We start from the raw sequence: 54,012 nt of genomic DNA, 5'->3' as shown, positions 1-54,012 counted from the left end.
CGTCAGGATGCCGCTGCTCGACGGGATCGAGGCGACCCGCGCGGTCCTGCGGACGGTGGACTCCCCGCCGAAGATCCTCGTGGTGACCACCTTCGAGAACGACGAGTACGTCTACCAGGCGCTGCGGGCCGGGGCGGACGGGTTCCTCCTGAAGCGCGCCCGGCCTTCGGAGATCGTGCACGCGGTACGGCTGGTGGCAGAGGGCGAGACGCTGCTCTTCCCGGCGGCCGTACGGGCTCTGGCCGCGGAGTACGGGAACCGGCAGGCGCGGGCGGCGCTGGAACGGGCCGCGCTGACCGAGCGGGAGGAGGCGGTCCTGCGGCTCATGGCGCGCGGCTTCACCAACGTGGAGATCGCGGCGGAACTGATCATCGGCACGGAGACGGTCAAGTCCCATGTCAGCGCGATCCTGGCGAAGTTGGGTGCGCGGGACCGTACCCAGGCGGTGATCACGGCGTACGAGTCGGGGTTCGTCTCCCCGGCCTGAAGGGAGGGCTGTTCCGGCCGATGGGGGGCCGCTTCTCGCCGCCGCACCGGGCGGGCAGTACGATCCGGCTGACAAGCTCGCTAGCTGGGAGGACACACGTTGGGGCAGCTGACCGGCGGGGACCCCTCTCTGCTCCGGCGGATCAATTCCGCCGTGGTGCTTCGGGCACTGCGCACGGCCGGATCGGCGACCCTCACCGACCTCACACGGCTGACCGGACTCTCCCGGCCGACCGTCGAAGGTGTGGTGGAGGGGCTGATCGCGACCGGGCTCGTCGTCGAGGCCGATGCGGAGGAAGGCGCGCGACGGCAGGGGCGACCGGCCAGGCGGTTCCGTTTCCGGGTCGAAGCGGGTCACCTGCTCGGCATCGAGATCGGCTCGCACCGGATCGCGGTGCTGCTGTCCGGACTGGACGGCCGCATCATCGGCGCCGGCACCAAGGAGGTCGCGGAGACGGCGTCCGCCGACGAACGGCTGGAGCGGGTGAGAGCGGCCGTCGCCGATCTGCTGCGCCGCGCCGGGGTGCCGCGAGACTCCTTGCGGGCGGTCGGGGTCGCCAGCCCCGGGATCGTGGAGGCGGACGGCACGGTCCGCCTCGGCACCGCGCTGCCCGGCTGGACCGGGCTGCCGCTCGGGGAGCGGCTGCGGCGCTCGTTCCGCTGCCCGGTGCAGGTGGAGAACGACGCCAACGCGGCAGCGCTCGCCGAGCACTGGAAGGGGGCGGCCCGGGACACCGGCGACATGGTGTTCGTGATGGCGGGGCTCAGTCCCGGCGCGGGCTCGCTGATCGGCGGCCGGCTGCACCGGGGCTTCGGCGGGGCGGCCGGCGAGATCGGCGCCCTGCACCTGCTGGGCCGCGAGGTCACGCCCGAGCGGCTGCTGTCGACCACCGGTGAGCCACTGCATCCACTGGACGAGCCGGCCGTCGCCGAGGTCTTCGCGATGGCCAAGCGGGGCGACGAGCGCGCGGTGGCCGCCGTGGAGCGGTTCCTGCAGCGACTGGTGCACGACGTGGCGGCGCTGGTCCTGGCCATGGATCCGGAGCTCGTGGTCGTCGGCGGCTGGGCGGCCGGCCTGGACGGGGTCCTGGAACCCCTCCGCCAGGAACTGGAACGCTACTGCCTGCGCCCGCCGAAGGTGGCCCTGTCCCTGCTCGGCGAGGCCGCCGTGGCGACCGGCGCCCTCCGCCTCGCGCTGGACCACGTCGAGGAGGAACTCTTCGCGGTGGAGAAGACGGTCACGGCCCGCCACCGCTGACCCCGCCCCCGCGCGGCCGGGAACGCGGTACGGCCCGGCCCGGCGACAGCTGGACCGGGCCGTACCCGCACGCTCATGCTCGTGCTCACGCTGCCGCCGTGGTGCCCGCCTCGGGCACCGGGGGGCGCGCCGAGATGCCGGGCGCGCCCTGGCGTCAGGAAGCGACGCGGGGCTCGTGCGTGATCTCGACGTTGCCCGAATCGCCGAACGTGAGGCGGCAGGTGTCGGCGCGGTAGGTGGCCACCGAGACCGCGGCCGTGCCCGCGGTGGTGAAGTAGCGCGTGGTGACCAGGAGCACGGGGGCGCCGGGCAGCCGGTCCAGCTCCTTGGCGTCGTCGGCGCGGGCGGAGCCGAGCTCCACCGAGCGGTCCTGGCCGTCGAGGACCAGCCGCTGGAGCTCACGCAGGACGGCGCGGGCGCGGGCGGGTCCGGACGGGGCCTCGATGGCGGGCACTCCGGGCACCGAGACGACCGGGACGTAGAGCAGTTCGGCGGCGACGACCTGCCCGTGGGAGGTCCGGATCCGGCGCACCGTGTGGACCGGCTGGTCGGCGGCGAAAGCCCCACCGGCACCGAGGAGTTTCAGCACCGCGGCCGACGGCAGGGTCTCGGACGCGTCCAGCGGCTCCCAGCCGTCGACGCTCTCGCCCGGCCAGCTGTGCTGCGCACTGCCGACGGGGACGCCGACGCGCGGCGGGGCGACGGTCGTGCCGACACCGCGGCGACGCTGCAGCCGCCCTTCGAGCTCCAGCTGCTCCAGCGCCTGACGCAGGGTCGCACGGGCGACTCCGAAACGGGCCGCGAGCTCACGCTCGTTGGGCAGGACCTCGCCGACGGCGAAGTCCTGGTCGAGCGCCTCGCTGAGGACGGTCTTGAGGTGCCAGTACTTCGGCTCCGGCACCGTTTCGAGCTGCGTGGTCCCCACCCTGACTCCTCCTGCCATCGCTGCACTCGCCGTGTGTTCCAGCGGCAGTTCTGCGCCCTTGTTTATTAAAGGTTCCTGCACTATCCCTGCGACGATAGGACCGGGCATCCCCTTGGTCAAGACCAATGCTCATGCCTTTGCCGGGCAGATCGGGCATACGTATCAAGCCGTTCACGGGATGTTCTCGTGGGTCCCGAAGGCTTGTAGTCAAGGGCTACCGGACGGTAATCATGGCAGCAGGCATTACTGACAGCCTGTCTCACACGCGTCCAACCGACGAGGAGCAGCATGACCGCCACGGTCTCCTTCACGATCAGTTCGCCGCTCGGCCCCCGCACCGCCACCGTCGCCTACGAGCGCAAGGGCGCCGGCGAACCGCTTCTCCTGCTGCACGGCATCGGTCATCACCTCCAGGCCTGGCACCCGGTCATGGACATCCTGGCCGCCGAGCACGAGGTGATCGCCGTCGACCTGCCCGGCTTCGGCGCCTCGGAGCCACTGCCCCAGGGGGTTCCGTACTCCCTCGGGAGCGTGGCCCCGGCTCTCGGGGCGCTCTGCACGGCCCTCGGCGTCGAGCGCCCGCACGTCGCGGGCAACTCACTCGGCGGGCTGCTCGCCCTCGAAATGGGCCGGAGCGATCTCGTCCGCTCGGTCACCGCCCTCTCCCCCGCCGGGTTCTGGACGGAGGGCGAGCGCCGCTACGCCTTCGCCGCCCTCCTCGCGATGCGCGCCGGCGCCAGGGCGCTGCCCGTCCCCGCCGTGGAGCGGCTCTCGCGCAACGCCGCCGGCCGCGCCGCGCTCACCGGGACCATCTACGCCCGCCCGTCCCGCCGTTCGCCCGAGGCCGTGGTCGCCGAGACCCTCGCCCTGCGCGATGCCACCGGTTTCGAGGAGACCCTGGCCGCGGGCGGTTCCGTACGGTTCACCGACGACGTGCCCGGTCTGCCGGTCACCATCGCCTGGGGAACCCGCGACCGGCTGCTGCTGCGCCGCCAGGGCGTACGCGCCAAGCAGACCGTCCCCGGCGCCCGGCTGGTCCGGCTCCCGGGCTGCGGCCACGTCCCGATGAGCGACGATCCCGCGCTCGTCTCCCGGGTGGTGCTGGACACGGCCCGCAGCGCGAGCCGTACGGCCGCCTGAGGGATACCCCCGGGAACGGCTGAACCGCCCCACAGGCGCCCGGCCGCACAGCTGGGCGCCCGGCCGCACAGCTGGGCGTCCGAGCGCCTGAGCGGCCGATGAGGGGCTAGGCGCCTGAGCGTCCGAACGGATGAGCGGCTGACGGCTGTTCATCCGTGGTTCGCGTGGGCGACGCGGCCGGGCCGGTGTGCAGGGGCACGCTGGTCCGACCCGTTCTCGCCGGCCCCTGGAGACGCACCGATGGCATCGATGCCGCACACCCGACGGTCCCTCATCGGCGGTTCCCTCGCCCTGTCCTCCGCGCTGCTCGCCGCTCCGGCGCTCGCCGCCCCCGCGTTCGCCCGCTCCGGCCGGCCGAACGCGCTCTGGGGCGTCCAGTCCGGCGAGATCACCGCCCACTCGGCCACCGTCTGGACCCGTTCCGACCGCCTCGCGCGGATGTACGTCGAGACCTCCCCGAGCGAGGCGTTCCGTTACGCCGTACGCCGCCACCGCGGCCCGCTGCTCGGCCCGTCCAGCGACTTCACCGGAACCACCGTCCTGCGCGACCTTCCACCCGGGCAGCAGATCCACTACCGGGTCGTCCTGGCCGACCCCGACGAGCCCCGCCGCACCGCCCAGCCGGTCCACGGCACCTTCCGCACCACCCCCGTCTCCCGCCGCCACGACGTGCGCTTCCTGTGGTCCGGCGACCTGGCAGGCCAGGGCTGGGGCATCAACCCGGACCTCGGCGGCTACCGCGTCTTCGAGGAGATGCGCCTGCGCAACCCCGATTTCTTCCTCTTCAGCGGGGACACGATCTACGCCGACGGGCCGATCAAGCCCTCTGTCCCCCTGCGCGACGGCACCCTCTGGCGCAACGTCACCACCGAGGAGAAGGCGAAGGTCGCCGAGACGCTCGCCGAGTTCCGCGGGAACTTCCGCTACAACCTGCTCGATCACAACCTGCTCGGCTTCAACGCCCAGGTCCCGGTCCTCGCCCAGTGGGACGACCACGAGGTGCGCAACAACTGGTACCCGGGCCAGCTGATCGACGACCCCCGCTACACCGTCAAGGCGGCCGACACGCTCGCCGCCCGTGCCCGGCAGGCCTTCGGCGAGTACTTCCCCGTCACCGACCTGCGCGGCGGCCGCGCCGAGGGACGGATGTACCGCGTGATGCGCTACGGCCCGCTGCTCGACGTCTTCGTGCTCGACATGCGCACCTACCGCGGGGTCAACTCCCCCGGCACCCAGACCGAGGACCCCATCGGCATCCTCGGGCCCGAGCAGCTGGGCTGGCTCAAGCGCGAGCTCTCCCGCTCCCGCGCCACCTGGAAGGTCATCGCCGCGGACATGCCGCTGGGCATCGTCGTCCCGGACGGGGCCGCGAACTTCGAGGCCGTCGCCCAGGGCGATCCCGGCGCCCCGCTGGGGCGCGAACTCCAGATCGCCGAACTCCTGCGGCATATCAAGCACCAGCGCATCACCGGCACCCTCTGGCTCACCGCCGACGTGCACTACACCGCAGCGAACCACTACGCGCCCGAGCGGGCCGCCTTCACCGACTTCGCACCCTTCTGGGAGTTCGTGTCCGGCCCGATCGGGGCCGGCGGTTTCCCGGCCGGGCGGCTCGATGCCACCTTCGGCCCCCGCACGGCGTACGTCCAGTCGGCTCCCTTCGCCAACATGGCCCCCTCGGAGCACCCTCCGTACTACGGCGAGGTCGAGATCGACGGCGGCAGCGGAGAACTCACCGTCCGGTTGCGGCGCCAGGGTGGCGGCGTACTGTACGCCACGACGCTCCAGCCCGGGCGCGTGGGCCAGTAGGGCTCCCCCGGCCCCCGCTCTCCCGCTCCCTCGCCCCGCCCGCCCCGCGCCCGCCCCGCGCCCGCCCCGCCCCGCCCCCGGACCGGGATTCCGGAAATGGCCAGGAAAACGGGGTGAAATCGGCCAGATGGACACTTAACCAGTCGGTCACAGACCGTTCGTGATCACGCAACACCCCTACGCCACAGTGGTGTGCATGACTGACCGTAACCCCGCCTCCGCCCACCGTTCCCACCATCACCACTGGCGCCGCGACCTCGTCGAACTCGCCGCACTGTTCTGCGCCGTCGCGGTCGCCGACGCCATCGCCAATCTCGTCGTGCACGGTCCGAGGGGCCCGGTCCTGCTGGTCGCCTCGGCCGTCGCACTCCTGGTGACCGCTGCCTTCCACACCTGGTGGGCACGGCGCCATAGCCATGCGCCGCCGCCGCACAGCACAGCGCCCACCGATCCGACGCCGCTCCCGGCACCGGCCCAAGGCCCCGGCGCGGCCGCCCACACCACCACCCTGTGGCGGATGCGCACGACCGTACGGGACGAGCCCGGCTCCCTGGCCGCCCTCTGCACCGCCCTCGCCCGGAGCGGCGTCGACATCCTGACCCTCCAGACCCATCCGCTCCCCGAGGGCGGCACGGTCGACGAGTTCCTGCTGCGCGCCCCGCAGCAGCTGCCCTCCGCCGACCTCACCCGCGCCATCGCCGGGGCCGGCGGACACAGCACCTGGATCGAGCGCGCCGACGCCCACGACCTGGTCGACACCCCGACCCGGGTCCTCGGCCTGGCCACGCGCACCGCCCTGGACGCCGCCGAGCTGCCCCTCGCACTGCGCCAGTTGCTCGGCCGCTGCACGATCCACTCCATCCCCGCGACCACCCTCTCCGGCCGGCCCAACGTCGGCGCCGACGCCCCGGTCGAAGGTGTCCTGGAGGCCACGGTCATGCGGCTGCGCGACCCCTCGGGCGGTGCGATCACCGTCGAGCGGCCCTACCTGCCCTTCACCCCGACCGAGTTCGCCCGGGCCCGCGCCCTGGTCGAGCTCGACGCCCGGCTCGGCCCCCGCGTCCCGCGCAGCCAGGACGTGCTGACCCTGCCCGAGGGCAACGAGATCACCGTGCGCCGCGCCGACGGCTCCGACCAGGCGGCGGCCCGCGCGATGCACGACCGCTGCTCCGAGCGCACCCTCTCCCTGCGCTACCACGGTCCCGTCGCCGACGCCGACCGCTACCTCGGCCACCTGCTGAGCCCGCGCTTCGGCCGTACCCTCGCCGCCACGACCGCGTCCGGGAAGCTCGTCGCCCTCGGCCACCTGCTGTGGGACGGCGACGAGACCGAGGTCGCCCTGCTCATCGAGGACGACTGGCAGCGCCGCGGCATCGGCTCCGAACTGCTCCGCAGGCTCATCGCGATGGCCGTCGAGGCCGGTTGCGACAGCGTGTACGCCGTCACCCGGGCCTCCAACACCGGCATGGTCGCCGCCATGCGCGGCCTCGGCCTCCCCCTCGACTACCAGATCGAGGAGGGCACCCTGGTGATCACGGCCCGGCTGGACGCGACCCCGGTCAGCTCGCGACCGGCCCACGAGCTCCCGTACGAGCTTCCGTACGGGCTCCCGTACGAGCTTCCCCGCGCCCTGCCCCGCGCGCTCCCGCACGAACACCAGGCTCCGCGCCACCGGCACTAAGCGCACGGTCCGGTCCGGCCCGGCCCCGCGGACCGCCCGCGAGCCGCCGGGCCGGTCCGCCGGACACCACGCCGCCACGAAGCCCCGACGCACAAGCGCAGTCGGTGCTCCCCGACGGGGACGGCAGGACCGGCTCCGGCTCCGGCTCCGGCTCCGGCTCCGGCTCCGGCTCCGGCTGCGGCTCACGTCAGCAGGCTGACAGCGAACGGTGATGACGGGAGCCCGTCTCACATACGAAGATGGCCGTATGTCAGAGATCCTCCACGGCAGCGCACCCCTGCTGCCCCGCCAGGTGGCCGACGCGTACGTCGACGACCTCATCGCCCTCGACCCGATCACGGGCACCTACCTCGGTGTCGCCGAGAGTTCCGGCAAGCTTCCGGACTTCTCCCCGGCGGGGCGCGCGGCCGTCGCCGAGCTCTCCCGTGTCACCCTCGCCCGCCTCGACGCCGCCGAGTCGCTGCCCGGCGCCGACAGCGACGCCGAGCGCCGCTGCGCCCGTCTGCTGCGCGAGCGCCTCACCGCCGAGCTCGCGGTCCACGAGGCCGACGAGGAGCTGTGCACGGTCAGCAACCTCCACAGCCCCGCGCACTCCGTCCGCGAGGTCTTCAACCTGACCCCCGCCGACACCGACGAGGACTGGGCGGCGATCGTCGAACGGCTGCGCGCCGTGCCGGCCGCCTTCGAGAGCTACCGCGAGAGCCTGCGACTCGGCCTGGAACGCGGTCTGTACGGCGGCCCGCGCGCCACCGTCACCATGGTCGGGCAGCTCACCACCTGGGCCGGCCAGGACGGCGCCGACGCCCCCTTCTTCGAGGACTTCGCCTCCCGCGGCCCGCAGTCCCTGCGCGCCGAGCTGGACGCGGCTGCCGCCGGCGCGACCGCCGCCGTGGTCGAACTGCGCGACTGGATGAGCACGGTGTACGCCCCGGCCGTCGAGGGCAGGCCGGACACCGTGGGCCGCGAGCGGTACGCCCGCTGGGCCCGGTACTTCAACGGCACGGACCTGGACCTGGACGAGGCGTACGCCTACGGCTGGTCCGAGTACCACCGGCTGCTCGCCGAGATGAAGACCGAGGCGGGCAGGATCCTCCCGGGCGCCGGTCCCTGGGAGGCGCTGAAGCACCTGGACGAGCACGGCACCCACATCGAGGGGGTGGACGAGGTCCAGGCCTGGCTGCAGGGCCTGATGGACGAGGCCATCGAGAACCTCGACGGCACCCACTTCGAACTCGCCGAACGCGTCCGCCGAGTGGAGTCCCGCATCGCCGCTCCGGGCGGGGCCGCGGCCCCGTACTACACCTCTCCCTCGGAGGACTTCTCCCGCCCGGGCCGCACCTGGCTGCCCACCATGGGCCTGACCCGCTTCCCCGTCTACGACCTGGTGTCGACCTGGTACCACGAGGGCGTCCCGGGCCACCACCTGCAGCTCGCACAGTGGACCCACGTGGCGGACTCCCTCTCCCGCTACCAAGCCACCGTCGGCACGGTCAGCGCCAACTGCGAGGGCTGGGCGCTGTACGCGGAACGGCTGATGGACGAGCTGGGCTACCTCAAGGACGCCGAGCAGCGCCTGGGTTACCTGGACTGCCAGATGATGCGCGCGGTGCGGGTCATCCTGGACATCGGCATGCACCTGGGCCTGGAGATCCCGGCGGACTCCCCGTTCCACCCGGGCGAGACCTGGACGGTGGACCTGGCGCAGGAGTTCTTCGGCCTGCACAGCGGCCGGCCGGCGGAGTACGTCGAGAGCGAGCTGATCCGCTACCTGTCGATGCCGGGGCAGGCGATCGGCTACAAGCTGGGCGAGCGCGCCTGGCTGCTCGGCCGGGAGAACGCGCGGGCCGCGCACGGCGATTCCTTCGACCTGAAGGCCTGGCACATGGCGGCGCTGTCGCAGGGTTCGCTGGGGCTGGACGACCTGGTGGACGAGCTGTCGAAGCTCTGACACGACGGACGGGCCGCTCCTTCCCCCAAGGGGTGAGCGGCCCGTCCGCGTGGACCTCGTACGCCGCGTGGACCTCGTACGGCGTGAGGATCTCGTACGCCGCGCAGCCCTCGTAAGGCGCACACGTCAGCAGCCGCAGTCGTCCGAGTCGGTCGGCGCGGTCAGCGGGTCGGCCTCGGCGCGCTGCTGGCTGCCCTGCCAGGTCTCGACCTCGAAGCCCTCGCGGATCCAGTACTCGATACCGCCGAGCATCTCCTTGACCTGGAAGCCGAGTTCGGCGAGGGCGAGGGCGGAGCGGGTGCCGCCGTTGCAGCCGGGGCCCCAGCAGTACGTCACCACGGGGACGTTCTTGTCGAGGAGCCGCTCGGCCTGCTCGGGGATGAGGGCGGTGGGCAGGTGGATGGCGCCCGGCACGTGGGCCTGGTCCCAGGACGGGGTGGAGCGGGAGTCGATGAGCTGGAAGCCGAGCTCGGCGCCCTGCTCGCGGTGCGCCTTGAAGGCGGAGGCGACGTCCGACACGTCCGCGTGGAAGGCGAGGCTCGCGGCGAAGTACGCGGCGGCCGCGGCCGGGGAGGCCGGAGGCACCCGGAGCACGGGGTTGGCGGTAGCGGTGGCGGGGGCGGAGGAGGCGTTCTGCGTCGTCGTCATGGCAAGAAATCTACGATCTGTTGATCATCACCGGAAGTGGTTTTCCCCGGCCTTTTCCTTGTCCATCCGGGGATTTCCCTGCTAGACCTGCACCATGACCGAGTATTCCCCTGACGCCACTGACTGGCGGATCCTCGAAGCCCTCCAGCGGGACGGGCGCGCCAGTTTCACCGAGCTCGCCCGCTCCGTGTCCATGTCCGCGAGCGCGGTGACCGAGCGGGTCCGCCGGCTGGAGGAGATCGGCATCATCACCGGCTACACGGCGTTGGTGGACCCGGAGAAGCTGGGCAAGTCGATCCTCGCCCTGGTGCGGCTGCGTTATCCGCACGGCAACTACAAGCCGTTCCACGACTTCCTGGACGCCACCTCCGAGATCCTGGAGGCCCATCACGTGACCGGCGACGACTGTTTCGTGCTCAAGGTCGCGGCCCGTTCGATGGCCCACCTGGAGGAGGTCACGGGCCGGATCGCCGGCCTCGGCCCGGTGACGACGAGCATCGTGTACTCCTCGCCGCTGCCCCGCAGGCCACTCAGTCCCTGAAGCCTCGGTCCCTGAAGCCGCGGTCCCAGAAGCCTCGGTCCCTGAAGCCTCGGTCCGCACAGCCCGGTCGCCACAGCCCGGTCCCCGAAGCCTCAGTCCGTCAGCGCCGCTGTCCGGTGGCGCACCACGGAGCCGCCGCGCTGCTTGACGATCTCCAGCTGGGCCTGGACCCGGGTCCGCAGGTCCGCGACGTGACTGACGATGCCGACGCTGCGGTCCCGCTCGCGCAAGGAGTCCAGTACGTCGAGCACCTCGTCCAGCGCCTGGTCGTCGAGGCTGCCGAAGCCCTCGTCGATGAAGAGGGTGTCGAGACGCATGCCGCCCGCCTCGTCGGTGACCACGTCGGCGAGGCCCAGCGCGAGGGCGAGCGAGGCGAAGAAGGTCTCGCCGCCCGAGAGCGTGGCGGTGTCCCGCTCGCTGCCGGTCCAGGCGTCGACCACGTGCAGCCCGAGGCCTGAGCGCCCTCGTCCGCTCGCGCGCGCGTCGGAGTGGACCAGGGTGTAGCGGCCGCCGGACATGCGCAGCAGCCGTACCGTCGCGGCGGCGGCCACCTGCTCCAGGCGGGCGGCCAGTACGTAGGCCTCCAGGCGCATCTTGCGCTCGTTGTCGGCGGAGGTGCCCGCGGTGAGTCCGGCCAGCCGGGCCACCCGCTCGTAGTCCTCCCGCAGCGGGCCGAGTGCGCGCAGTTCCTGCTCCGCCTGGCGGGAGAGGCGGTCCAGCTCCGTGCAGCGCACCCGGGCCGCGTCGGCGGCCGACCCTGCCGTACGAAGCTTCGCCGCGGCCTCGGTCGCGTACGCCTCGGCCGCGTCCGGTGCGGCCGGAGGCAGGGCTGCCGCTTCGGCGGTGCCGGTCTCGCGGCGGCGGTCCGCCAGCGTGGCCTCCTCCGCCTGCCAGGCGTCCAGCTGGTGTTGGAGCGCGGTGCGCTGGTACTCGGGGAGCACCGCTTCCGCGGCGGCCTCGACGGTGTCGAAGCCGGCCTTGAAGGCGGCGTCGGCGAGCTGGTCGTCGGCCTCCTTCAGCCGGGCGGCGGTGGTCTCGGCCCGGCGCACCGAGGCGGCGGCCCCGGAGACCATCCGGACCCGGTCCTCCAGGGTCCGGGCGCGGGCCGCGACGGTGGGCGCGTCGCCCCGTACGAGGGTGAGCTCTGCCTCCAGCGAGGCCTGTTCGCGGTCCAGGGCCTCGCGGCGGGAGGCCCGGGCGGCGGCCAGCGTCTCGGCGTCCAGCCGGGCGGCGCTGCGCGCGGCGTGCTCCCGCTCGGCCCGGGCCAGCCGCTCCCGGGCGGCGTGCAGTCCGGCGGCCGCGGCGTGGGCGGCGGCATGACGGGCGCTCAGGTCCGAGGTCAGGGCGAGGAGTTCCTCGGTGGTGGCGTCCCCGGCGTCCCCCGCGGCGGCAGCGGCCTCGGCGCGGGCCTCCCGGGCGGCGGCGAGCCGGCGTTCGACGACGGCCCGGGCCTGATCGGCCTGCTCGAAGAGGGCGTGCGCGGCGTCCTCGGCCGCGCGGTCGACATGGCCGGGGGCCGGGCGGGCCGGAGCGGGGTGCTCCGCGGATCCGCACACGCTGCACGCCTCCCCCGCCACCAGGGCTTCGGCGAGCTCGGCGGCGATCCCGCGCAGCCGGGCCTCCTTGAGCTCCAGCCAGCGCTCCCGGGCGGCGGTCGACTCCTCGCGCAGGGTCAGCAGTTCGCCTGCGGCGCGCTCGGCGTCGGCGGCGAACTCGTCCCGTCGGCGGGCGGCGTTCAGGTGCATCCGGGCCGGTTCCAGCCGACCCGCGAGCTGCTCGGCCAGGGTCGCGGCCTGCTGGGCGGCGTCCACGCGCTCCTGCAGGGCGGCCCGGGTCGCCTCCCAGCGCTCCAGCCACTCGGCGGACTCCTGGTGCTGCTCCTCGGCGGCCCGGGACTCGCGTTCCAGATCGGCCCGCTCGCGGCCGATCTCGGCACTGCGCTGCTCGGCCCGGTGGGCGGCGCTCAGCGCGCCCAGGTCCTCGCGCAGCCGCTGCTCGACGGCGGCCAGCTGCTCGGCGCCCGCCTCCTTGAGCGGGGGCGGGAGTTCGGCCCGGGCGGCCGCCTCGGCGTGCGCGGCGGCGAGGTGCGCGGCGCAGGCCGCTCCGCGCAGCTCCAGGGCGGGGGCCACCAGGGCGCCCCGCCGGGCCCGGTCCAGCAGGCCGCTGACCCGCTCGCGCTCGGGCGCCGCCCCGGCGAGCAGGGCGGCCCGGCGGGCGGTCTCCGCGTGCCGGCGCTGGAGCCGGTCCAGTTCCCGCGCGTCCTCGGCGGCCCGCCGGGCGGCGGCGTACCGGCCCTCGACCGCGGCCAGCGCGTACTCTGCGACCTCCAGCCGCTCCCGGGCCGCGCACCGGGCGACGGCCGCCCAGGCCCGGACCGCCTCGGCGAGCCCCGGGTCTCCCGGCTGGCGCGCGGGCAGCGGCCAGTCACGCAGGTCGGCGCTGTCCCCGGCGGCCTGGGCGAGGCGCTGCGCGGTGTGGAGCACCTTCTCGTCGCCGGCCCGGACCTTCGCCTCGGCGGCCCGGCGGCGTTCCCCGAGCAGGGCCTCGACGGCGGCGAAGCGGCGGGTGTCGAAGAGCCGGCCGAGCAGCCGGCCGCGCGCCGCCTCGTCGGCGCGCAGGAACCGCGCGAACTCTCCCTGCGGCAGGAGCACCACCTGGCAGAACTGCTCCCGGCTCATGCCGAGGAGCTGCTCGACCTCCTCGCCGATCTCCTGATGGGAACGGCTGAGGGCGAGCCACCGTTCCCCGTCGTGTTCGCGCAGCCAGCTCTGTGCCTTGTCCTTGGTGGTGCCAGTCCCGCGCTTCTTCGGGCGCTCCTGTTCGGGGCGCCGGGTGATCTCCAGGCGGCGGCCGCCGGCGGTGAGTTCGAGGGTGACTTCCGTCGGGGTACCGGCGGAGGCGTGGTCGCTGCGCAGGCTGGTGCCGGGGGCCTGGCGGGGGCCGGGCACGGACCCGTAGAGCGCGTAGCAGACGGCGTCGAGCACGGAGGTCTTGCCCGCGCCGGTGGGCCCGTGGAGCAGGAAGATCCCGGCGCCGGACAGTGCGTCGAAATCGATCTCCTGCGGCTCGGCGAACGGCCCGAAGGCGGTGACGGCCAGCCGGTGCAGCCTCATCGGTGGGTCTCCTGGCGGCTGTCGTCGGCCCGTACGTCGTCGAAGGCGCCCTGCAGGACGGCCCGTTCGGCCTCGTCCGGGTGGCCGCCGCCGCGTACGTGGGCGACGAAGTCCTCGGCGATCTCCTGGTCGGTGCGGCCCCTGAGCCGCTGGGCGTAGGAGGCGCCGGTCTCCTCCTCGCGGCCCTGGGGGTCGAAGGCGAGGCTGAGGGTGTGCGGGAAGCGGGCGGCGAGCCGGGCCATGGGGTCCTCGGGGCGCACGGGGTCGGTGAGGGTGGCCTCGACCCAGGCGTCCTCGTGCACCGCGTACGCCGGGTCCTCCAGCAGGTCCTCCAGCGGTCCGCGCAGCCGCGCGAGGGCCCGCGGCACGGGGGTCTCGATCCGCTCGGCGCCGGCGATCTCCCCCTGCGCGCCCAGCTCGATCAGCCACATGGTCTTGCGGTGGTCGGCCTCGGAGAAGGAGTAGGCGAGCGGGGAACCGGAGTAGCGGATGCGTTCGTTGATGGTCTGACAGCCGTGGAGGTGGCCGAGGGCGGCGTAGTCCACCCCGTCGAAGACGGAGGCGGGCACGGCCTCGACCCCGCCGACGGTGATGTCGCGCTCACTGTCGCTGGCCTGCCCGCCGGTGACGAATGCGTGCGCCAGGACGATGGAGCGGGTGCCGGGCGCGCGGGTCGCCAGGTCGGCCCGGATCCGGTCCATGGCCACGCCCAGCACGGCCTCGTGGCTCACCTTGTCCGCGCCGAAATCGCCCCTCACCAGGGCCGGTTCGAGGTACGGCAGCCCGTACAGCGCCACCTCTCCGTGTACGTCGGCCAGTACCACGGGGTCGGCGCAGCCGGCCGGGTCGGTCCGCAGGTGGATCCCGGCCCGGCCGATCAGCCCCGCGCCGACGCCGAGCCGGCGGGCGGAGTCGTGGTTGCCGGAGATCATGACGGTGGGGACGCCGAGCCCGGCGAGCCGGTGCAGGGCCCGGTCGTACAGCTCGACGGCGGGCAGCGGGGGCACGGCCCGGTCGTAGATGTCACCCGCGACGAGGACGGCGTCGACCTCGTGCTCGCGGACGGTCTCGACGAGGTGGTCGATGAAGGCCGCCTGGGCGCCGAGCAGGTTCACGCGGTGGAAGGCCCGGCCGAGGTGCCAGTCGGAGGTGTGCAGGAACTTCACTCGCCGGCCCCGCCGCGCATGCCGTCTCCCCCTGGTCGTCTCCCGCTCGCTGAACCCCTCTACGCTAACCCGTCCCCGGGGGCGCTCAGGGCGCGTACGTCTCTCCGCCGAGGGTGAGGGCGGCCGTGCCCGCCGTGCTGTCGGCGAGCCAGGCCTCGAAGGCGGGCAGGTCCGCCTCCGGGAGCGCGACCTCGATCTCCACCGCCGACCCGTAGCGCAGGTCGACCACGGTCCGGCCGGCGGACCGCAGATCGTTCTGGGTCCTGCCGGCCCGCTGGTGGTCGACGGTGACGGTGGCCAGCCGGTAGCGGCGCCGGGTGACGGTGCCGAGCTCGTCGAGGGCCTCGCCGACGACCCCGCCGTAGGCCCGGATCAGCCCACCGGCGCCGAGCTTCACGCCGCCGTAGTACCGGGTCACCACGGCGACCGCGTAGCGGATGTCGCGGCGCATGAGCATCTGCAGCATGGGTACCCCGGCGGTGCCGCCGGGTTCGCCGTCGTCGCTGGCCTTCTGGACGGAGGCGTCGGCGCCGATGACGTAGGCGAAGCAGTTGTGCGTGGCGGTGGGGTGCTCCTTGCGGACGCGCGCGACGAAGTCCTGCGCCTCCTGCTCGGTCGCGGCGGGCGCGAGCGAGCACAGGAAGCGCGAGCGGTTGATCTCGGACTCGTGCACGCCCTCACGGGCCACCGTCACGTACTGGTCTGCCTTCACCGCTCCACCCTACGGGGAATCGGACAGGTGTCCTTTCGGTTGATCCGGCAGAGCGGCAACCCGGAACGTCGGTCCCGAGCGGCGGACGAGAACACCGGGCCCGGACCACAGGAGGCGGCACACGTGTACGGCGACCCGGCAACCATCCGCAAGATCCTCACCGAGCTCGGCAACACCTGGGCCGTGGTGGGCCTCTCGAACAACCAGGACCGCGCGGCCTACGGGGTGGCCCGCGTGCTCCAGCGGTTCGGCAAGCGCGTGGTTCCCGTACATCCCAAGGCCGAGACCGTGCACGGCGAGCCCGGGTACGCCTCGCTGGCGGAGATTCCGTTCAAGGTGGACGTGGTGGACGTCTTCGTGAACAGCGCGCTGGCCGGACCGGTGGCCGACCAGGCGGCTGCCGTCGGCGCCGACGCCGTGTGGTTCCAGCTCGGCGTGATCGACGAGGCCGCCTTCGACCGCACCCGCGAGGCCGGGCTGAGCATGGTCATGGACCGCTGCCCGGCGATCGAGATCCCCGCGCTCTAGTGCTGTGGCCGGAAAGGTTCACCGGGTCACAGCACTAGGCGGTGTCCGCGGTCGTACGGCCGTGCGCGTGGGCGGCCGCCGGGAGCGGCGCCGACACCGGGGGGACCGACACCGCGAGGGTCATCTCCATCGGCACCGATCCGTCGTTGCGGTAGGAATGCGGAAGGTTGGCCTCGAAGGTGGCCGCGGCCCCGGCCGGTACGCGGAACTCCTCCGCGCCGACCACCAGGGTCAGCTCCCCTGCCGTGACGTGCAGCATCTCGATGGTGCCGGAGGGGTGCGGGGCGGATTCCGTGCCCTCGCCCGGCACCAGGTGCCAGGTCCACAGCTCCATCGGCCCCCGCTCGTCGGTCCCGATCAGCATGGTCGTCGAACTGCCCGCCGCGCTCGACCAGATCCGGACGACCTGGTCCGGCGGGACGATCCGGACCTGCGGGCCACGGTCGTAGTCGAGGAGCGTGGAGATGCTGACGCCCAGCGCGTCCGCCAGCCTGACCGTGGTGCCCACGCTGGGGTTCGTACGGGCCTGCTCGATCTGGATGATCATCCCTCGGCTCACTCCCGCGCGGGCCGCCAGGGAGTCCAGCGTGAAACCGCGCTCTCCGCGCCACCTCTTGAGGTTCCGGGCGAGCGCCAGGGTGAGCTGTTCGAGATCCGACACCATTGCGTCCAATATCATGGATGACACGGTCCAACAGAGTGCACTACCGTGCGGTGTATTCGATGCTGCACTCCGACGTTCACCGCACTGTACTGCGAGGCCCCGCCATGACCGCCCTCTTCGCCCTGGCCACAGCCGTGCTGTGGGGCCTCGCCGACTTCGGCGGCGGGCTGCTGACCCGCCGGATACCGGCGCTCACGGTGGTCGTCGTCTCGCAGATCGTCGCCGTCCTCGTGCTGGGCGCGGTGGTGCTGGGCACCGGCGCCTGGCGGGAGGCCGGGCCGCAGCTGTGGTTCGCGGTCGGCGCGGGCCTGGTCGGGCCGGTCGCCATGCTCAGCTTCTACAAGGCGCTGGCCATGGGACCGATGGGCGTGGTCTCACCGCTGGGTTCCCTCGGTGTGGTCGTGCCCGTCACCGCGGGCCTGATGCTGGGCGAACGGCCCGGCCTCGGCCAGGTCGCGGGGATCGCGGTGGCCGTCGTCGGCATCGTCCTCGCGGGCGGCCCGGAGCTGCGCGGTGCGCCCGTCCAGCGCCGGGCCGTCATCCTGACCCTGGTCGCGGCGTTCGGTTTCGGCGCGGTGATGGCGCTGATCGCCGAGGCGTCCACCACCCTCACCGGGCTGTTCCTCGCCCTGTTCGTACAGCGGGTCACCAACGTCGCCGTGGGCGGCGCCGCCCTCTGGGCCCAGACCCGGCGCGGCATCCCGGCCCTGCCGTCCGGCACCGGCCCGCGGATCCTGTGGGGGCTGCTGCCGGCCCTGGCCTTCGTCGGCCTCGCGGACGTCGCGGCGAACGGCACGTACTCCATCGCCGCCCAGAACGGCCCGGTCACCATGGCCGCCGTACTGTCCTCGCTCTACCCGGTGGTCACCGCAATCGCCGCGTTCGCCGTGCTCAAGGAGCGGCTGCGCACGATTCAGGCGGCGGGCGCAGGCCTGGCCCTCGCAGGAACGGTTCTTCTGGCGGCGGGCTGAGCGGCCCTACGCCTGCTCCGCCTCCGCGAGCCCGGCGACTTCCGCCAGCTCGGCCAGCCCGCGCAGCTGCTCCGGGGTCATCCCGTCGGGGATCGGCACCGGCGCCGGTGTGCGCAGCGGCGGCTGCCAGCCCGTCTCGGGCTCCCAGCGCCGTACGATGCGCGCCGGCGCCCCCGCCACCACGGCATGGTCGGGTACGTCGCCCCGTACGACGGCCCCCGCGGCCACCACGACGTTGCGGCCGAGCCGGGCCCCCGGCAGGATCACCGCGCCGGTGCCGAGCCAGCACCCCGGCCCGATCTCCACCGGCGCACTGCGCGGCCACTGCCGGCCGACGGGCTGGTGCGGGTCGTCGTAGCTGTGGTTCGTGGACGTGATGTAGACCCCGGGACCACAGAAGGTGTTCGCCTCGATGGTGATCCGGGCGTCGGCGATGACATGGCTGCCCCGGCCGATGACCACCCCGTCGCCGAGCACCAGCATCGGCTCCGCGCCCAGGTCGAGGTCGGGCATCATCCCGGCGGTGAGGGTGACCTGTTCCCCGATGATGCAGTGCTCGCCGAGTCGGATCCACGGCTCACCGAAGACCGTGCCCTGCGGGAAGGCCAGCCGGGTGCCGTGCCCGATCGCACCGAACCGCAGCCGCCCCGGAGTCTGCGCGGTGACCGCTCCGGCCCGCTGCATCCAGCCCCAGCCGGCGTGGACCACGCGGCTCGCCAGCCGGCGGCGCAGGGCCGTCAGCGATGAGAACGTGTTCTGTTTCTTCGGCACCCGGCCACGGTAGTGCGCTCGGCGCCCGTCGTCCGGACCACGATCCTGTGATCTTCACCCCATCGCGGGGACACCCGGTCGCGTGCCCTACGGTGCCGTTAGCGCGGCATCGGACAGCAGGTGGCAGATCACAGATGACAGACCACGGACGGCAGAGGAAGAGAACATGACGCACCAGGCGGCCCAGGCACTCGTGGCGGGTGTCGGCGGCAAGAACCCGGACATCGACCCGACGGCCTTCACGGCGCCCACCTCGGTCGTGGTCGGCGATGTCACCCTCGCCGCCGGCGCGAGCATCTGGTACTCGGCGGTGCTGCGCGCCGACTGCGGCCCGATCACGCTCGGCGCCGACAGCAACGTGCAGGACAACTGCACGGTCCACGTGGACCCGGGCTTCCCGGTCTCGATCGGCGCGCGCGTCTCCATCGGCCACAACGCCGTCGTACACGGCTGCACGGTCGAGGACGACTGCCTGATCGGCATGGGCGCGACCGTGCTGAACGGCGCGGTGATCGGCGCCGGTTCCCTGGTGGCCGCGCAGGCGCTGGTCCCGCAGGGCATGGTGGTCCCGCCCGGCTCGCTGGTCGCGGGCGTGCCCGCCAAGGTGCGCCGGGAGCTGACCGACGAGGAGCGCGAGGGCATCAAGGTCAACGCCCTGATGTACGCGGAGCTGTCCAAGCAGCACCGCGCTTCGGTGACTCCCGGGCAGTAGCGGTCCGAGGCTGCGCGTCAATCCGAGGCGACGGCCGCGGCCGTCGCCTCGGCCGGTGCCGCAGCCGGCCCGGCGGCGGGACCGGCCGGTCCGGCCGGTCCGGCCGGCGCGGGCACGGAGACCGCCTTCGCCGCCTTCTTCATCCGGCTGCGCACCACCAGCGTGACCGCGAGCCCGAACACCACGGCGAGGCCCAGCGCCAGCCAGGAGAACCGCTTCAGCCACGGCTCCGCGACGACCCCGACCGAGTAGATGACGGCGGTGGTGCCGCCGGCCCAGAGGATGCCGCCGAGGACGTTGGCCACCAGGAACCGCCAGTACGGCATCTGCAGCACACCCGCCAGCGGCCCGGCGAAGATCCGCAGCAGGGCCACGAACCGCCCGAAGAAGACGGCCCACATGCCCCACTTCTCGAAGGAGCGTTCCGCCAGCGCCACCTGCTGCGGCCCGAAGTGCTTCGGGAAGCGGCGGCCGAGCTTCTCCAGCAGCGGCTTGCCGCCCCGGCGCCCGATCGCGTAGCCGATCGAGTCGCCCACGATCGCCCCGGTGATCGCGCAGAGACCGAGCACCACGGGGTCGATCTCACCGTGCTGCGAGGCCAGCAGCGCCGAGCTGACCAGGACGATCTCACCCGGCAGCGGGATGCCGAGGCTCTCCAGTCCGATGACCAGACCCACCAGGAGATAGATACTGACCGCCGGAATCGTCTCCAGCCATTCCCGGATGTCCACCGGTACGTCCTCCCGAGTCGTCCCCGCGCGCCTCCTGTGACACGCCACGCCGAGCGGGCAGCCTATCGGCTCCCCACCACCACCTTTGACCTCAGCGCAAGATCGCGTGACGAACGGCCCACGAAGACCTCCCGGCGGCCGGAACCCAGTACCCAGGCATGCTGCTCGGGGTCCCAGGACGACAGCGCCCGGGCGTCGACGTCGACGGTGACCCGCTGGGCCTCGCCCGGCGCCAGGGTGAGCCGCCGGTAGCCGGCCAGCGCGCGCACCGGCTGGTCGAGCCGCAGCTCCGCGGACGGGCCGACGTACACCTGCGCCACCTCGGTGCCCTTGCGGCGGCCGGTGTTGCGGACGGTGAACTCCACGCGCAGCCCGCCCCGGCCGCCGGGAGCGACGCCCGGCCCGACGGTGAGCCTTTCGTACTCCCAGGTCGTGTACGAGAGCCCGTGCCCGAAGGGGAACAGCGGGCCCACCTGCTGAGCGTCGTACCAGCGGTGGCCGACGTGGACGCCCTCGGAGTACTCCTGGCGGCCGCCCACTCCCGGGTAGCGCCGGGGATCGCCGCCGACCGGGGTCGCCCGCTCGTCCGCGGGGAAGGTCTGGGTGAGCCGGCCGCCGGGATCCACGTCGCCGAAGAGGATGTCGGCGGTGGCTCCCGCCCCCTCCTGGCCCGGGTAGTACATCTGGAGGACCGCCCCGGTACGGGAGAGCCACGGCATGGTCGTACTGGAGGAGGTGTTGAGCACGACCGTCGTACGGGGGTTCGCGGCGGCCACCGCCTCGATCAGCCGCTCCTGCCCGCCCGGGAGGGCGAGGGAGGTCCGGTCCGTGCCCTCGGTGGCGTCCTCGTAGGCGAACAGGACCACGCTGCGGGCCTCCTTCGCGGTCTGCACCGCCTCGGCGAGATCCGCGGCCCGGATCGCCCCGGTGGTGTGCCGGAGCCGGAAGCGCTGGCCCTTGTAGCCGCCCTGGGCAGACACGGCGAGCCGGTGGGTGCCCGCCTTGAGGGTGAGGGTGCGGCGGCGGACAGCCATCCCGTCGGGTGCGGAGCCGAGCAGTCCGCCGGCGAAGTACTCGGCGACGCCCTCCCGGACGGGGAACAGCTCCTCCCCGTCGAGGCGCACGCTGGGCCGCAGCCCGGTGTAGTGGACGAGCAGGGTCCATTCGTCGTCCGCCGCGAGAGTGAACCGGCCCTCGTGGCTCCAGCCTCGCCCCGCGTCCACGTGCCGGTCCTCCAGGTCGGCGGCCGGGCTCAGCAGCTTCGCCGGGAGCGGGCGCCCGTACAGGTCCTCGCCGAGGGCGTAGCGCACGGTGGAGCCGCTTCCGGCCCGCCGGCGGATGGCGGTGAGGGGGGCGGCCGCCCCGTCGGGAACCACGTGCGCGCTGCCACCGCCGCCGACGAAGGGCACCTGGCCGGTGGGCCCGATCACCGCGATCGAGCGGGCGGCCGCACCGGTCAGGGGCAGGGTGTCCTGTTCGTTGCGCAGCAGCACCGCTCCGGCCGTCGCGACCTTGCGCGCGAGCCGGGCCCCGGCGGCGGCATCGCGCGGGGGCCGGGCGGCGGGCCGGGCCGCCAGCAGCCCGAAGCGGTCCATGGTGGTCAGGATCCGGTGGACGGCGAGGTCGACGGCGGCCTCCGGTACGGAGCCGCCGCGCACCGCCTCGCGCAGCGGGCGGCCGAAGTGGGTGCCGTCGGGCATCTCCATGTCGAGACCGGCGCCGATGGCGGCGACCGTGCTGTGGGTGGCGTCCCAGTCGGACATCACCCAGCCGTCGAACCCCCAGCGGCCGCGCAGCAGTTCGTCGAGCAGCGGCTCGCTCTCGCAGGCGTAGACGCCGTTGACCTTGTTGTGCGCGCCCATCACGGCGCCCGCGTCGGCGGCCACGGCGGCCTCGAAGCCACGGAGCTCGGTCTCGTGCAGTGTCTGCTCGGCGGCGATCACGTCGACGGTGTCGCGGCCCTGTTCCTGGTTGTTGAGGGCGAAGTGCTTGACGGCGGCGATGAGTCCCTCGTCCTGGATGCCGCGGATCATCTCGCCGACCAGGTCGGCGGTGAGGCGGGGGTCCTCGGCGAAGGTCTCGAAGTTCCGGCCGGCATACGGGGTGCGGATGAGGTTGGCCCTGGGCGACAGCACGACGTCCTGGCCGAGTGCCCGGCCCTCGCGGCCGATGACCCGCCCGTACTCGCGGGCCAGCGCCGGGTCGAAGGCGGAGGCGAGCAGGACCGGCGCGGGCAGTGCGGTGGCGGGTTCGGCGACCCGTACCCCGGCGGGCCCGTGGGCGAGGCGCAACGCCGGGATGCCCAAGCGCGGTACGCCGGGGACGTAGCCGGCCTGGCCGAGGGAGGCGGGGTCCCCGGCGCCGTGCAGCAGGGAGGTCTTCTCCTCGAGGGTGAGCCGCTCCAGCAGGGCGTCGATCCGGGCGGCGCTCCCGGGCCCGGCGGCGGCCGGCGGCGCGGCGGTTGCGGCGGGTGCGGCCCTACGGAGCCCGGCGCCCGGCGGCACGGTGGGCGCGCAGCCGCCCGCCCCGAGGCCCACGCCCATGCCCACGGCGCCCACCGCTCCGAGGAGCCGCATCGCGGAACGTCTGGACACGGCCTCGCTCATGGGGGCTCCCTGCGGCGTCGGTCGGCGGGAGCGGCCCGCGCCGGACCGCTCCCCCTCCCACTGTGCGACCGCCCGGCCGCGGGGCCCGCCGGGACGCGCCACCACCGAGCCCAGGTTCAGCCCTCCGGCAGCGGCGGCGCGCTGTCGGCGCTGCGCCGGGGCTCGTCCTGTCGCTGGACCCGCGCCTCGGTGCGGTGCCCGCGCGCGATGTAGTCCCGTACGACGGCCTCCACCGCGTCCTGCGGCGATCCGACCCCGGCGAGCACCATCACCTCCACCACGAGCTCGGCATCGAGGCTGATGTTGACCTTGGCCACGGGCGCTCCCTCTATCGTCGTGCGACGGACTCTAGCCGCCGCCCCACTACGGATTCCCCAGTTCCGCGTACCTGGGCGCCGGGGCCGGGAGCGCGCCTACGCGTTGGGGCGCAGGGTCCAGACGACGGTCATTTCGCCCGTCACGGCCTCGTCCTCGCGCTGGATGGCGATGGTGACCGGGAACTCGGGGCGGCCGCCCGCGTCGAGTTCGGCGACGACCTCGGCCGCCGGGCGGCCGAGCGTGGCGGTGGCGGTCACGACGCCCTTGGCGAGCTTCTTGTAGCCGATCTCGGCCTTCACGGCGAGGGGCACGGCCCGCGAGAGCTGGTCGCCGAAGGCGGCCAGGACGATCGCGCCGCTCGCGGATTCGGCGAGGGTGAACATGGCGCCGGCGTGCGGCCCGCCGACGTGGTTGTGGTAGTCGGGCTGGTCCGGAAGCCGGACGACCGCGCGCTCGGGGGTGGTCTCCAGGAACTGGAGGTTCAGGGTCCGGGCCATCGGCACGGTCGCGGCGAGCAGTTCGCCCACGTTCATCTGGTCTGCGCTCATGAAGCGCGATGTTACCCGCGAGTAGACGCACTTGGCCAGAGGCCGCAAGGGGGCGGCCGTGGCTCCGGGGGGCCGCTCCCACTATCGTTACCGGCCATGTGGCCAGGACAGCAGCAGCCGCCCGGGGGCGAGCAGAACCCTCAGGACGCGCATCAGAACCCGTACCAGCAGCAGCAGCCGGGACAGCCGAACCCGTACCAGCAGCAGCCCGGTTACGGATACCCGCAGCCGCCGGGCTACCAGCAGCCCCCGACCGTTCCGGGCCAGCAGTGGGGTCAGCCCCAGCAGCCTCAGCAGCTCCAGGGCGGCGGCGGGAGCCCCTACTCGACCAAGACCGTGGCCATCGTCGCGGCGGCCGCGGTCGTCGTGGCGCTCGCCGCGACGGGCGCGTTCGTCCTGACCCGGGACGACAAGAAGACCGACGAGGCGGACGACAAGCCCACCGCCCCCGTCTCGGCGCCCGTGGCGCCCGCCCCGGGCGGCAGCAGCCCGAACCCGCGGGCCGAAGGCGACGTGAAGCCGACGGTGCCGGGGTGGAAGGTGGTCATCAACCCCAAGCACGGCACGGCCTTCGAGGTCCCGCCGGAGTGGAACGTGCTCGGCTCCGGCATGTCCGTGGGCTTCGAGGACGAGACCAAGAAGGACGGCTCGGCCTTCGTCATGATGTCCGCACCGGCCTACCTCAAGGAGGAGTGGTGCAAGGTCGACTCCAACGCGGACGGCCGCGAGGAGAAGACCTCGCTGGCCGGCACCGGCACCAAGGGCGGCCAGGGCGCGAAGGACACCGCTGAGCTCTCGCGCAACGCGGCCGGCAGCTGGGCGTACGGCGGGTACGGGCAGCCGCATCCCATCGAGGTCACCAAGATCTCCGAGGCCAAGGAGTACACCACACTCTCCGGCCTCAAGGGGCACGTGGCGACGGCGACGGTGAGCGGCCTGCCGAAGAAGACCAAGTGCAACTCCGACGGCAGGTCCATCGGCTTCGCCTTCAAGAACGCCAAGGGTGACTTCGCCAGCTGGATCCTCTACAGCGCCGCCGGAGTCCCGGACGAGGTCAGCAAGGAGACGATGGAGAAGATCCTCAGCACGGTCCGCCTGTCCGGCGGCTGATCTCCCTTCCCCCCGCCCCCCGGGCCGGAAATCCGTTTGGATTATCGGCCCGGGGCGGGGATAGTCCGGGGGTGAGTTCTCCCTCCGCCGCACCGCCCCGTACGCCCGCACGCCGTCACCGGCCGGCCTGGGCGGGCCGCAACTACACCCTCCTCACGGGCGCTGCGGTGGTCACCAACCTCGGCAGCCACGGAGCGCTCATCGCGGCCGCCTTCGCGGTACTGGAGGCCGGCGGATCCGGCGGGGACGTCGGCCTGGTGGCGGCCGCCCGCACGCTGCCGCTCGTACTCTTCCTGCTCATCGGCGGCGCCATGGCCGACCGGTTGCCGCGCCACCGCGTGATGGTCGCCGCCAACGCCCTCAACTGCCTCTCGCAGGCCGCCTTCGCGCTGCTCGTCCTCGCCGGTGAGCCGCAGCTGTGGCAGATGATGCTGCTGACCGCCCTGTGCGGCACCGGTACGGCCTTCTTCAACCCGGCGGCCGAGGGCATGCTGATGTCCACGGTCTCCGGCGAACACGCCAACCGCGCCTTCGCGCTCTTCCGCATGGCGATGAACGGCGCCGGCATCGGCGGCGCTGCCCTCGGCGGCGCGATGATCGCCGCGATGGGCCCGGGCTGGGTGCTGGCCGTGGACGCGGCGGCCTTCGCGATCGCGGGCGCCCTGCGCGCCTTCCTCGACGTCAGCCACGTCACCGACCGGGCGCCCGGCGGCGGCCTGCTGGCCGATCTGCGCGAGGGCTGGGTGGAGGTCCGCACCCGCCCCTGGCTGTGGAGCATCGTGCTCCAGTTCTCCGTCGTCGTCGCCGTCGTCGGCGCCGCGGAGGCGGTCTACGGTCCGCTGGTCGCCCGGGACCGGCTGGGCGGGCCGGCGCCCTGGGGCCTGGCACTGGCCCTCTTCGGGGTCGGCACCATCGCCGGGGCCGTCCTGATGGTGGCGTGGAAACCGCGCCGGCTGCTGCTGGTCGGCACGCTGTGCGTGTTCCCGCTGGCGCTGCCGTCGGCGGGACTGGCCGTGCCGCTGCCCGTGTGGGCGCTGTGCGCGGTGATGTTCGTCAGCGGAGCCGCGATCGAGGTCTTCGGCGTGAACTGGATGACCACGATGCATCAGGAGATCCCGGAGGAGAAGTTCTCCCGGGTCTCCGCCTACGACTGGTTCGGCTCGGTGTCGATGCTGCCGCTGGCCACCGCCCTGGCCGGCCCGGCCGAATCGGCCTTCGGCCGCACCCCGGCCCTGTGGGGCTGCGCAACGCTGGTCGTCCTAGTCACCGCCCTGGTCCTGCTGGTCCCGGACGTCCGCCGAATGACCCGTAAGCCCGCGCCGAAGTCCCCGGCCCTCCCGCGCGAGACCGCGTCCGGCCCAGCCGTTCCCGGCCCTGCGGAATCCCGCCCCGCCGGCGTTTGAGCCCCGGCGGCGCGTCGGGGATGCCGCTCCACGGGGCGGTCCCCCTATCCGCCCATCCATCGTTCCCCGGGCTCTGCCCGGCCCCCGCGCCTCAAACGCCGGCGGGGCTGGATGGTTCAGCCGACCGCTCACCCCAGACTGAACGCACCCTCCGGCGGAGCCGGGGAAGGAGCCGCGTCCGCGTCGGCCACCACCTGAGCCCCTTTCATGAACCGGGCCAGCGCATCCCCGTACTCGACCCGCGCGGGAAACGCGTCGGCGGCGCACCGCCGGGCCAACGCCGCCACCGGAAGCTCCGCGTCGGAAGCCAGCAGCACCGCGTTCCCGAACCGCCGCCCCCGCAGCACCGCCGGCTCGGCGATCAGCACCAGCTCCCCGAAGGCCGCGCCGAAATTCGCCAGCTGCGCCCTCAGGAAGTCGAACGGCGCCCCGTCGGCCAGATTCGCCGCGTACAGCCCACCGGGCCTCAGCACCCGCGCGGCCGCCCGCGCGTACTCCACCGAGGTCAGCTGCGCCGGCACCCGCGAGCCGCCGAACACATCGGCCACCACCACGTCCGCGCTCGCCGCTGGCGCCGCCTCCAGCCAGGCCCGCGCGTCGGCCGTGTGCACGGTGACATCGGCTCCCTCCGGCAGCGGCAGGTGCTCCGCGACCAGCTCGACCAGGCCCGCGTCGAATTCGACGACGGCCTGCCGCGATCCCGCCCGGGTCACCGCGGCATAGCGCGGCAGGGTGAGCGCGCCCCCGCCCAGGTGCAGGAGGGCCAGCGGGACCCCCGGCTCCGCCGCGCAGTCCAGGACGTGGCCGAGGCGGCGCGCGTACTCGAATTCCAGGTGCCGCGGATCGTCCAGGTCCACGTACGACTGCGGGGCCCCGTCGACGGTCAGCAGCCAGGCCCGCTCCCCGTCCACGTCCGGCATCAGCTTGGCGGTGCCCTGGCCCACGTCCCGGATCACCGGGATCTGCTCGTCGCTCACGCCTCCATTGTCCGTTGTCCCTATCCGTCCCCTGTCCGTCCCCTGTCCGCCCGCTGTCCGGCAGGCCTCAGGCCGACCCGCCCGACCACACCGCCGCCGCCTCGGCGGCGTGCTCCGCGGCCTGCGCCAGGCCCGCCCGCGCGGCCGGGTCCCGCCGGGCCGGGTCCAGGACGTTGCGCCCGAAGGCCTTGCGGGCCGCCGCCGACGGGGTGATCAGCAGCACCCGCGCCCCCGCCTCCCGCAGCCGGGCGGCCTGCGCCGACGGCGAGGGGACGAGCCCGGAGCCGAGTGACATGGGGGCGATGACCACCACGCGCGCGTAGCCGGCGGCGAGGTCGGCATTGGTGGCGGAGCGGATTCCGCCGTCGATGAACCGGCGCTCGCCGACCGTCACCGGCGGCCACACCCCGGGCACCGCACAGCTCGCCGAGACCGCGTCGACCAGCCCGCCCCCGCTCTCCCGGTCGAACGCCTTGAGCTCACCGCTGTGCGCGTCCACCGCGGTGACGACCAGCCTGCGGTCGGGCCACTCGTGCGAGACCAGCCGGGCCGCCAGCACCTTGCGCCGCTCCGCCTCCGCCCCGGTGTCCGCGGCCAGCGCGAGGGCGCCGACCCGCTGCCGGTAGGCCGTGGCGTCGCGCGAGCGCGCCATCGCGACGGCGTACCGGGCGATGAGGCCGGCCCCCAGTTTCGCCGCGATCTCCCCGGCGGGATCGCCGAGCTGGCGCTCGTACAGCTCCTGCGCGGTGAGCAGTCCGGAGGTGAGCTGGGCGCCGACCACCGAACCCGCTGAGGTGCCGACGACCAGGTCCGCGGTGGTGAGGTCCACGCCCGCGCGGGCGAGCCCGTAGAGGATTCCGCATTCCCAGCCGATGCCGGTCAGTCCCCCGCCGCCGAGCACCAGTGCCGTGTCGCCGCCCATCTCCGCCCGCCCCTCCGCGCATGCCTGTGGTGACGGCAGTCTGGCGCAGCCGTTCCGCCGTCACCACAGAGGGGTCCCGGATCAGACCGGTCCGGTCACCCCAGCACCGCCGTCACCGTCCCCGCGCCGACGGTCCGCCCGCCTTCGCGGATCGCGAAGCCGAGCCCCGACTCCAGCGGGACGTCCCGCCCGAGCTCCACGGTCATTTCGACCGTCTGCCCGGGCCGGGCCGCTCCCGCCTCGCCCAGGTCCACGTCCCCCACCACGTCGGCGGTGCGGATGTAGAACTGCGGCCGGTAGCCGGTGGCGACCGGTGTCGTACGCCCGCCCTCGCGCCCGGAGAGCACGTACACCTGTGCGGTGAAGCGCCGCTTCGGCGTCACGCTGCCGGGAGCGGCCACCACGTGCCCGCGGCGCACGCCGTCGCGGGGCACGCCGCGCAGCAGCAGCGCGACGTTGTCCCCGGCCTCGGCGGACTCCATCGGCTTGCCGAAGGTCTCCAGCCCGGTGACGACGGTCAGGGCCGGCTCGCCGTCGCCGCCCAGGACCGCGACGCGGTCGCCGAGGCGTACGCTCCCGCGCTCGACGGCGCCGGTCACGACGGTCCCGCGCCCGGTGATGGTCAGTACGTTCTCCACCGGCAGCAGGAACGGCGCGTCCGTGTACCGCACCGGCGTCGGCACGTACGTGTCCACCGCGTCCAGCAGCGCCTCGATCGCCCCGGTCCACCGCGGGTCGCCTTCCAGCGCCCCGAGCCCGGAGACCCGTACGACCGGCGCACCGTCACCGCCGTAGCCGTGCGCGGTGAGCAGCTCGCGGACCTCCAGCTCGACCAGGTCGGTCAGCTCGGGGTCCCCGGCGTCGGCCTTGTTGAGCGCCACCACGATGTGGTCGACGCCGACCTGCCGGGCGAGGAGCACGTGCTCGGCGGTCTGTGGCATGACCCCGTCGAGCGCGGAGACCACGAGGATCGCCCCGTCGAGCTGCGCGGCGCCGGTGACCATGTTCTTGATGTAGTCCGCGTGACCGGGCATGTCCACGTGGGCGTAGTGCCGGGTGTCGGTCTCGTACTCGACGTGCGTGAGGTTGATGGTGATGCCGCGCCGGGCCTCCTCGGGGGCCCGGTCGATGCGGTCGAACGGCACGAAGGAGGCGCCGCCGCGCTCGGCGAGGACCTTGGTGATGGCGGCGGTGAGGGTGGTCTTGCCGTGGTCGACGTGACCCATGGTGCCGATGTTGAGGTGCGGCTTGGTGCGCACGAAGGCCGTCTTGGCCATGATTCTTTCCCGTGGCTGGAAGCTGGAACGGGACCCCTGAACCGAGCCGACCCTCCCCCTGCGGGGTCCGCCGGACGATCCGGGAAGGGTCAGCTTCGTGCGCCGTCGAATGCGGTGAAGGCCTCTGCGGGAAAGACGGACGCGGCAGCCTTCGGCGCGTCCGCGACTGCGGACGGCGCTGCGGGGAAGGCGAACCGGGACATGCCCCTGATCCTGCCGGACCGCCCCGGGCCCGTCGAATGAATTTCCGCGCGGTCAGAGGTTCTTGAGCGCCTCGCGCACGGACAGCGGGGACAGGGAGGCGCGTTCGGCCTCGACGAAGGCGCGCACCGCGCCGGGGTCCGTCTTCGCGTACTCCCGCAGGGACCAGCCGATGGCCTTGCGCACGAAGAAGTCCGGGTGGCCGGCCCGGCGCCGGCAGTAGGCGAAGAGCCGCCCGGTGTCGGTGGCCGCCTTGTAGCGGAGCTGGTGGAGGAGGGCGGTGCGGGCGAGCCAGAGGTCCTCGTCCTCGATCCACTCGTCCATCACCCGCGCCAGCTCCGGGTCCGCGGCCACCAGCGGGCCGACGGTGTGCGCGGCCAGCAGGTCGACCGTGTCCCACCAGGGGACGGTGACGATCAGGTGCCGGACCACCGGCAGGAAGCCGGAGGAGCAGCGGGAGCCGTGGCGGCGCAGGTAGTCCACCGCGAAGTACTGGTACTCGCGCTCCGGAAGCCGCCAGCAGCGCAGCGCGAGGGCCGCGCAGTCCGCCTCCGACGGCCGGGGAGTGTCCTTGGTCACCGCCTTCGACAGTTCCCTGCGCAGCGGGGTGGGGATGCCGAGGAAGGGTGCGACGTCCTTCATGTACGCGGCCATGGCCTTGGCCCGCACGGGATCGGCCGCAGCCGCGTACGTCCCGGTCAGCCGCTCCAGCAGGGTGTCCGCGAGGGCACTGCGGGGAACGCTCGGGGGTCGCCGGTCGTTCGACAGCATGAGGCCCAGATTACGGCGCGACGCCGCATAGGTCGGCTAGTCTCCCGGGATGTCCCTCCTCCTCGCGCCGTGGACCCGGCTGTCGCTGCTCGTCGTGCTGCTCGTGGCGGCAGGCGTGTGCGTGCTGCTGTACGAGCCCCAGCGCTTCCTCTCGGAGGGCTGGCCCCCGGGGCTCCCGGTGGGCACGGCGGTCGTGCTGTTCGCAGCCGCGTACGGTGTGTGCGCGGCGGCCTTCGTGCCGCGCCCCCTGCTCAATCTGGCCGCGGGAGCCGTCTTCGGCACCCAGTTCGGCCTCGTCGCGGCGGTCGGCGGCACCGTCCTCGGCGCCGGGATCGCCTTCGGCCTCGGCCGGCTCATGGGCCAGGACGCGGTGCGACCGCTGCTGCGCGGCCGCTGGCTGGAGGCGGCCGACGGCCAGCTCAGCCGGCACGGTTTCCGCTCGATGCTCGCCGTGCGGCTCTTTCCCGGGGTGCCGTTCGCGGCGGCCAACTACTGTGCGGCGGTGTCCCGCTGCGGCTGGGGCTCCTTCCTCCTCGCCACGGCGGTCGGCGTCGTCCCGAACACGACGGCGTACGTGATCGCGGGGGCCAGCGCCTCCTCCCCCGGTTCGCCCGCCTTCCTCGTCTCGTTCGGCTTCATCGTCGTCTCCCTGGCTGCGGCCGGGACGGTCGCCTGGCGCAAGCGGCACCGCCTGGCACCCCCTCGAACCAAGGGATCGGCGTACGAACTGACGCCCCAGCACCCCCCTGTGGTCAGCGGCGCTTCGCACGGGCCCTAGCATCGGACGCGAACTGCCCGACGATCACAAGGACGAGCGCACCCCGACATGAGCTGGTTCGAATCCCTAATCCTCGGTCTCGTCCAGGGGCTTACGGAGTTCCTCCCGATCTCCTCCAGCGCCCACCTGCGGCTGACCGCGGCGTTCGCCGGCTGGCACGACCCAGGAGCGGCCTTCACCGCCATCACCCAGATCGGCACCGAGGCTGCCGTCCTGATCTACTTCCGCAAGGACATCGCGCGGATCGTCTCGACCTGGTTCCGCTCGCTCTTCACCCCGGCGCTGCGCTCCGAGCAGGACGCCAAGATGGGGTGGCTCGTGATCGTCGGCTCGATCCCGATCGGTGTCCTCGGTCTCACCTTCAAGGAGCAGATCGAGGGCCCGTTCCGCGATCTGCGCCTGACCGCCACCACCCTCATCGTGATGGGCATCGTGCTGGGCGTCGCCGACCGGCTGGCCGCACGCGACGAGGAGGGCGGCCGGCACCGCGCCGTCCGGGAGCGCAAGACGCTGAAGGAACTCAGCGTCAAGGACGGCCTGATCTTCGGTCTCTGCCAGGCCATGGCCCTGATCCCCGGCGTCTCCCGGTCCGGTGCGACGATCTCCGGCGGTCTGCTGCTGGGCTTCACCCGCGAGGCGGCGGCCCGCTACTCCTTCCTCCTCGCCATTCCGGCCGTGCTGGCCTCGGGCGTCTTCGAGATCAAGGACGTGGTCGAGAACCCGGGCCACATCTCCTGGGGCCCGACGATCTTCGCCACGGTCATCGCCTTCTTCGTGGGCTACGTCGTCATCGCGTGGTTCATGAAGTTCATCTCCACCAAGAGCTTCATGCCCTTCGTGATCTACCGGATCGTGCTGGGCGTCGCTCTGTTCGTCCTGGTCGGCACGGACGTGCTGAGCCCGCACGCCGGCGAGTCCGGCCAGTAGCCCACCGGGCTCCTCACCGCTTCGCGTGAACCGGAAGCCGCTCGGGAACGTTCCCGGGCGGCTTCCGCGTCGTTGTGCCTGAAGAGACCTGAAGAGACCGGAAGGCAAAGAGCAGGGGTGTCCCATGGGTCGAGTGGTGTTGGAGCGGTTTCCGGCCGGAAGTCCGAGGGGGAGCTGGCCCGCCGAGGAGTACGCGGCGCAGCGGATGCGCGAGGGTGTACCGGCCGAGGTGGTCATGGATCTGGACAGCGACGCCTTCCTCGTCGTGGTCCGGCAACGGGAGGCCCGTTCCGGTCACTGACCGCCCGCAAGAAGATCCGGTCGGCGCGCGCCCCTTGGCCTCGCGCCCGCGCAGCCCCACACTGACCCGATGACGCAGCGTGTGGACCTGGCGACGGTAATGGACCGGCTGGCGATCGACGAGGTGGTCACGGGCTACGCGGTGGCCGTCGACGACGGCGACTGGGCGGCCTACCGCGCCCTGTTCACCGCCGACGGGAGGGCCGACTACAGCTCGGCGGGCGGGATCGAGGGGCCGGTGGGAGAGGTCGCGGACTGGCTCGCGGAGACCATGAAGCTGTTCCCCGTGCGCCAGCACCTGATCGTCAACCGGTTGATCCGGATCGAGGACCTGGCCGGTTCACCCGGCGACAGCGCCGAGGTGCGGGCGGACTTCCTCAATCCGATGCGGCTGGAAGGGCCGCGGTCCGACGGTACGGTCACCTCCCCCAACTTCGTCGCCGCCGGCCGCTACGCCTTCACCCTGGCCCGCACCCGTGACGGCTGGCGGCTCACCCGCGTCACCGTGCACGAGAAGTGGCGGCACATGTCAGCCTGAGCCTGTCCTGCCCTGCCTGTCCCAGCCTGTCCCTGCCGCACGCGGCCCGGTCCGGCCCGGTCGTCCGGCACTGCCACACTGGAAGCGGAGGCGCGCCATGGTCTCGATGCGGAATCGGTCGGTCCCTCGGTGGCGTGCGCCCGCCGCGGTCGCCGCCGGGGCGCTGCCCGCCCTCGCCTTCCCCGCCCCCGCGCTCTGGTGGTTCGCCTACGTCGCCCTCGTGCCCTGGATGCTGCTGCTGAGGTCGGCCCCCAGGGCGCGGCGGGCGGCCCTGGAGGGCTGGCTCGGGGGCGCCGGCTTCATCCTGGCCGTCCACCACTGGCTGCTGCCCAGCCTGCACGTGTTCCTGATCCCGGTGGCGGCGCTGGTGGGGCTGCTCTGGATCCCCTGGGCACTCCTGGTGCGGGAGTTGCTCGGCGGGGTCCCGCCGGCGGGCCGGGCGCTGTCCGCGCTGGTCCTCGTACCGGCGGGCTGGCTGTTGTCCGAGCTGGTCCGGTCCTGGCAGGGGCTGGGCGGGCCGTGGGGGCTGCTGGGGGCGAGCCAGTGGCAGGTGTCGCCCGCACTGCGGCTGGCTTCGGTGGGCGGGGTGTGGCTGGTGAGCCTGCTGCTGGTGGCGGTGAACTGCGCCGTGGTGCTGCTGATCGCGGCGCCGGGGGCGCGGATCCCGGCGGTGGCGGGCCTGGCGGGGTGCGCCGTGCTCACGGGGGTGGCGTGGGGGTGGGCCGCGGGGCCCCCGGCGTCGGGCGGTCTGCGGGTGGCGGTCGTACAGCCGGGCCAGGTGGCGGACGGCCCGGACAGTGCGGACCGGCGGTTCGCCGCCGGTGAGCGGCTGACGCGCCCGCTGGCCGGGCAGCGGGTCGACCTCGTGGTGTGGGGCGAGAGCAGTGTCGGCGCGGATCTGACGGCCCGCCCGGATCTGGCCCGGCGGCTGGCTTCGCTGTCGGCGGAGGTCGGGGCCCCGCTGCTGGTGAACGTGGACGCGCGGCGGGCGGACCGTCCCGGGATCCAGAAGAGTGCGGTGCTCGTGGGCCCCGAGGGACTCACGGGCGACCGGTACGACAAGATGCGGCTCGTCCCCTTCGGTGAGTACGTCCCGGTCCGGGCGCTGTTCGGCTGGGCCACCTCGGTCGGCAAGGCGGCGGGCGAGGACCGGGTGCGCGGCGACACTCCGGTGGTCATGGACCTGCCCGGGCGGCCGGACGGGCGGACCGGCGTCCGCATCGGCCCCCTGGTCTGCTTCGAGTCGGCCTTCCCGGACATGAGCCGGCGCCTCACCCTCGACGGGGCCTCCCTGCTCATCGCCCAGTCGGCGACCTCCACCTTCCAGGAGAGCTGGGCCCCGGCCCAGCACGCCTCGCTGGCCGCCCTGCGCGCGGCCGAGAACGGCCGCCCCATGGTGCACGCCACCCTTACGGGCGTCAGCGTCGTGCACGGCGCGTCCGGTGAGCGGATCGGCGCCGCCCTGCCCACCTCCGCGAGTACGGCGGCGGTGTACGAGGTCCCGCTCGCCCGGGGCACGACCTTCTACGTCCGCGTCGGGGACTGGCCGGTGGCCGCGGCCCTCGCCGCTCTGACGGTGTACTGCGCGTCGGCCGGCGCCCGTTCGCTCAGGAGGCCTGCTCCAGAGCGGAGTTCACCACCCGCTCGCACAACTCGTGGGTGAGCAGCGCGTCCCGGGCGCTGAGCGTCCTGCCCACCGTGACGGCCTCCAGGAAGTGGTCCACGACCTGCTCGATGCCGCGCTGGCGGGCGACGGAGACCCAGTCCCCGCGGCGCCGCACGGTCGGCTGGCCCTTGTGGTCGATGATCTCCGCGAGATTGACGACCTGCCGCTTGGTGTCCCGGCCGGACACTTCCAGGATCTCCTCGGTCGAGCCGGACAGGCGGTTCATGATGCCGAGCGCGGTGAAACCGGCGCCGGACATCTGGAGCACCACCTGGTGCATCAGCCCCTCGCGCACCACGGCCCGGACGTCGACGTGGTCGGCCTCGCCGGGGAGCAGGAAGCGCAGGGTGTCGACGACGTGGATGAAGTCGTCCAGCACCAGCGTGCGCGGGTCCTCGGGCAGCCCGACCCGGTTCTTCTGCATGATGATCAGCTCGCGCGGGTGGTCGGCGCACTGCGCGTAGCCCGGCGCGTGGCGGCGGTTGAAACCGACGGCGAGCGAGCTCCCGCGCTCCTCGGCCAGGTCCACCAGTCGCGCCGAGTCCGCGAACTCGTAGGCGAGCGGCTTGTCCACGTAGGTCGGCACGCCGGCCTCCAGCAGCCGCGTGACGATCTCGGGGTGGGCCGCGGTCGGGGCGTGCACGAAGGCCGCGTCGAGTCCCTCGGCCAGCAGCGCGTCGAGATCGGTGTGCCGGCGCGCGGCCGGGACGTGGTAGATCTCGCCGACCCGCTCCAGGGTCGCGGGGGTACGGGTCTGCAGGTGCAGCTCGACGCCCGGGCGGGTGGTGAGGACGGGCAGGTACGCCTTCTGCGCGATGTCGCCGAGTCCGATGCAGCCGACCTTCACCGGGAGCCTCCAGGTTCGTTCCAGGTTCGTTCCTTGTGGGATTTCCGCAGCTTAATCCCTGGTGGCGGGCGGCTCGTTCGCCGAGGATGTCCCTCATGACCACCAGTTCTGGATCACACCGCGACGAACCCGCCACCACCGCCGACGAGCGGGAGATGCTGGACGGCTGGCTCGACTACCACCGTGCCACCCTTGCCTGGAAGTGCGAGGGGCTCCAGGACGAACAGCTGCGCCGCGCCGCGCTCGCGCCCTCCGAGTTGAGCCTGCTGGGCCTCGTACGGCACATGGCGGAGGTGGAGCGGTACTGGTTCCGGGAGATCATGCTCGGCGAGGACCTTCCCGAGCTGTACTGCACGAGCGAGGACATGGACGGCGACTTCCACTTCGGCGACAAGACCACCTGGGCCGAGACCGAGCAGGTGTGGCAGACCGAGGTCGAACTGGCCCGCCAGGCCGCCGCGGGCCGTTCGCTGGACCTGCGGTCGCAGGCCGAGAGCCACCACCGCGGCGAGGTGTTCAGCCTGCGCTGGGTCTACACCCACATGATCGAGGAGTACGCGCGCCACAACGGCCACGCGGACCTGCTGCGCGAGCAGATCGACGGCGCCACCGGCGATTAGCGGGTCCGCGTCACCCGTGCGGGGTGAATATCGGCTGCGGGTTTTCGCAACGGGGTCCTCGCACAGCAGAGTTGCGCAGGTGCATCCAACCCGAACCACGACAACGCTGCTGCTCGGAGTCGCCTGTGCCGTTTCGGCCGTCTCCGGCTGTGTACAGGTGAGTCCCGGACCCGTGCAGCCGGCGGGGGCCCCGGCCGCCGGGGTACCGCCCCGCCACGAGCCGCGCGGCGGGCCGGGGGCCGCCCCTGTGATCGTCCGGGCACCCGCCCTGGAGGCGCTGGAGGCGGCCCCGGAGCAGCCCGCGCACGCCGCTGACTCCGCGCCCGCCCGGCGGCCGGCCCAGCGCCCCGCTCAGGGCGCCTCCCACGGGCCCGCACAGGATGCGGCGCCCGTCCCGGACATCCCGGAGCCCCCGAGGGCCGCCGAGCCCGCCTCCGGGCGTCCGGGCGGCCGCCCGCAGCGGCCTCGGCCCGACGCCGAGGTGGAGCGTGAGCTGATGCGGAAGCTGCCGGTGCGGCCGGCCGACGTGTGCGCGCTGGGCCGCCGGCACGGCCACTGGCACCCCGACAGCCCGGAGGCCCGCATCTGCGCGGGCGTACAGGGGGGCTGACCGCCGCCGCCGGGCGGTGTCGCGCGCCGCGGGACCCTAGGGAGCCTGCTCGGGGAACGGCCGGGGCCCGGCGCCGGGTTCCGTGGCGAGGCGCCGTTCGAGCCGTGCGATGGCCTCCCGTACGCCGTTCCCGTAGCCGTCGTCGGACAGCGCCCCGGTGGCCGCGCGGGCCCGTGCCAGGTGGATCCGGGCGGCCTCCGGGCGCTGCAGTTTCACGTAGTCGGCGGCCAGACTGAGGTGCAGGGACGGGTAGAACACGCGCATCGCCAGATGCGGTTCCCGCCGGGCGGGGCGCCCGTCCCGGGGCCCGCTCTCGGGACCGGCTTCGCCCAGGGCGTCGGCGGCGCTCAGGGCCCTCAGGTCCCAGGCCAGTTCGTCGGCGGGATCGTCCTGGGCGTCGGCCATGTAGTGGGCGAGGGTGCAGCGGTGGAGGGAGTCCCCCTCCTCGCCGATCTCCGACCAGAGCTCGCCGAGCCGGTTGCGGGCCTCCTCGCGGTCCCCGGCGTGCAGCAGGATGACCGCCTGGCCGATCCGGGTCATGACGGCGTCCTCCGACGCCTCCTGCTGCTCGGTCAACGCGGCCTCCGGCTTGCTCTGCCAGACCTGCTCCGGTCTGATCATCAAGAAGCTAGCCGGAGGTACCGGCAATGGCGCCGAGGCGCGGTGGGGCGTCAGCCGAGGTCCGGGATCCGCCAGTCGATCGGCTCATGCCCCTGGGCGGCGACGGCCTCGTCGATCTGCGTGAAGGGCCGGGATCCGAAGAACTTCTTGGCGGACAGCGGGGAGGGGTGGGCGCCCTTGACGATCACGTGCCGCTCCTCGTCGATCAGCGGGATCTTCTTCTGCGCGTAGGCGCCCCACAGGACGAAGACGGCGGGGTCGGGGCGCTCGGACACGGCGCGGATCACGGCGTCGGTGAACCTCTCCCAGCCCTTGCCCTTGTGCGAGTTGGGCTCGGCCTCCCGGACGGTGAGCACCGCGTTGAGCAGGAGGACGCCCTGCTCGGCCCACGGCATCAGGTACCCGTTGTCCGGGATCGGCAGGCCGAGCTCCTCCTTCATCTCCTTGTAGATGTTGCGCAGCGAGGGCGGGATCTTGACGCCGGGCCGCACGGAGAAGCACAGGCCGTGACCCTGGCCGGCGCCGTGGTAGGGGTCCTGGCCGAGGACGAGCACCTTCACCTGCTCGAAGGGCGTGGCCTCCAGGGCGGCGAACACCTGCTCCCGGGGCGGGTAGACCGGCCCGTTCGCCCGCTCCTTCTCGACGAACTCGGTGAGCTCTTTGAAGTAGGGCTGGTCCAGCTCCCCGCCGAGGACGGGGAGCCAGGACTCGGGCAGCATCTGGGTCACGGTGAAACCTCCGGTACAAGTTCGTGCAACTGCTCCAGAACCTACCGGGGGCCACTGACAATGCGTCGGCCGCCCGTGGCGGCGGCCCGCACCGCCGGCGCTACCAGCTGGTCTTGCGGTACAGCTCCCACATCTGCATGGCGGTCTGCGGGTCCAGCGCCCGCTCGGCGCCCGCGATGTCCTCGCGCGCGGCGACGTGCAGTTTGCCCTGCCACAGGGGCAGCAGCCGGACGTCCTCGGCGAAGATCTGCTGCGCCTTCTCGAACTGCTGGACTCCGGCCGAGCGGTCACCCTCGCGGCGGGACTTGGGCAGCAGCTCGGTCAGGATCTCGGTGGCCAAGTACGGGGTGCCGACCGCGTTCTCCTGGCCGACGAACGGCGCGATGAAGTTGTCCGGGTCCGGGAAGTCGGGGAACCAGCCGCGGCCGAAGACCGGGTACTCGCCGCTCTTGTAGCCCTCCTGGAAGGCCTTCCAGGGCTGGCTGCGCAGGGTGATCTGGAAGAGCTTGCTCTCGTCCAGCTGCCGCTTGAGCTCGGTGAACTCGTCGGCGGTGGAGGAGCCGTACCGGTCGGTGGTGTACCAGAAGGTCAGGTCGACCGGCTGGGTGATCCCGGCGTCCTTGAGTATCTTCCTGGCCTTGTCGACGTTCGCGGCGCCGTACTTGTCGTAGTAGGGCGTCTTGTGGCCGACGACCCCCTTGGGGACCATCGAGTACAGCGGCTCCGCGGTGCCCTGGTAGACCTTGGAGACGAGCGTCCCGCGGTCGATGGTCTGGGCGATGGCCTGGCGGACCGCGAGCTTGTTGACCGCGGGGTCCTTGGGGTTGAAGACCAGGTAGCGGATCTCGGCGCCGACGTTCTCGACGACCTGGACGCCCAGCGCCTGCGCCGCGGGGGTCCGCAGGTCCGTGATCTCCGGGGCCGACAGGCCTCGGTAGGTCGCGTCGATCTCCTTGGACTTCAGGGCCGCGACCATCTTCGAGGAGTCCGCGAAGTAGCGGATGGTCACGCCGTTGTTACGGCGGTTAGCGAAGCCCGTGTAGCTCTCGTTGCGGCCGAGGACGGCTTCGCCGCCCTCCTTGTACGAGTCGAGCACGTACGGGCCGGAGCCGATGATCTTGTCGCCCTCCCGCACCTTGTCGGCGGGGTACTCCTTGGGCGCGACCAGCGAGGCCGCGGGGGATCCGAGGATGTACGGGAAGGTGGCGTCGGGGGTCTTCAGGTGGAAGACGACCGTCAGGGCGTCCGGGGTCTCGATCTTGTCGAGCGTGCCGAAGAGGTCCTTGGGGCCGACCTTGGACCCGATGGTCCGGATCCGGTCCAGGGAGTGCTTGACGGCCTTGGAATCGAGCGCCTCGCCGTTGGAGAACTTCAGGCCCTTGCGCAGGGTGCACCGGTACGACTCATTCGCCGCGTCCGTGAACTCGCAGCTCTGGGCAGCGTCCGGCTGGGGCTTGGTGGAGCCCGTGGGGAAGGCCAGAAGCGTCTGGTAGACGTTCCGGTACAGCTCCCAGGAGCCGTCCCATGCCGCCGCGGGATCGAGGGTGCTCGGTGCGCTCGTGGTACCGACGACGATCCTCTTCACATCGTCGCCGCCGTCCTCCGACAGCAGGCCGCATCCGGCGAGCAGGGATATGGACGCAAGGGCCGCAGAGATCTGCAGGCATCTGGTCCGGTTGAACACGTGCACGCTCCTCGATCAGCCAGGGGTGCGGCAGACCCTACCGCAGTGCCCCACGAATCCAATGGGGTGGTTTCGTGAGGCACTTGACCGGTTCCGTGCATATTCGATACACATTTGCCTCCCTTTCAGAGGCAAATGTGTCCGATTATCGGTCAATGCACGCCGGCATTGAGGAACATCCCACCGTCAACGACCAGAGTCTGACCCGTGATCCATTCCGCTTGTGCAGATGTGAGGAACGCCGTGGCCCCTCCGATGTCCTCCGGGAGCCCGAGCCGGCCGAGCGGATAGGCGGCCGCCGCCTCCTGCTCCCGGCCCTCGTAGAGCGCCTGCGCGAACTTCGTCTTGACCACCGCGGGGGCGATCGCGTTGACGCGGACGCCGGGCGCCATCTCGTGGGCGAGCTGGAGGGTGAGATTGACCATGGCGGCCTTGCTCATCCCGTACGCGCCGATGAAGGGCGAGGCGGAGACACCGGCGATGGAGGCGATGTTCACGATCGCGCCGCCGTTGTCCTTCTGCCAGGCGTGCCAGGTGCGCTGGGCGAAGCCGAGCGCCGAGATCACATTGGTCTCGAAGACCTTGCGCGCGACCCCGAGGTCCAGGTCCGCGATCGGCCCGAAGACCGGATTGGTGCCCGCGTTGTTCACCAGGAAGTCGACGCGGCCGAAGGCCTCCATCGTCCGCTCGACGGCGACGGCCTGGTGGGCCTCGTCGTGCGCCTTGCCGGCGACCCCGATCACCCGGTCGGCGCCGAGCCGCTCGACGGCCTCCTTGAGGGCCTCCTCGTTGCGCCCGGTGATGCAGAGCCGGTCGCCGCGGGCGACCAGCGCCTCGGCGATGCCGTATCCGATGCCCCGGCTCGCCCCGGTGATCAGCGCGACCTTGCCGCTGTCGATACCGTTGTACGTCATGACGTGCGCCCTGCCTCTCGAAAACGCGTCAGTTGAGGGGGCCGCCGGCCACGTACAGGACCTGGCCGGAGACGAAGCCTGCGTCCTCGCCCGTGAAGAAGGCGATGGCGCCCGCGATGTCGTCCGGGCGGCCGACGCGCTGGACGGGGATCTGGGTGGCGGCCGCCGCCTGGAACTCCTCGAAGCCCATGCCGACGCGGGCGGCCGTCTGGGCGGTCATCTCGGTGACGATGAAACCGGGGGCGACGGCGTTGGCGGTGACGCCGAACTTGCCGAGCTCGATGGCCAGGGTCTTGGTGAAGCCCTGCAGGCCGGCCTTGGCGGCGGAGTAGTTGGCCTGTCCTCGGTTGCCGAGCGCCGAGCTGCTGGAAAGGTTCACGATGCGGCCGAACGTGGCCTCCACCATGTACTTCTGACAGGCCTTGGACATCAGGAAGGCGCCGCGCAGGTGCACGTTCATGACCGTGTCCCAGTCGGTCTCGCTCATCTTGAAGAGCAGGTTGTCGCGCAGCACACCGGCGTTGTTGACCAGGATGGTCGGAGCGCCGAGCTCGCGCGCGACGCGCTCGACGGCCGCCTCCACCTGCGCGCCGTCGGAAACGTCACAGCCGACCGCCAGGGCCTTGCCGCCGGCCGCCGTGATCGCCCCCACGGTGTCCTTGCAGGCCGCCTCGTCGAGGTCGAGTACGGCGACGGCCCGGCCCTCGGCGGCCAGGCGTACGGCGGTGGCCGCGCCGATGCCCCGGGCCGCCCCGGTCACGATCGCGACGCGCTGCTCGGTGGTGGACATGCTGGATCTCCTCGCCCTTGAGAGGCGGCCGCCCAGAGGTGAGCAACCGCTTAGTAGCTTCAGCTGAGGAGACGCTAGGAGCCCTGGCACCCGGTGTCAACGGGCGCACCGTCAGCCCCGCCGGCGTTTGAGGCGCACCTCCAGCCCCGGCGGGGCGGGCTACCGGACCAGGAGGTCCAGGAGCCGCTCCACCTCCGCCTCCGGATCGGCCGTCAGGCCGGTGTGCACCGGCCCCGGCTGCACCACCGTGCTGCGCGGGGCGATCAGCCACCGGAACCTCCGCCCGGCGTCGTCACCCGCCGCCTGCCCGGCGGACTCTCCGCCCGCGCACACACCCTCGACCCCGCGCAGCGCGGCCCGTACGCCGGCCACGTCGGCCGCCGGGTCCAGTGCGAGGAGCTTGGCCTCGTCGAGGTGGGTGCGCGCGGCGACGTAGGAATGCGCCCGGCAGTAGACGATCACGCCGGCGTTGAAACACTCGCCGCGTTCCATCCGGGGCACCACACGCACCAGCGCGTACTCGAACACGTCCCGCTTGGTCACTCGCTGTCGCTCTTCTTCCGGTGGGTCTTGTGGGGCCATTCGGGCAGGTGGTCGGTGAGCCACCCGGGAGGTCCGGCCGGCGTCTTCGCCTCGGCCTCCAGCGAGATCCTCTCGTGGATCGTGGCCGCGCGCGGCAGCAGCGCCTCCACATAGGCGCGGCGCAGCGCGTCGGTGGAGTCGAACCCCGGCTCGTCGACCAGCCACTCGTCGGGGACGTCGGCCGCGACTTCCGTGAGCAGCTCCTCGGTGACCAGCGGCGCGAGTGCGGCGGCCGCGCCGTCGATGTCCGGGCCCACGGGGGCCAGTACGTGGTCCGAGGCGTTGTAGGGCTTGGCGGCGGCGGCCTCGGCGGTGGGCCAGTTGTGGTGCCAGATCATGGTGGCGCCGTGGTCGATGAGCCAGAGGTCCCCGTGCCAGACCAGCATGTTCGGGTTGCGCCAGGACCGGTCGACGTTGTTGATGAGGGCGTCGAACCAGACCACGCGCCCCGCCTCGACCGGGTCCACCTGGTACGCGAGCGGGTCGAAGCCGATCGAGCCGGGCAGGTAGTCCATGCCGAGGTTGAGCCCGCCACTGGCCTTGAGCAGCTCCTGGACCTCCTGGTCGGGCTCGCCGAGCCCGATGACGGGGTCGAGCTGCATCTGCACCAGCCGCGGGACCCGCAGCCCCAGCCGCTGGGCCAGGCGGCCGCAGATGACCTCGGCGACCAGGGTCTTGCGGCCCTGGCCGGCTCCGGTGAACTTCATGACGTACGTACCGAGGTCGTCGGCCTCGACGATCCCCGGGAGCGAGCCGCCCTCGCGCAGGGGCGTGACGTAGCGGGTCGCGATCACTTCTGTGAGCATTTCGCCAGGCTAACGGGCGATCGGGCTTCACCATCAAAGGTTTATCGTCAGCCGTGGTGATCACCGCCGGGTGGATACTTCACAGGTGGACATATCAAGGGCTTCTTGGCGTAACACGACGCACGACTGGGCCGGCGTCGTGGATCTGGACCACCTGGAGGGCGTTCGACGGGATCCCGTCCTGTTCGCTCCCGGCGGTTCTCAGCACCTCGTCCTGGAGGTCGTCGCCTATGCGGCCGACGAGGCGGAGTGCAACAACGGATCGCGCTGTGTCATCACGCTCCACCCCGACGGTTCGCTGTCCGTCGCGGATGACGGGCGAGGGACGGACACCCGACTGGACGACGACGGGCGGCCCGTGAAGAAGCCGGTCATGGCCACGAAAGACCTTCGGTTCTTCGACTTCCCCGAGACGCAACGGCTTCCCGACGGTCATCCGCGTCGTGGCATGTCCGTCGTCGCGGCACTCAGCGACTGGCTCGTCCATACGAACCGCCGCGCGAACGGAGCGTGGACTCAGCGCTACGAGCGCGGCGTTCCCGTGACCGGTCTGGAACCGGTCCCCGACGACGGCACGACCGGGACGACCGTCCACTTCCGTCCGAACGAGTACCTGCGGGAGGTGAGCGGTCTTCCGGCAGGCGAGTTGGCGCGACGGGCGAGGTCATGGCCGGCTCTGGCCGTCGAGGTCGATGACCGACGGGCCCGGTGAATCCCCCGTACCGCTGCCACTCCTCACCGCTCATGCCGGTGTCCCGGTTGGCCTGTTCCTCTGCCTCGAGGTCGGCGGCGCTGCCGCGCACGTAGCCGAACAAGGTGATGGCCCTTTCGATGTGCAGCATGGCGTGGGGGGCCAGCACCGGCCGGCTGAGGCTCATGGTCCGGGCGAGCCACGGATGGGCCCTGTAGAGCCTCCACTGGGTCCGGGCGCAGGGCTCCAGTTGCGCGCGCCAGTCGTCATGCGGCTCGGGCAGCGGCTCGTCCGCGAAGGCGGCGTCGGCCATGAGGGCGACGAGTGCCTCCTTGTTCCGCACGTGCCGGTAGAGCGACATGGTGGGCACGTCGCGCTCGGTGGCGATGCGCTTCATGGTGAGCGCGGTCAGCCCCTCGGCGTCGGAGATCCGGATCGCGGCGCGCACGATGCCGGCGCGGACGTCTTCGTCGGGTGCGTCCGCCCCGACGGTGCGGGCAGCCGCCGGCCGGACTTGCCGGGGCGCACGGGTGCGGGCCGCACCGGTGCGGGCCGCACGGGCCGCAGGGATGCCGACGATGGGCTGACCACCGTGCCCACACCCGGCACAGCGCGTACCGCCCCCTCCTGGCGCAGCGCACTCAGCGCCTTGGTGGCCGTCGCGATCGCCACGCCCCAGCGCGCGGCGATCTGGCGGGTGGAGGGGACCGTTCCCCGGGGCGTAGTTCGCCTGCGTCGATCCGGCGTCGGATCTCGGCGGTGATCCGGGCGAGGGCGGCTGCTCGGGCATGACACTCCCTCAGCGCCCTCATCTCTGGCGCCGGCGGGAAGGGGCCGAGCGGTTCTTCATGGGCACCCCGAGCCAGGAGGTGCTCGACATGATCGCCGCGAACGCACCGGAAGTGGTCCGGGGGCAGACCGTACGGCTCAAGGAGTACGCGTCCGCCCCCAGGTCGGTTAGCCGCGCGGGCACGCGCGCCGGGACTCTCACTCAGCGAGGTTCAGCTGCCAGGAGACGCCGAAGCGGTCGTTGACCCAGCCGAACTTGGCGCTGAAGCCGTACGAGCCCAAGGGCATCAGCTCCGTGCCCTGGTCGGCGAGGGCTCCGTAGAGGCGGTCCAACTCGGCCTCGGTGTCGCATTGGACGAAGAGCGACACCGCCGGGGTGAAGCCGAACTCGTGCTTGACGTAGCTGTCGATGCACATGAACCGCTGTCCGGCGAGTGAGAACGTGGCGTGCAGGACCGTGCCCTCCTCGCCCGGGCCTTCGGCGCCGTAGCGGCTGATGTCGACGACCTCGGAGTCCTCGAACAGCGAGGTGTAGAAGGTCATGGCTTCCTCCGCCCTGCCCTCGAACATCAGGAACGTGGTGATCTTCTGCGGCATCGAGACCATGACGCTGTCCTCCGGGTGCTGGTGTGAGCCCTTCGGGACCGAGGCTAGGGGGTGTCTTGTCGATCAGGCCGGCGCCGACCGGGACGGGCGGAAGCCGCGTCGCTCTGGCGGGCTGAAGTAGCGTTCGGGCATGAGCATGCCGCCGTCCCCGCATCCCCCCGGCCCGTACGTGCCCCCGCAGCCCCCGAGTCCGTACGGTGGGCAGCAGTACGCCCCGCAGCCCTCCCACCAGCAGCCCTACCCGGGGCAGCCCTACCCGCCGCAGCCGTTCCCCGGTCAAGGAGGGTGGGGCCCGCCCCCGATGGGTCCGCCGCGCAAGAACCGGACGGGCATGGTGATCGGGATCGTCGCGGGCTCGCTGGTGGCGCTCGGCGCCCTCGGTTTCGGCGTGAACCTGCTGAGGGAGGCCGGTTCCGTGGCGAGCGGAGCCGGCTTCCCCGAGGCCCGGTACCGGCTCACCGTTCCCAAGACCCTGCTGGACGGCACGTACGAGCTGTCCCAAGACCTGTCGGACACCGAGGGCAAGGAAGCCCTGAAGGGCAGCTACGACTCGAAGATCCGCAATCCGAAGCCGGTCGTCGGCCAGTACACCTCCGACTCTCCGAAGGGGTCGAGCGCCCTGGTCGTCTCGGGGATGTACGGACAGTTCAAGGACCCCGAGGGTGCCCGGAAGAAGATGCTGGGCGGCGCGGCGGACGCCGAAGGGGCGACCCTGGCGGTGCCCGCCAGGGACATCACGCCCGCCGGTTCCGACATCACCCTGTCGTGTCAGGTGCTGACCGTGCGGCGGGGCGGTGTGGAGAGCACCCTGCCGATGTGCGCCTGGGCGGACGAGAACACCGGCGCCTCGGTCGGCGTCTTCAGCCCGGAGGTCGCGCAGCGCAAGCCCGGGGCCGTCGACCTCGCCAAGGTCGCCGAGACCACCCTCAAGGTGCGTGCCGAGTCCCGGCAGCCGATCGGCTGACCGCCGCCTCCTCCGCAGGGGCGCTACCACCAGTAGGCGGGGTACCTCGGTGCCTTGCGGCGGATGCGGGAGGCGGCGTAACCGGTCAGCACGAGGAGGACCGCGGCGCCGAGCAGCAGCGGGACGAACCGGGACGGGGCCGGGGTCTGGAGCACGATGACGACGGCGGTCGCGCACGCGGGTGAGTGCGGGGTCCGGGCGGCCATCATCAGCGCCAGGGTGACCCCGGCCGCCACGGCCGCGGCCCACGCGCTGCTACCCGCGGCGGCCAGGACGGCGTAGCCGACGGCAGCGCCGAGGAGGTGGCCGACGACGACGCTGCGCGGCTGGGCCAGGGGCAAAGTGGGGGCGCTGTGCACCAGGGCGGCGCTGGCGGCCAGGGGTGGTATCAGCACCGGCTCGTGGAGGACCGCACCGATCGCGACGAGTCCGAGCAGGACGGCGGTCGCGGCGCTGACGCTGTGGAAGGCGGCCGCGGGGGTGGGACGGGCCGGGGGCCGGCCGACCGCGGTCCGGCGGATGGTCGGTTCGGTCGGCGGTTCGGTCGGCGGTTCGGTCGGCGGTTCGGGGGACGGCCCGGCGGGCGAGGGGGCCCTGGGCGCGGGCTGGGGGCGCAGCGCGGCGTCGGTGCTCATGGGGACAGGGAGTTTTCCGGGACAGGGGCGGCCGTGGGCAGGGGCCGGCAGGGCGCAACGAGAGGCGGGTCGGGGCGAGGAGCACTGTGATCGACAGGGTGCTCGAACTTGCGCCTGTTCCGGGTTCGGCCGGCGCGGTCCGCCTCGACCCTATCCGTCAGGTATTGCCGCGAATGAACCGGGGGTGGGGTGGCCGAGCCCCTGCCCGCGGCGTTCTCAGTAGTGCAGCAGGAACTCCGCCTCGCCGCGGGATCGGCCGTTCACCTGGAGCTGCACCCGGTGGATTCCCGGGTGGTAGCGCCGCGTGCTGATCGGCTTGAAGGAGTGTCTGCGCGTCGCACGCCACGTCTCGCCGGGGGCGAGGGACCGCGTGGTGAGTTTGAAGACCTTGGGCGTGTGGGTGCCGTTGGCCTTCATGTGGAGGATGACGTAGTCGACGACGAGGTGAGCCGCGCGGTCGTCCGTGTTGGTCACGGCGTAGTCGAACTCCAGATGGTCGCCGACCCGGATCTCCGAGGTGCGGACGAGCGGGCCCTCGACCACGACGGGAGCGGCGGGGGAATGGCCGAGCAGCGTCAGCGCCTCGGGGTGGCCGGATTTGATCAGGGTCCGTAGGCCGTGCCGGACCACCCGGGCGGTCGTCGCTGCCGGATCGCCCAGCCACCGCGCCGCGACGGCGACCGCGGTGTCCGGGTGGTCGCGGCTGATGTCGTTGAGGTGGTTGGCCACGGACTTGCGTACGTACTCGGAGTCGTCGCGGTAAAGGGCGTCGAGCAGGGGCAGTACGGACGTCGGGTCCGCGATGAGCTCCGGCAGCCGGGGCGCCCAGGGCAGGCGTGGCCTCGTGCCCTCGCTGGCCAGCCGCCGGACGTGCGGGTCGGGGTGGACGGTCCAGGGCTCCATGACCGCGAGCGCGCGGTCCAGGTCGGCGCGCAGGAAGGGGCGTACGGCAATCTCCGAGGTCAGGCGGGGGGTGAGGGCCGCCAGCAGGGCGAGCGCGGGTTCGAAGGCGGCCAGGCCCCGTACGGCGACGGCCTCGGCGACGGGGAAGGTCATCCAGCCGGTGAAGCCGCTCTCGCGCAGAGCGGCGCGCACCACGTCCGCGAAGGCGGGATAGTCCGCGGGCAGGTCGGCGAGGACCGCGTCCCGGATGAGGGCGGTCCGTTCCGTGAAGCTCAGCCCGTCCAGAGCGGCGCCGCACGCCTCGGTCTCCCGCGCCGCGATTCCGCCGGCGGCTCGCGTCAGGAACAGGGCGAGCGCGGCGGTGGTCTCCGCGCTGAGTAGTTCGTCTGCCGAGGGCACCGTGTCAGTCTCCCGCTCCCGGGGGCTTCCCGGAGAAGCCCTGCACCCGACACTTTATTCGAAACTTTGTTTGGCTCCACTCTCGTCGCCCCCGGGCGCATCCCGCCCCCGGACAGGGGCAGGCGCAGGGCAGCAGCACGCCTTGGAGGCGGAAGGGAGAGAGCACCCATGGATCCGCCTGTACTTGATCAACGGCTGCCCCACGTCGAGGAGGCGGCCGCGGCGGCACGCGCCGCCACCCGCACCTTCCTCTCCCTCGCGGCCCAGGAACGGCTGCCCGTCCACACCGAGTCCGCCGACGTCGTCCTCCTGGTCGTCAGCGAACTCGTGGGCAACGCCATCCGCCACACCGACGGACCGTGCACCCTGCACCTCGCCCTCGTCCGCGACGACATCGAGATCCGCGTCACCGACACGAGCCCCGACCCGCCCCGCCCGCGCCGGCCCGACCACGAGGGCACCGGCGGCTGGGGATGGACCTTGGTGAATCACCTCACCACGAGCCTTCACGTGGAGCCGGCGCCGAACGGCGGCAAGACCATCTGCGCCCGCATCCCCTGGTGACGGCCGGCGGAGCCCTCGGAGTGCCGGGCCGGACGAGGGGTATGCGCCGTGACATAACACGACAACCACCGCTTTGATTCACTTGGAGGAGCTTTGAGTGCCTTCGATGACTCGGACCGGAGAGACCGGAGAGACCGGAGCGAGCAGGCCGCGGTAGCGCGGACGGCTCAGGAGCAGGCGCGGACCGCCGGTCAGCTCGGTGAGGCACCTGAGGAGGCGTGATGCGAGCCCTGACCTGGCACGGCAAGCGCGATGTACGCGTGGATACCGTTCCCGACCCCACGATCAAGGACGACACGGACGTGATCGTGAAGATCACCACCACCGGGCTGTGCGGTTCAGATCTGCACCTCTACGAGGTGCTCGGGCCGTTCCTCGCAGAGGGAGACATCCTCGGCCACGAGCCGATGGGCATCGTCGAGGAGGTGGGACCCGAAGTGAGCAGGGTGCGTCCCGGAGACCGGGTCGTGGTGCCCTTCAACGTCTCCTGCGGCACCTGCCACATGTGCGGCCTGGGGCTCCAGTCCCAATGCGAGACGACGCAGGTGCGCGAATACGGCAGCGGCGCCTCGCTCTTCGGTTACACCAAGCTGTACGGACAGGTTCCCGGCGGCCAGGCCGAGTACCTGCGCGTGCCGTTCGGCAACACCCTGCCGATCCCCGTGCCCGCCGAGGGGCCGGACGACCGCTTCGTGTACCTGTCGGACGTCCTGCCCACCGCCTGGCAGGCGGTCGAGTACGCCGCCGTGCCGGACGGCGGGAGCGTCGCCGTACTGGGCCTGGGACCCATCGGGGACATGGCGACCCGCATCGCCGCGCACCGGGGAGCCGGCCTGGTCATCGGCATCGACCTCGTACAGGACCGGCTGAACCGCGCCGCCGCCCACGGCGTTCACACCCTGGACCTCACGGCCCACGGCAAGGGCCTCGTCGAAGCGGTGCGGGAACTGACCGACGGCCGCGGCCCGGACTCGGTGATCGACGCCGTGGGCATGGAAGCGCATGGCGCACCCGTGGCCAAGGGCGCGCAGCAGATGACCACCATGCTGCCGGACGCGCTCGCGGCTCGCATGATGCAGCGCTTCGGCGTGGACTGCCTGTCCGCTCTGCACCTGGCGATCGACCTGGTGCGCCGGGGCGGCACCATCTCCCTCTCCGGCGTCTACGGGGGCATGGCCGACCCGATGCCCCTCCTGACCATGTTCGACAAGCAGATACAGCTGCGCATGGGACAGGCGAACGTATGGCGTTGGGTGGACGATCTGCTGCCGCTCGTGACCGACGGCGACCCGTTGGGCGTCGAGGACTTCGCCACCCACCGGCTTCCGCTGGACGAGGCGCCTCGGGCTTACGAGATGTTCCAGAAGAAGCGTGACGGCGCCGTCAAGGTCCTCTTCGCCCCCTGAGTCCTGAGTGGTGTCGCAGCGGGCCCTCACCTCCCGGACCGCTCTCGCCTCTCACCGCTCGCCCGGCTCCTCGGGAAGACCGCCTTCCACGACGTGCATGGCCGCTTCCTCCGCGCTCGCGGCCCCGGCGTCGACGCCCTCGTCTCGGGCGATGAGCTCCTTCGTCGTATCGGTGCGGGCCCCCTCGTCCGGAGCCGTCAGGCGCCCGGCGCGGTCGGTACCCGCCTCGGGGTCGAACGGCTCTCCCGCACCGCCCGGCAGGTCTCCCAGACCGTCCCCCTCGGGCTCCGTCACATCCGGGACCTCCTGGGACAGCCTCTCGTCCAGGGTCTCGCCGGCCCGCTGCTCCTCGGCCGTGGTCCCGTGTTTGGTGACCCCGAGCGGCTTCTCCGGAGGGGAGTAGCCCTCGTCCAGCATGTCGTCGTAGGTGCGCTCGTCCACGGCGTTCTGGAGGTCCAGGGGCGCCGCGTCCTCCTGCTCCTCGTTGGTTCCGGTGGGCTGGTACGCGTCGTCCCCCATCTGGTTCTCACTCATCGGGCGCTCCTTCTCTCCCTGGCCCGCCGTCGGCTTCGGCCTCGTCCTTGGAGCCGGCCGCCTCGACACCCTTCAGGGGCTCCCCGCTGCCGGTGCCCGCCTGGTGGTAGCCCTCTCGGGCACTTGCCGTACCGGGCACGACGCGCTCTCGCGCCTGGCTTTCGGAGCCGGAGCCGGCTCCCGGTTCCTCGCTGTCACGGGCCCGCGCGGACCTGTCCCGCCGCGGGTCGTCCGGTGTGTGCTGGGTCATGTCCGTGTCCTTAGGTCTCGACGAGACCCCCTGGAGCGGCTTCCCTCTCAAAAGCGGGCGAAACGGGACCCGCCGCCACGGCATCCGCCCCGGTACGGGGGTCAGGCCCCCGGAGCCCACTGGTCAAGGAGCTCTTCGGCCGTGGTGATCACCGCGACCAGCGCGAGGGAGTTGCGGATCACCTCGGCGGTGCAGGAGGCGGGCACCCCGGCGATGGCATCGGCCGGGACCACGACCTCGTACCCGAGGTTCACGGCGTCGAAGACGGTGTTCGGGATGGCGATGTTGGAGGAGACCCCGGTGACGACGAGGGTGCGGATGCCGAGATTGCGCAGCAGGGCGTCCAGATCGGTGCCGGCCATCGGCGACAGCCCGTGCAGCCGGCGCACCACCAGGTCCCGCTCGTCCACGACGATGGGTGCGGCGACCTCCACCGCCCGGCTCCCGGTCAGCTGGCGTACGGGCAGCTTCCCCGCAGCCCGGAACAGTCGTGCGTTGCTGTTCGCCCCGCGTCCGTCCGGCCGCCGCTCGGCCACCGCGTGCAGCACCTGTACGCCTGCCCCGCGCGCGGCGTCGACCAGCGCGGCCACCCGCGCCAGCATCCCGGAGTCCCGGGCCTCCTTGGCGAGATCGGGCAGCGCGCTCTCCTCGCCCACGACACCGTTCTGGCACTCGACGGTGAGCAGCGCGGTGGTGACGGGATCGAGATCCGGCATGGCTCCCCCTGGCGTGACGGCGCAAGAGCCCGCATGATTCCTGACACACAGTCAGTTGTGAAGGGGCGCGGGACGGATGGACGAGACTCGGACACAGCGGCGGGGCCGCCGCATCATGATGAGCGACGCGGAAGTGGACGCCTTCCTGCGCGAACAGAAGACCTGCCGGGTGGCGACGGTCTCCCCCGACGGGCGCCCGCACGTGGGCGCCCTGTGGTTCGCGTGGGACGGCAGTTCCTTGTGGCTGTACTCGATCACGCGCAGCCGTCGCTGGTCCGACCTGCGCAAGGACCCGCGGATCTCGGTGGTCGTGGACTCGGGCGAGTCGTACGACGAACTGCGCGGCGTGGAGCTGTCCGGCAGCGCCGTCTTCGTGGGCGAGGCTCCGCGCACGGGCGAGCCGTGCCCCGAACTGGCGGAGGCCGAGCGGATCTTCCCGGTCAAGAACTTCGGCATCGAGGAGATGCCGCACGACGGGCGGCACGCATGGATCCGCCTGACCCCGGAGTCGATCGTCTCCTGGGACTTCCGCAAGCTCTGAGCGGTGTCACCGAAACCCTTGGGCCGCCTGCCGCAGGGCGTCGACCGCTGCCCGGATGCTCGGCCGCCGGTCGGCGTCCGCGCGCCAGACGGCGTACACGTGGCGGCGTACGGCGTCACGGACCGGCAGCAGCCGTACCCCCGGCGGCACCGGGCCGCGGCCCAGCTTCGGCGCCACGCACACGCCGAGTCCGGCTTCCACGAAGGCCAGCTGGGTGTGGTGCTCCTCGGCGATGTGGGCGATGCGCGGCTCGATGCCCGTACCGCGCAGAGTGAAGACCAGCCACTCGTGGCAGAACTGCCCCTCGTTCCAGGAGATCCAGTCGTCGTCGGCGAGTTCGGCGAGGGAGATCCCGTCCCGGTCGGCCAGCCGGTGACCGGCCGGGACCGCGATGTCGACGGAGTCGTCCAGCAGGTGGGTCCGGGTCAGTTCGGCGGGCACGGGCATCCGCTTGTTGTGCCAGTCGATCGCCAGGGCGAGGTCGAGGTCCCCGCGCACGACGGCGGCCATGCTCTCCTCGGGCTCCTGCTCGCGCACCCGGGTCCGCAGCTCCGGATGCCCGGCGCGCAGCGCGGACAGGGCCTGGGGCAGCAGCCCCCGCATGGCGGTCGGGAAGGCGCCGATCCGCAACTCCCCCACCGCGCATCCCCGTTGGGCCTCGACATCGGCCTGGGCCAGCTCCACCTGGGAGATGATCCGGGCCGCGTGATCGGCGAGGAGCCGCCCGGCGTCGGTGAGCCGGACCCCGCGCCCGTTCCTGGCCAGCAGCGGCTGGCCGACCTCGCGCTCCAGCTTGGCCATCTGCTGGGAGACGGCGGAGGTGGTGACGTGGAGTCCGTCGGCCGCGCCGCTGACCGAGCCGTGGCGGGCGAGGGCGTCGAGGGTGCGCAGGCGCTCCAGGTTCAACATGTAAGCAATGCTACGCCGTCACCCTGAGGAAATCTCGCTTGTCCTACGAAGTTGATACCAGCAAAGTAAAGACCATGAGCGCACCCACGGCCCCGTCGCCAGCCTCCTCGCCGGCCTCCTCGCCGGCCTCCTCGCCAGCCCTCCCGACCGCCTCCGCTGGCTCCGCGGCCTCCGCGACGGTCACCACCACCGCCGCCCGGCGGGGCCGCCTCCTCGACTGGCGCGTCCGGTTCGCCGTCCTCTCCGTCGTCTGGGGCTTCAGCTTCCTCCTGATCAAGGTCGGCACGGAGGCGTACGCGCCCTTCCAGGTAGCCCTGGGCCGGGTCCTGTTCGGCGCGCTCGCCCTTCTCGCGGTGCTGCTGGTCCGCCGCGAGCCGCTCCCCCGGGGGCTGCGCACCTGGGGCCACCTCAGCGTGGCGGCGCTCCTGCTCAACACCGCCCCCTTCTCCCTCTTCGCGTACGCGGAGTTGAGCATCCCCTCCAGCCTGGCCGGCATCTGCAACGCCACCTCTCCGCTGTGGGGCATGGCGCTGTCGCTGGTCGCCCTGTCCGAGGACCGCCCGACACGCCGCCGCTTCGCGGGGCTGGGTCTGGGCTTCCTCGGCGTCCTCACCGTCCTCGGCGCCTGGCAGGGCTTCTCCGGAGTCGACGCCAAGGGCACGGCCTTCGCCCTGCTGGCCTCGCTCTGCTACCCCATCGGCTGGATCTACGTCCGCCGCACGCTGGCCGGCACCCCGGGGTCGCCGGTGGCTCTGACCGGTGGCCAGCTCATGGTCTCCACCCTCCAGCTCACGCTGGTCAGCGCCCTGTTCACGTCGGCGCCGGCCTCGTTCCCGCTCTGGCCGACCCTGTCGGTGATCGCGCTGGGTGCCCTGGGCACGGGCATGGCCCTGCAGATGCAGTACGGGCTGGTGGCGGAGGTCGGGCCGACCACCGCCCAGATGGTCACCTACTTCATCCCGGTCATCGCCACCACGGCGGGCGTCCTCGTCCTCGGCGAGCAGCTCCACTGGAACACCCCGGTCGGCGCCGCGATCGTCCTGGCCGGCGCCGCCCTCACCCAGACCCGCCCCGGCCTGCGGAAACCCGCCTGACGCCTGCTAGGGGGTGTCTTGCCGATCATGCCGGGCTCGCGGCGTCTGGCACCGCACCTCGCGGCGTTGTCCTCAGTCGTCGATGCTCCGCATGGACTCCCTCCTCCGCCTTGCGATGCACGGCACCAGACGCCGCTCCCTGATCCGGCCTGATCGACAAGACACCCCCTAGCCTGCGGCCGATCATCACACCTCCCGGGAGCACCTATTGAGCTTGGCCGCCGTTCTTCTGACCGCCGGACCCGCGGTTCTCCTCGAGGGCGGCTGGGTCGCACTGAACGTCCGGGGGTCTGCCGCCTCGATCGAGCGCTGGGCAGCCGCCAACGCCGAGCTCGCGATGCAGGCCCGGGGAGATCTGGGCCCGCCGCGGCGGGTCATGTCCGCCCAGGTCAATCGTTTCCTGGCCGCGGTGATGGCCCTGTGCGGACTCGTCCTCACCCTGGGCGGCCTCCTCGAACTGCTCTGACCCCGGCGCGGCCCCCGCCCTCGCGGCCCCGATCTTTCAGCCTCGCCAGGGGTCCCCCCCGGACGGAGTCTGGGGGAGTTTGAGGCGCGGGGTCTGGGGCGGAGCCCCAGCAGCGGCGGCGCGCCCCCCCCCCCCGGGGCCGGGTCCCCGCCCCAACCCAACACTACGAGTACTCCTCCCCCCTGTAGAGTTCCTAC

Annotated in this window: 57 protein-coding genes and 1 pseudogene (1 of these 58 only partly in view); 26 read left to right on the top strand and 32 right to left on the bottom strand. The window is 72.6% G+C overall.

Going from position 1 to position 54,012, the window contains the following annotated elements; translation table 11 throughout:
• Both ACZ4TV_RS30535 and ACZ4TV_RS30530 read left to right on the top strand, forming a co-directional pair.
• Positions 1-487: the 3' portion of a response regulator transcription factor gene (locus ACZ4TV_RS30535; RefSeq protein ID WP_468138363.1), read on the top strand. 164 nt of this gene lie to the left of the window's left edge; 487 of the gene's 651 nt are visible here — the last part of the coding sequence; its start codon lies off the left edge, out of view; it ends in the stop codon at positions 485-487.
• 99 nt (positions 488-586) lie between these two features.
• Positions 587-1,744 carry an ROK family transcriptional regulator gene (locus ACZ4TV_RS30530; protein ID WP_468138362.1) on the top strand — a complete coding sequence of 386 codons (1,158 nt, stop codon included), beginning with the start codon at positions 587-589 and terminating at the stop codon, positions 1,742-1,744.
• Between the two features lie 154 nt (positions 1,745-1,898).
• Here the strand turns inward: ACZ4TV_RS30530 and ACZ4TV_RS30525 are convergent, their stop codons facing one another.
• Positions 1,899-2,669, bottom strand: coding sequence for a GntR family transcriptional regulator (locus ACZ4TV_RS30525; protein ID WP_468138361.1), 771 nt, complete (start codon positions 2,667-2,669; stop codon positions 1,899-1,901).
• A 288-nt stretch (positions 2,670-2,957) separates the two neighbouring features.
• Here ACZ4TV_RS30525 and ACZ4TV_RS30520 point away from each other — a divergent pair, with 288 nt between their 5' ends.
• From ACZ4TV_RS30520 to ACZ4TV_RS30505, 4 genes are all read left to right on the top strand, one after another.
• On the top strand, positions 2,958-3,809 hold the full coding sequence (locus ACZ4TV_RS30520) for an alpha/beta fold hydrolase (RefSeq protein ID WP_468138360.1): 852 nt from the start codon (positions 2,958-2,960) through the stop codon (positions 3,807-3,809).
• Positions 3,810-4,049: 240 nt separating this feature from the next.
• Positions 4,050-5,618 carry an alkaline phosphatase D family protein gene (locus ACZ4TV_RS30515; protein WP_468138359.1) on the top strand — a complete coding sequence of 523 codons (1,569 nt, stop codon included), beginning with the start codon at positions 4,050-4,052 and terminating at the stop codon, positions 5,616-5,618.
• A gap of 196 nt (positions 5,619-5,814) precedes the next feature.
• Positions 5,815-7,299, top strand: coding sequence for a GNAT family N-acetyltransferase (locus tag ACZ4TV_RS30510; protein WP_468138358.1), 1,485 nt, complete (start codon positions 5,815-5,817; stop codon positions 7,297-7,299).
• A gap of 247 nt (positions 7,300-7,546) precedes the next feature.
• Complete coding sequence (locus ACZ4TV_RS30505) at positions 7,547-9,247, top strand: DUF885 domain-containing protein (protein WP_468138357.1); 1,701 nt, start codon at positions 7,547-7,549, stop codon at positions 9,245-9,247.
• Positions 9,248-9,373: 126 nt separating this feature from the next.
• On the opposite strand, the gene ACZ4TV_RS30500 is transcribed toward ACZ4TV_RS30505, so the two are convergent.
• A complete protein-coding gene (locus ACZ4TV_RS30500) occupies positions 9,374-9,895 on the bottom strand; it encodes a rhodanese-like domain-containing protein (protein WP_468138356.1) in 522 nt (173 codons plus the stop codon).
• 94 nt (positions 9,896-9,989) lie between these two features.
• On the opposite strand from ACZ4TV_RS30500, the gene ACZ4TV_RS30495 reads away from it, so the two are divergent.
• On the top strand, positions 9,990-10,436 hold the full coding sequence (locus ACZ4TV_RS30495) for an Lrp/AsnC family transcriptional regulator (protein WP_468138355.1): 447 nt from the start codon (positions 9,990-9,992) through the stop codon (positions 10,434-10,436).
• Positions 10,437-10,528: 92 nt separating this feature from the next.
• Here the strand turns inward: ACZ4TV_RS30495 and ACZ4TV_RS30490 are convergent, their stop codons facing one another.
• From ACZ4TV_RS30490 to ACZ4TV_RS30480, 3 genes are all read right to left on the bottom strand, one after another.
• Positions 10,529-13,549, bottom strand: coding sequence for an AAA family ATPase (locus ACZ4TV_RS30490; RefSeq protein WP_468138354.1), 3,021 nt, complete (start codon positions 13,547-13,549; stop codon positions 10,529-10,531).
• Positions 13,546-14,715, bottom strand: coding sequence for an exonuclease SbcCD subunit D (locus ACZ4TV_RS30485; RefSeq protein WP_468138353.1), 1,170 nt, complete (start codon positions 14,713-14,715; stop codon positions 13,546-13,548). Before ACZ4TV_RS30485 ends, ACZ4TV_RS30490 begins: the two co-directional genes overlap by 4 nt.
• Positions 14,716-14,800: 85 nt before the next feature.
• Positions 14,801-15,427: a YigZ family protein gene (locus ACZ4TV_RS30480; protein WP_468138352.1), complete on the bottom strand. Its 627-nt coding sequence runs from the start codon at positions 15,425-15,427 to the stop codon at positions 14,801-14,803.
• Between the two features lie 123 nt (positions 15,428-15,550).
• On the opposite strand from ACZ4TV_RS30480, the gene ACZ4TV_RS30475 reads away from it, so the two are divergent.
• On the top strand, positions 15,551-15,955 hold the full coding sequence (locus ACZ4TV_RS30475) for a CoA-binding protein (RefSeq protein WP_468138351.1): 405 nt from the start codon (positions 15,551-15,553) through the stop codon (positions 15,953-15,955).
• Between the two features lie 34 nt (positions 15,956-15,989).
• Here the strand turns inward: ACZ4TV_RS30475 and ACZ4TV_RS30470 are convergent, their stop codons facing one another.
• Positions 15,990-16,616 (bottom strand): helix-turn-helix domain-containing protein, encoded by a 627-nt coding sequence (locus tag ACZ4TV_RS30470; RefSeq protein WP_468138409.1) that lies wholly within the window; start codon positions 16,614-16,616, stop codon positions 15,990-15,992.
• A 107-nt stretch (positions 16,617-16,723) separates the two neighbouring features.
• Here ACZ4TV_RS30470 and ACZ4TV_RS30465 point away from each other — a divergent pair, with 107 nt between their 5' ends.
• Positions 16,724-17,590, top strand: a complete 867-nt coding sequence (locus ACZ4TV_RS30465; protein ID WP_468138350.1) for an EamA family transporter — start codon at positions 16,724-16,726, stop codon at positions 17,588-17,590.
• Positions 17,591-17,596: 6 nt separating this feature from the next.
• Here ACZ4TV_RS30465 and ACZ4TV_RS30460 read toward each other — a convergent pair whose 3' ends face one another.
• Complete coding sequence (locus ACZ4TV_RS30460) at positions 17,597-18,361, bottom strand: acyltransferase (protein ID WP_468138349.1); 765 nt, start codon at positions 18,359-18,361, stop codon at positions 17,597-17,599.
• A 166-nt stretch (positions 18,362-18,527) separates the two neighbouring features.
• Between ACZ4TV_RS30460 and ACZ4TV_RS30455 the strand changes: the two genes are divergently transcribed.
• Positions 18,528-19,073, top strand: a complete 546-nt coding sequence (locus tag ACZ4TV_RS30455) for a gamma carbonic anhydrase family protein (RefSeq protein WP_468138348.1) — start codon at positions 18,528-18,530, stop codon at positions 19,071-19,073.
• Positions 19,074-19,090: 17 nt separating this feature from the next.
• Here the strand turns inward: ACZ4TV_RS30455 and ACZ4TV_RS30450 are convergent, their stop codons facing one another.
• The 4 genes from ACZ4TV_RS30450 to ACZ4TV_RS30435 form a co-directional block, all read right to left on the bottom strand.
• Positions 19,091-19,804 carry a DedA family protein gene (locus ACZ4TV_RS30450; RefSeq protein WP_468138346.1) on the bottom strand — a complete coding sequence of 238 codons (714 nt, stop codon included), beginning with the start codon at positions 19,802-19,804 and terminating at the stop codon, positions 19,091-19,093.
• Between the two features lie 62 nt (positions 19,805-19,866).
• Positions 19,867-22,410 (bottom strand): glycoside hydrolase family 3 protein, encoded by a 2,544-nt coding sequence (locus ACZ4TV_RS30445; RefSeq protein ID WP_468138345.1) that lies wholly within the window; start codon positions 22,408-22,410, stop codon positions 19,867-19,869.
• 116 nt (positions 22,411-22,526) lie between these two features.
• On the bottom strand, positions 22,527-22,727 hold the full coding sequence (locus ACZ4TV_RS30440) for a type II toxin-antitoxin system VapB family antitoxin (RefSeq protein WP_468138344.1): 201 nt from the start codon (positions 22,725-22,727) through the stop codon (positions 22,527-22,529).
• A 96-nt stretch (positions 22,728-22,823) separates the two neighbouring features.
• Positions 22,824-23,276, bottom strand: coding sequence for a DUF4442 domain-containing protein (locus ACZ4TV_RS30435; RefSeq protein ID WP_189973593.1), 453 nt, complete (start codon positions 23,274-23,276; stop codon positions 22,824-22,826).
• A gap of 96 nt (positions 23,277-23,372) precedes the next feature.
• On the opposite strand from ACZ4TV_RS30435, the gene ACZ4TV_RS30430 reads away from it, so the two are divergent.
• Both ACZ4TV_RS30430 and ACZ4TV_RS30425 read left to right on the top strand, forming a co-directional pair.
• Positions 23,373-24,386, top strand: coding sequence for a DUF8017 domain-containing protein (locus ACZ4TV_RS30430; RefSeq protein WP_468138343.1), 1,014 nt, complete (start codon positions 23,373-23,375; stop codon positions 24,384-24,386).
• 71 nt (positions 24,387-24,457) lie between these two features.
• Entirely contained in the window at positions 24,458-25,789 is a 1,332-nt protein-coding gene (locus tag ACZ4TV_RS30425) for an MFS transporter (RefSeq protein ID WP_468138342.1), read from the top strand.
• Positions 25,790-25,917: 128 nt separating this feature from the next.
• Here ACZ4TV_RS30425 and ACZ4TV_RS30420 read toward each other — a convergent pair whose 3' ends face one another.
• The 4 genes from ACZ4TV_RS30420 to ACZ4TV_RS30405 form a co-directional block, all read right to left on the bottom strand.
• The gene (locus ACZ4TV_RS30420; protein WP_468138408.1) at positions 25,918-26,709 is read right to left on the bottom strand and encodes a spermidine synthase; all 792 of its coding nucleotides are present in this window, start codon (positions 26,707-26,709) and stop codon (positions 25,918-25,920) included.
• A gap of 124 nt (positions 26,710-26,833) precedes the next feature.
• Positions 26,834-27,688 carry a patatin-like phospholipase family protein gene (locus ACZ4TV_RS30415; protein ID WP_468138341.1) on the bottom strand — a complete coding sequence of 285 codons (855 nt, stop codon included), beginning with the start codon at positions 27,686-27,688 and terminating at the stop codon, positions 26,834-26,836.
• A 95-nt stretch (positions 27,689-27,783) separates the two neighbouring features.
• On the bottom strand, positions 27,784-28,965 hold the full coding sequence (gene tuf / locus ACZ4TV_RS30410; protein ID WP_468138340.1) for an elongation factor Tu: 1,182 nt from the start codon (positions 28,963-28,965) through the stop codon (positions 27,784-27,786).
• 255 nt (positions 28,966-29,220) lie between these two features.
• Positions 29,221-29,937: a DNA alkylation repair protein gene (locus tag ACZ4TV_RS30405; RefSeq protein WP_468138339.1), complete on the bottom strand. Its 717-nt coding sequence runs from the start codon at positions 29,935-29,937 to the stop codon at positions 29,221-29,223.
• 49 nt (positions 29,938-29,986) lie between these two features.
• Between ACZ4TV_RS30405 and ACZ4TV_RS30400 the strand changes: the two genes are divergently transcribed.
• The 5 genes from ACZ4TV_RS30400 to lnt all read left to right on the top strand — a co-directional run bounded on the left by ACZ4TV_RS30400 (position 29,987) and on the right by lnt (position 34,143).
• On the top strand, positions 29,987-30,715 hold the full coding sequence (locus tag ACZ4TV_RS30400) for a TVP38/TMEM64 family protein (protein ID WP_468138338.1): 729 nt from the start codon (positions 29,987-29,989) through the stop codon (positions 30,713-30,715).
• A gap of 48 nt (positions 30,716-30,763) precedes the next feature.
• Entirely contained in the window at positions 30,764-31,642 is an 879-nt protein-coding gene (locus ACZ4TV_RS30395; RefSeq protein ID WP_468138337.1) for an undecaprenyl-diphosphate phosphatase, read from the top strand.
• A 124-nt stretch (positions 31,643-31,766) separates the two neighbouring features.
• The gene (locus ACZ4TV_RS30390; protein WP_319729209.1) at positions 31,767-31,943 is read left to right on the top strand and encodes a hypothetical protein; all 177 of its coding nucleotides are present in this window, start codon (positions 31,767-31,769) and stop codon (positions 31,941-31,943) included.
• Between the two features lie 69 nt (positions 31,944-32,012).
• Positions 32,013-32,480 carry a nuclear transport factor 2 family protein gene (locus ACZ4TV_RS30385; protein ID WP_468138336.1) on the top strand — a complete coding sequence of 156 codons (468 nt, stop codon included), beginning with the start codon at positions 32,013-32,015 and terminating at the stop codon, positions 32,478-32,480.
• A 106-nt stretch (positions 32,481-32,586) separates the two neighbouring features.
• Positions 32,587-34,143, top strand: a complete 1,557-nt coding sequence (gene lnt, locus ACZ4TV_RS30380) for an apolipoprotein N-acyltransferase (RefSeq protein WP_468138335.1) — start codon at positions 32,587-32,589, stop codon at positions 34,141-34,143.
• Here the strand turns inward: lnt and ACZ4TV_RS30375 are convergent.
• On the bottom strand, positions 34,088-34,993 hold the full coding sequence (locus tag ACZ4TV_RS30375) for a Gfo/Idh/MocA family protein (protein WP_468138333.1): 906 nt from the start codon (positions 34,991-34,993) through the stop codon (positions 34,088-34,090). The two genes, lnt and ACZ4TV_RS30375, sit on opposite strands and share 56 nt — an antisense overlap.
• A gap of 95 nt (positions 34,994-35,088) precedes the next feature.
• On the opposite strand from ACZ4TV_RS30375, the gene ACZ4TV_RS30370 reads away from it, so the two are divergent.
• On the top strand, positions 35,089-35,613 hold the full coding sequence (locus ACZ4TV_RS30370) for a DinB family protein (protein WP_468138332.1): 525 nt from the start codon (positions 35,089-35,091) through the stop codon (positions 35,611-35,613).
• 172 nt (positions 35,614-35,785) lie between these two features.
• Positions 35,786-36,223, top strand: a complete 438-nt coding sequence (locus ACZ4TV_RS30365; RefSeq protein WP_468138331.1) for a hypothetical protein — start codon at positions 35,786-35,788, stop codon at positions 36,221-36,223.
• A 36-nt stretch (positions 36,224-36,259) separates the two neighbouring features.
• On the opposite strand, the gene ACZ4TV_RS30360 is transcribed toward ACZ4TV_RS30365, so the two are convergent.
• The 7 genes from ACZ4TV_RS30360 to ACZ4TV_RS30330 all read right to left on the bottom strand — a co-directional run bounded on the left by ACZ4TV_RS30360 (position 36,260) and on the right by ACZ4TV_RS30330 (position 42,348).
• Positions 36,260-36,799 (bottom strand): hypothetical protein, encoded by a 540-nt coding sequence (locus tag ACZ4TV_RS30360; RefSeq protein ID WP_468138407.1) that lies wholly within the window; start codon positions 36,797-36,799, stop codon positions 36,260-36,262.
• Between the two features lie 95 nt (positions 36,800-36,894).
• Positions 36,895-37,563, bottom strand: a complete 669-nt coding sequence (locus ACZ4TV_RS30355; protein WP_468138406.1) for a uracil-DNA glycosylase — start codon at positions 37,561-37,563, stop codon at positions 36,895-36,897.
• Between the two features lie 109 nt (positions 37,564-37,672).
• Positions 37,673-39,256, bottom strand: a complete 1,584-nt coding sequence (locus tag ACZ4TV_RS30350) for an ABC transporter substrate-binding protein (protein WP_468138329.1) — start codon at positions 39,254-39,256, stop codon at positions 37,673-37,675.
• A 152-nt stretch (positions 39,257-39,408) separates the two neighbouring features.
• Positions 39,409-40,170 (bottom strand): SDR family oxidoreductase, encoded by a 762-nt coding sequence (locus ACZ4TV_RS30345; RefSeq protein WP_468138327.1) that lies wholly within the window; start codon positions 40,168-40,170, stop codon positions 39,409-39,411.
• A 28-nt stretch (positions 40,171-40,198) separates the two neighbouring features.
• Entirely contained in the window at positions 40,199-40,960 is a 762-nt protein-coding gene (fabG, locus tag ACZ4TV_RS30340; RefSeq protein ID WP_468138326.1) for a 3-oxoacyl-ACP reductase FabG, read from the bottom strand.
• Positions 40,961-41,119: 159 nt separating this feature from the next.
• Positions 41,120-41,503: a DUF3037 domain-containing protein gene (locus ACZ4TV_RS30335; RefSeq protein WP_468138325.1), complete on the bottom strand. Its 384-nt coding sequence runs from the start codon at positions 41,501-41,503 to the stop codon at positions 41,120-41,122.
• A complete protein-coding gene (locus ACZ4TV_RS30330) occupies positions 41,500-42,348 on the bottom strand; it encodes a HipA family kinase (RefSeq protein ID WP_468138324.1) in 849 nt (282 codons plus the stop codon). The genes ACZ4TV_RS30335 and ACZ4TV_RS30330 overlap by 4 nt, the downstream gene beginning before the upstream one ends.
• 85 nt (positions 42,349-42,433) lie before the next feature.
• Here ACZ4TV_RS30330 and ACZ4TV_RS30325 point away from each other — a divergent pair, with 85 nt between their 5' ends.
• On the top strand, positions 42,434-43,060 hold the full coding sequence (locus ACZ4TV_RS30325; protein ID WP_468138323.1) for an ATP-binding protein: 627 nt from the start codon (positions 42,434-42,436) through the stop codon (positions 43,058-43,060).
• Between the two features lie 157 nt (positions 43,061-43,217).
• Here ACZ4TV_RS30325 and ACZ4TV_RS30320 read toward each other — a convergent pair.
• From ACZ4TV_RS30320 to ACZ4TV_RS30310, 3 genes and pseudogenes are all read right to left on the bottom strand, one after another.
• A pseudogene (locus tag ACZ4TV_RS30320) lies at positions 43,218-43,436 on the bottom strand (GntR family transcriptional regulator); the annotation flags it as partial.
• 11 nt (positions 43,437-43,447) lie between these two features.
• Entirely contained in the window at positions 43,448-43,711 is a 264-nt protein-coding gene (locus ACZ4TV_RS30315) for a hypothetical protein (RefSeq protein WP_468138322.1), read from the bottom strand.
• A gap of 315 nt (positions 43,712-44,026) precedes the next feature.
• Complete coding sequence (locus ACZ4TV_RS30310; RefSeq protein WP_468138321.1) at positions 44,027-44,434, bottom strand: VOC family protein; 408 nt, start codon at positions 44,432-44,434, stop codon at positions 44,027-44,029.
• Positions 44,435-44,564: 130 nt separating this feature from the next.
• On the opposite strand from ACZ4TV_RS30310, the gene ACZ4TV_RS30305 reads away from it, so the two are divergent.
• Entirely contained in the window at positions 44,565-45,398 is an 834-nt protein-coding gene (locus tag ACZ4TV_RS30305) for a hypothetical protein (RefSeq protein WP_468138320.1), read from the top strand.
• Positions 45,399-45,421: 23 nt separating this feature from the next.
• On the opposite strand, the gene ACZ4TV_RS30300 is transcribed toward ACZ4TV_RS30305, so the two are convergent.
• Both ACZ4TV_RS30300 and ACZ4TV_RS30295 read right to left on the bottom strand, forming a co-directional pair.
• Positions 45,422-46,033, bottom strand: a complete 612-nt coding sequence (locus ACZ4TV_RS30300) for an HPP family protein (protein ID WP_468138319.1) — start codon at positions 46,031-46,033, stop codon at positions 45,422-45,424.
• 216 nt (positions 46,034-46,249) lie between these two features.
• Positions 46,250-47,335 (bottom strand): DNA alkylation repair protein, encoded by a 1,086-nt coding sequence (locus ACZ4TV_RS30295; protein ID WP_468138318.1) that lies wholly within the window; start codon positions 47,333-47,335, stop codon positions 46,250-46,252.
• Between the two features lie 168 nt (positions 47,336-47,503).
• Here ACZ4TV_RS30295 and ACZ4TV_RS30290 point away from each other — a divergent pair, with 168 nt between their 5' ends.
• Together ACZ4TV_RS30290 and ACZ4TV_RS30285 are read left to right on the top strand one after the other, a co-directional pair.
• Positions 47,504-47,899, top strand: coding sequence for an ATP-binding protein (locus tag ACZ4TV_RS30290; RefSeq protein WP_468138317.1), 396 nt, complete (start codon positions 47,504-47,506; stop codon positions 47,897-47,899).
• A 221-nt stretch (positions 47,900-48,120) separates the two neighbouring features.
• A complete protein-coding gene (locus ACZ4TV_RS30285) occupies positions 48,121-49,305 on the top strand; it encodes a zinc-dependent alcohol dehydrogenase (RefSeq protein WP_468138316.1) in 1,185 nt (394 codons plus the stop codon).
• A gap of 51 nt (positions 49,306-49,356) precedes the next feature.
• On the opposite strand, the gene ACZ4TV_RS30280 is transcribed toward ACZ4TV_RS30285, so the two are convergent.
• The 3 genes from ACZ4TV_RS30280 to ACZ4TV_RS30270 form a co-directional block, all read right to left on the bottom strand.
• Entirely contained in the window at positions 49,357-49,839 is a 483-nt protein-coding gene (locus ACZ4TV_RS30280) for a DUF5709 domain-containing protein (protein ID WP_468138314.1), read from the bottom strand.
• The gene (locus ACZ4TV_RS30275; RefSeq protein ID WP_468138313.1) at positions 49,832-50,089 is read right to left on the bottom strand and encodes a hypothetical protein; all 258 of its coding nucleotides are present in this window, start codon (positions 50,087-50,089) and stop codon (positions 49,832-49,834) included. Before ACZ4TV_RS30275 ends, ACZ4TV_RS30280 begins: the two co-directional genes overlap by 8 nt.
• Before the next feature lie 101 nt (positions 50,090-50,190).
• Complete coding sequence (locus tag ACZ4TV_RS30270; protein ID WP_468138312.1) at positions 50,191-50,805, bottom strand: cysteine hydrolase family protein; 615 nt, start codon at positions 50,803-50,805, stop codon at positions 50,191-50,193.
• Positions 50,806-50,881: 76 nt separating this feature from the next.
• On the opposite strand from ACZ4TV_RS30270, the gene ACZ4TV_RS30265 reads away from it, so the two are divergent.
• Positions 50,882-51,346 (top strand): pyridoxamine 5'-phosphate oxidase family protein, encoded by a 465-nt coding sequence (locus tag ACZ4TV_RS30265; RefSeq protein WP_468138311.1) that lies wholly within the window; start codon positions 50,882-50,884, stop codon positions 51,344-51,346.
• Positions 51,347-51,352: 6 nt separating this feature from the next.
• Here ACZ4TV_RS30265 and ACZ4TV_RS30260 read toward each other — a convergent pair whose 3' ends face one another.
• Entirely contained in the window at positions 51,353-52,255 is a 903-nt protein-coding gene (locus ACZ4TV_RS30260) for a LysR family transcriptional regulator (protein WP_468138310.1), read from the bottom strand.
• Positions 52,256-52,329: 74 nt separating this feature from the next.
• Between ACZ4TV_RS30260 and ACZ4TV_RS30255 the strand changes: the two genes are divergently transcribed.
• Both ACZ4TV_RS30255 and ACZ4TV_RS30250 read left to right on the top strand, forming a co-directional pair.
• The gene (locus ACZ4TV_RS30255) at positions 52,330-53,349 is read left to right on the top strand and encodes a DMT family transporter (protein WP_468138309.1); all 1,020 of its coding nucleotides are present in this window, start codon (positions 52,330-52,332) and stop codon (positions 53,347-53,349) included.
• A gap of 214 nt (positions 53,350-53,563) precedes the next feature.
• Positions 53,564-53,815, top strand: coding sequence for a hypothetical protein (locus ACZ4TV_RS30250; protein WP_468138308.1), 252 nt, complete (start codon positions 53,564-53,566; stop codon positions 53,813-53,815).
• Positions 53,816-54,012: the final 197 nt, after the last annotated feature.

The organism is Streptomyces sp. NPDC028910 (assembly GCF_055564955.1).
This window is presented reverse-complemented; position numbering and strand designations above follow the sequence as displayed.

Bases quoted from the DNA above. Each gene is read 5' to 3' on its own strand.
- ACZ4TV_RS30520 (WP_468138360.1), top strand. From the start codon at position 2,958: ATGACCGCCACGGTCTCCTTCACGATCAGTTCGCCGCTCGGCCCCCGC.
- ACZ4TV_RS30515 (WP_468138359.1), top strand. From the start codon at position 4,050: ATGGCATCGATGCCGCACACCCGACGGTCCCTCATCGGCGGTTCCCTC.
- ACZ4TV_RS30510 (WP_468138358.1), top strand. From the start codon at position 5,815: ATGACTGACCGTAACCCCGCCTCCGCCCACCGTTCCCACCATCACCAC.
- ACZ4TV_RS30505 (WP_468138357.1), top strand. From the start codon at position 7,547: ATGTCAGAGATCCTCCACGGCAGCGCACCCCTGCTGCCCCGCCAGGTG.
- ACZ4TV_RS30500 (WP_468138356.1), bottom strand. From the start codon at position 9,895: ATGACGACGACGCAGAACGCCTCCTCCGCCCCCGCCACCGCTACCGCC.
- ACZ4TV_RS30495 (WP_468138355.1), top strand. From the start codon at position 9,990: ATGACCGAGTATTCCCCTGACGCCACTGACTGGCGGATCCTCGAAGCC.
- ACZ4TV_RS30490 (WP_468138354.1), bottom strand. From the start codon at position 13,549: ATGAGGCTGCACCGGCTGGCCGTCACCGCCTTCGGGCCGTTCGCCGAG.
- ACZ4TV_RS30465 (WP_468138350.1), top strand. From the start codon at position 16,724: ATGACCGCCCTCTTCGCCCTGGCCACAGCCGTGCTGTGGGGCCTCGCC.
- ACZ4TV_RS30455 (WP_468138348.1), top strand. From the start codon at position 18,528: ATGACGCACCAGGCGGCCCAGGCACTCGTGGCGGGTGTCGGCGGCAAG.
- ACZ4TV_RS30445 (WP_468138345.1), bottom strand. From the start codon at position 22,410: ATGAGCGAGGCCGTGTCCAGACGTTCCGCGATGCGGCTCCTCGGAGCG.
- ACZ4TV_RS30435 (WP_189973593.1), bottom strand. From the start codon at position 23,276: ATGAGCGCAGACCAGATGAACGTGGGCGAACTGCTCGCCGCGACCGTG.
- ACZ4TV_RS30430 (WP_468138343.1), top strand. From the start codon at position 23,373: ATGTGGCCAGGACAGCAGCAGCCGCCCGGGGGCGAGCAGAACCCTCAG.
- ACZ4TV_RS30420 (WP_468138408.1), bottom strand. From the start codon at position 26,709: ATGCCGGACGTGGACGGGGAGCGGGCCTGGCTGCTGACCGTCGACGGG.
- ACZ4TV_RS30415 (WP_468138341.1), bottom strand. From the start codon at position 27,688: ATGGGCGGCGACACGGCACTGGTGCTCGGCGGCGGGGGACTGACCGGC.
- tuf (WP_468138340.1), bottom strand. From the start codon at position 28,965: ATGGCCAAGACGGCCTTCGTGCGCACCAAGCCGCACCTCAACATCGGC.
- ACZ4TV_RS30405 (WP_468138339.1), bottom strand. From the start codon at position 29,937: ATGCTGTCGAACGACCGGCGACCCCCGAGCGTTCCCCGCAGTGCCCTC.
- ACZ4TV_RS30400 (WP_468138338.1), top strand. From the start codon at position 29,987: ATGTCCCTCCTCCTCGCGCCGTGGACCCGGCTGTCGCTGCTCGTCGTG.
- ACZ4TV_RS30395 (WP_468138337.1), top strand. From the start codon at position 30,764: ATGAGCTGGTTCGAATCCCTAATCCTCGGTCTCGTCCAGGGGCTTACG.
- ACZ4TV_RS30390 (WP_319729209.1), top strand. From the start codon at position 31,767: ATGGGTCGAGTGGTGTTGGAGCGGTTTCCGGCCGGAAGTCCGAGGGGG.
- ACZ4TV_RS30385 (WP_468138336.1), top strand. From the start codon at position 32,013: ATGACGCAGCGTGTGGACCTGGCGACGGTAATGGACCGGCTGGCGATC.
- lnt (WP_468138335.1), top strand. From the start codon at position 32,587: ATGCGGAATCGGTCGGTCCCTCGGTGGCGTGCGCCCGCCGCGGTCGCC.
- ACZ4TV_RS30370 (WP_468138332.1), top strand. From the start codon at position 35,089: ATGACCACCAGTTCTGGATCACACCGCGACGAACCCGCCACCACCGCC.
- ACZ4TV_RS30355 (WP_468138406.1), bottom strand. From the start codon at position 37,563: ATGCTGCCCGAGTCCTGGCTCCCCGTCCTCGGCGGGGAGCTGGACCAG.
- ACZ4TV_RS30345 (WP_468138327.1), bottom strand. From the start codon at position 40,170: ATGACGTACAACGGTATCGACAGCGGCAAGGTCGCGCTGATCACCGGG.
- fabG (WP_468138326.1), bottom strand. From the start codon at position 40,960: ATGTCCACCACCGAGCAGCGCGTCGCGATCGTGACCGGGGCGGCCCGG.
- ACZ4TV_RS30330 (WP_468138324.1), bottom strand. From the start codon at position 42,348: ATGCTCACAGAAGTGATCGCGACCCGCTACGTCACGCCCCTGCGCGAG.
- ACZ4TV_RS30310 (WP_468138321.1), bottom strand. From the start codon at position 44,434: ATGGTCTCGATGCCGCAGAAGATCACCACGTTCCTGATGTTCGAGGGC.
- ACZ4TV_RS30305 (WP_468138320.1), top strand. From the start codon at position 44,565: ATGAGCATGCCGCCGTCCCCGCATCCCCCCGGCCCGTACGTGCCCCCG.
- ACZ4TV_RS30300 (WP_468138319.1), bottom strand. From the start codon at position 46,033: ATGAGCACCGACGCCGCGCTGCGCCCCCAGCCCGCGCCCAGGGCCCCC.
- ACZ4TV_RS30290 (WP_468138317.1), top strand. From the start codon at position 47,504: ATGGATCCGCCTGTACTTGATCAACGGCTGCCCCACGTCGAGGAGGCG.
- ACZ4TV_RS30285 (WP_468138316.1), top strand. From the start codon at position 48,121: ATGCGAGCCCTGACCTGGCACGGCAAGCGCGATGTACGCGTGGATACC.
- ACZ4TV_RS30280 (WP_468138314.1), bottom strand. From the start codon at position 49,839: ATGAGTGAGAACCAGATGGGGGACGACGCGTACCAGCCCACCGGAACC.
- ACZ4TV_RS30275 (WP_468138313.1), bottom strand. From the start codon at position 50,089: ATGACCCAGCACACACCGGACGACCCGCGGCGGGACAGGTCCGCGCGG.
- ACZ4TV_RS30270 (WP_468138312.1), bottom strand. From the start codon at position 50,805: ATGCCGGATCTCGATCCCGTCACCACCGCGCTGCTCACCGTCGAGTGC.
- ACZ4TV_RS30265 (WP_468138311.1), top strand. From the start codon at position 50,882: ATGGACGAGACTCGGACACAGCGGCGGGGCCGCCGCATCATGATGAGC.
- ACZ4TV_RS30260 (WP_468138310.1), bottom strand. From the start codon at position 52,255: ATGTTGAACCTGGAGCGCCTGCGCACCCTCGACGCCCTCGCCCGCCAC.
- ACZ4TV_RS30255 (WP_468138309.1), top strand. From the start codon at position 52,330: ATGAGCGCACCCACGGCCCCGTCGCCAGCCTCCTCGCCGGCCTCCTCG.